This is a genomic window from Trichocoleus sp. DQ-A1 (genome assembly GCF_039961955.1).
Lineage (GTDB): Bacteria > Cyanobacteriota > Cyanobacteriia > Cyanobacteriales > FACHB-T130 > FACHB-T130.
The window spans coordinates 1-57,671 of the sequence record NZ_JAMPKE010000017.1 but is presented as its reverse complement, the minus strand read 5'-3'; the positions used below and the strand labels follow the sequence as shown (position 1 = coordinate 57,671).

The 57,671-nt window shown below is 46.7% G+C and carries 45 protein-coding genes and 2 pseudogenes (1 of these 47 running past the window's edge); 19 read left to right on the top strand and 28 right to left on the bottom strand.

Annotation, left to right across the window (positions count from 1 at the left end):
• Both NDI33_RS16985 and NDI33_RS16980 read right to left on the bottom strand, forming a co-directional pair.
• Nucleotides 1-359, bottom strand: the 5' portion of a protein-coding gene (locus NDI33_RS16985; protein WP_190678664.1) for a hypothetical protein. 442 nt of this gene lie to the left of the window's left edge; the window shows 359 of its 801 coding nt (coding positions 1-359); it begins with the start codon at nucleotides 357-359; its stop codon lies beyond the left edge, outside the window.
• 509 nt (nucleotides 360-868) lie between these two features.
• The gene (locus NDI33_RS16980; protein ID WP_199302602.1) at nucleotides 869-2,329 is read right to left on the bottom strand and encodes a hypothetical protein; all 1,461 of its coding nucleotides are present in this window, start codon (nucleotides 2,327-2,329) and stop codon (nucleotides 869-871) included.
• A gap of 262 nt (nucleotides 2,330-2,591) precedes the next feature.
• Here NDI33_RS16980 and rdgB point away from each other — a divergent pair, with 262 nt between their 5' ends.
• Entirely contained in the window at nucleotides 2,592-3,173 is a 582-nt protein-coding gene (gene rdgB / locus NDI33_RS16975; RefSeq protein ID WP_190678663.1) for an RdgB/HAM1 family non-canonical purine NTP pyrophosphatase, read from the top strand.
• 183 nt (nucleotides 3,174-3,356) lie between these two features.
• On the opposite strand, the gene NDI33_RS16970 is transcribed toward rdgB, so the two are convergent.
• The 3 genes from NDI33_RS16970 to thiD form a co-directional block, all read right to left on the bottom strand.
• Complete coding sequence (locus tag NDI33_RS16970) at nucleotides 3,357-3,695, bottom strand: P-II family nitrogen regulator (RefSeq protein ID WP_190412314.1); 339 nt, start codon at nucleotides 3,693-3,695, stop codon at nucleotides 3,357-3,359.
• A 354-nt stretch (nucleotides 3,696-4,049) separates the two neighbouring features.
• Nucleotides 4,050-4,679, bottom strand: coding sequence for a DUF3450 domain-containing protein (locus NDI33_RS16965; protein ID WP_242033273.1), 630 nt, complete (start codon nucleotides 4,677-4,679; stop codon nucleotides 4,050-4,052).
• A gap of 153 nt (nucleotides 4,680-4,832) precedes the next feature.
• Nucleotides 4,833-5,660, bottom strand: coding sequence for a bifunctional hydroxymethylpyrimidine kinase/phosphomethylpyrimidine kinase (gene thiD, locus NDI33_RS16960; RefSeq protein ID WP_190678662.1), 828 nt, complete (start codon nucleotides 5,658-5,660; stop codon nucleotides 4,833-4,835).
• Between the two features lie 302 nt (nucleotides 5,661-5,962).
• Between thiD and NDI33_RS16955 the strand changes: the two genes are divergently transcribed.
• Nucleotides 5,963-6,088, top strand: coding sequence for a hypothetical protein (locus NDI33_RS16955; protein ID WP_277878946.1), 126 nt, complete (start codon nucleotides 5,963-5,965; stop codon nucleotides 6,086-6,088).
• Between the two features lie 90 nt (nucleotides 6,089-6,178).
• Here the strand turns inward: NDI33_RS16955 and ftsZ are convergent, their stop codons facing one another.
• Entirely contained in the window at nucleotides 6,179-7,456 is a 1,278-nt protein-coding gene (ftsZ, locus tag NDI33_RS16950) for a cell division protein FtsZ (protein WP_190678660.1), read from the bottom strand.
• A 260-nt stretch (nucleotides 7,457-7,716) separates the two neighbouring features.
• Nucleotides 7,717-8,586, bottom strand: coding sequence for an FtsQ-type POTRA domain-containing protein (locus NDI33_RS16945; RefSeq protein ID WP_190678658.1), 870 nt, complete (start codon nucleotides 8,584-8,586; stop codon nucleotides 7,717-7,719).
• Nucleotides 8,587-9,272: 686 nt separating this feature from the next.
• On the opposite strand from NDI33_RS16945, the gene NDI33_RS16940 reads away from it, so the two are divergent.
• The 3 genes from NDI33_RS16940 (at nucleotide 9,273) to murD (ending at nucleotide 14,649) form a co-directional block, all read left to right on the top strand.
• Complete coding sequence (locus tag NDI33_RS16940; RefSeq protein ID WP_190678657.1) at nucleotides 9,273-10,610, top strand: P-loop NTPase fold protein; 1,338 nt, start codon at nucleotides 9,273-9,275, stop codon at nucleotides 10,608-10,610.
• A 324-nt stretch (nucleotides 10,611-10,934) separates the two neighbouring features.
• Nucleotides 10,935-13,085 carry a glycine--tRNA ligase subunit beta gene (gene glyS / locus NDI33_RS16935; protein WP_190678655.1) on the top strand — a complete coding sequence of 717 codons (2,151 nt, stop codon included), beginning with the start codon at nucleotides 10,935-10,937 and terminating at the stop codon, nucleotides 13,083-13,085.
• 190 nt (nucleotides 13,086-13,275) lie between these two features.
• Entirely contained in the window at nucleotides 13,276-14,649 is a 1,374-nt protein-coding gene (gene murD, locus NDI33_RS16930) for a UDP-N-acetylmuramoyl-L-alanine--D-glutamate ligase (protein WP_190678653.1), read from the top strand.
• Nucleotides 14,650-14,682: 33 nt separating this feature from the next.
• Here the strand turns inward: murD and NDI33_RS16925 are convergent, their stop codons facing one another.
• The 5 genes from NDI33_RS16925 to NDI33_RS16905 all read right to left on the bottom strand — a co-directional run bounded on the left by NDI33_RS16925 (nucleotide 14,683) and on the right by NDI33_RS16905 (nucleotide 18,498).
• A complete protein-coding gene (locus NDI33_RS16925) occupies nucleotides 14,683-14,958 on the bottom strand; it encodes a DUF1830 domain-containing protein (RefSeq protein WP_190412307.1) in 276 nt (91 codons plus the stop codon).
• A 115-nt stretch (nucleotides 14,959-15,073) separates the two neighbouring features.
• On the bottom strand, nucleotides 15,074-15,391 hold the full coding sequence (locus NDI33_RS16920; protein WP_190412306.1) for a hypothetical protein: 318 nt from the start codon (nucleotides 15,389-15,391) through the stop codon (nucleotides 15,074-15,076).
• Between the two features lie 391 nt (nucleotides 15,392-15,782).
• On the bottom strand, nucleotides 15,783-16,145 hold the full coding sequence (locus NDI33_RS16915; RefSeq protein ID WP_199302601.1) for a winged helix-turn-helix domain-containing protein: 363 nt from the start codon (nucleotides 16,143-16,145) through the stop codon (nucleotides 15,783-15,785).
• Nucleotides 16,146-16,610: 465 nt separating this feature from the next.
• Entirely contained in the window at nucleotides 16,611-17,294 is a 684-nt protein-coding gene (locus NDI33_RS16910) for a response regulator transcription factor (protein ID WP_190434382.1), read from the bottom strand.
• 136 nt (nucleotides 17,295-17,430) lie between these two features.
• A complete protein-coding gene (locus NDI33_RS16905; protein WP_190678651.1) occupies nucleotides 17,431-18,498 on the bottom strand; it encodes a M20/M25/M40 family metallo-hydrolase in 1,068 nt (355 codons plus the stop codon).
• A 131-nt stretch (nucleotides 18,499-18,629) separates the two neighbouring features.
• On the opposite strand from NDI33_RS16905, the gene NDI33_RS16900 reads away from it, so the two are divergent.
• Both NDI33_RS16900 and NDI33_RS16895 read left to right on the top strand, forming a co-directional pair.
• On the top strand, nucleotides 18,630-19,907 hold the full coding sequence (locus NDI33_RS16900) for a sulfite exporter TauE/SafE family protein (protein WP_190678649.1): 1,278 nt from the start codon (nucleotides 18,630-18,632) through the stop codon (nucleotides 19,905-19,907).
• Nucleotides 19,882-20,562, top strand: coding sequence for a hypothetical protein (locus NDI33_RS16895; RefSeq protein ID WP_199302600.1), 681 nt, complete (start codon nucleotides 19,882-19,884; stop codon nucleotides 20,560-20,562). The genes NDI33_RS16900 and NDI33_RS16895 overlap by 26 nt, the downstream gene beginning before the upstream one ends.
• A 260-nt stretch (nucleotides 20,563-20,822) precedes the next feature.
• Here NDI33_RS16895 and NDI33_RS16890 read toward each other — a convergent pair whose 3' ends face one another.
• From NDI33_RS16890 to NDI33_RS16880, 3 genes are all read right to left on the bottom strand, one after another.
• Nucleotides 20,823-21,812: a PRC-barrel domain-containing protein gene (locus tag NDI33_RS16890; RefSeq protein WP_190528679.1), complete on the bottom strand. Its 990-nt coding sequence runs from the start codon at nucleotides 21,810-21,812 to the stop codon at nucleotides 20,823-20,825.
• 52 nt (nucleotides 21,813-21,864) lie between these two features.
• Entirely contained in the window at nucleotides 21,865-25,578 is a 3,714-nt protein-coding gene (gene smc, locus NDI33_RS16885) for a chromosome segregation protein SMC (protein ID WP_190678647.1), read from the bottom strand.
• A 93-nt stretch (nucleotides 25,579-25,671) separates the two neighbouring features.
• Nucleotides 25,672-25,917 (bottom strand): hypothetical protein, encoded by a 246-nt coding sequence (locus NDI33_RS16880; protein WP_190678645.1) that lies wholly within the window; start codon nucleotides 25,915-25,917, stop codon nucleotides 25,672-25,674.
• 65 nt (nucleotides 25,918-25,982) lie between these two features.
• Here NDI33_RS16880 and dcm point away from each other — a divergent pair, with 65 nt between their 5' ends.
• Nucleotides 25,983-26,948: a DNA (cytosine-5-)-methyltransferase gene (gene dcm / locus NDI33_RS16875; protein WP_190678644.1), complete on the top strand. Its 966-nt coding sequence runs from the start codon at nucleotides 25,983-25,985 to the stop codon at nucleotides 26,946-26,948.
• Here the strand turns inward: dcm and NDI33_RS16870 are convergent.
• Nucleotides 26,934-27,800 (bottom strand): hypothetical protein, encoded by an 867-nt coding sequence (locus NDI33_RS16870; RefSeq protein ID WP_190678642.1) that lies wholly within the window; start codon nucleotides 27,798-27,800, stop codon nucleotides 26,934-26,936. The two genes, dcm and NDI33_RS16870, sit on opposite strands and share 15 nt — an antisense overlap.
• 124 nt (nucleotides 27,801-27,924) lie before the next feature.
• On the opposite strand from NDI33_RS16870, the gene NDI33_RS16865 reads away from it, so the two are divergent.
• Nucleotides 27,925-30,690 (top strand): protein kinase, encoded by a 2,766-nt coding sequence (locus NDI33_RS16865; protein ID WP_190678640.1) that lies wholly within the window; start codon nucleotides 27,925-27,927, stop codon nucleotides 30,688-30,690.
• Nucleotides 30,691-30,798: 108 nt separating this feature from the next.
• Here the strand turns inward: NDI33_RS16865 and NDI33_RS16860 are convergent, their stop codons facing one another.
• From NDI33_RS16860 to pheS, 4 genes are all read right to left on the bottom strand, one after another.
• A complete protein-coding gene (locus NDI33_RS16860) occupies nucleotides 30,799-32,253 on the bottom strand; it encodes an adenylate/guanylate cyclase domain-containing protein (protein ID WP_190678638.1) in 1,455 nt (484 codons plus the stop codon).
• 146 nt (nucleotides 32,254-32,399) lie between these two features.
• Complete coding sequence (locus tag NDI33_RS16855; protein WP_190415806.1) at nucleotides 32,400-32,882, bottom strand: hypothetical protein; 483 nt, start codon at nucleotides 32,880-32,882, stop codon at nucleotides 32,400-32,402.
• 67 nt (nucleotides 32,883-32,949) lie between these two features.
• The gene (locus NDI33_RS16850; RefSeq protein WP_190678636.1) at nucleotides 32,950-33,999 is read right to left on the bottom strand and encodes a molybdopterin-dependent oxidoreductase; all 1,050 of its coding nucleotides are present in this window, start codon (nucleotides 33,997-33,999) and stop codon (nucleotides 32,950-32,952) included.
• Nucleotides 34,000-34,377: 378 nt separating this feature from the next.
• Entirely contained in the window at nucleotides 34,378-35,373 is a 996-nt protein-coding gene (gene pheS / locus NDI33_RS16845) for a phenylalanine--tRNA ligase subunit alpha (protein ID WP_190415893.1), read from the bottom strand.
• 152 nt (nucleotides 35,374-35,525) lie between these two features.
• Here pheS and surE point away from each other — a divergent pair, with 152 nt between their 5' ends.
• A complete protein-coding gene (gene surE / locus NDI33_RS16840; RefSeq protein WP_190678634.1) occupies nucleotides 35,526-36,326 on the top strand; it encodes a 5'/3'-nucleotidase SurE in 801 nt (266 codons plus the stop codon).
• Between the two features lie 155 nt (nucleotides 36,327-36,481).
• On the opposite strand, the gene NDI33_RS16835 is transcribed toward surE, so the two are convergent.
• The 3 genes from NDI33_RS16835 to NDI33_RS16825 all read right to left on the bottom strand — a co-directional run bounded on the left by NDI33_RS16835 (nucleotide 36,482) and on the right by NDI33_RS16825 (nucleotide 39,878).
• Nucleotides 36,482-37,387 (bottom strand): cistern family PEP-CTERM protein, encoded by a 906-nt coding sequence (locus NDI33_RS16835; protein ID WP_190678632.1) that lies wholly within the window; start codon nucleotides 37,385-37,387, stop codon nucleotides 36,482-36,484.
• A 254-nt stretch (nucleotides 37,388-37,641) separates the two neighbouring features.
• Entirely contained in the window at nucleotides 37,642-39,330 is a 1,689-nt protein-coding gene (gene hflX / locus NDI33_RS16830) for a GTPase HflX (RefSeq protein WP_190678727.1), read from the bottom strand.
• 125 nt (nucleotides 39,331-39,455) lie between these two features.
• A complete protein-coding gene (locus NDI33_RS16825) occupies nucleotides 39,456-39,878 on the bottom strand; it encodes a tetratricopeptide repeat protein (protein WP_190434405.1) in 423 nt (140 codons plus the stop codon).
• Nucleotides 39,879-39,933: 55 nt separating this feature from the next.
• Between NDI33_RS16825 and NDI33_RS16820 the strand changes: the two genes are divergently transcribed.
• Nucleotides 39,934-40,071 (top strand): hypothetical protein, encoded by a 138-nt coding sequence (locus NDI33_RS16820; protein WP_190678631.1) that lies wholly within the window; start codon nucleotides 39,934-39,936, stop codon nucleotides 40,069-40,071.
• A 631-nt stretch (nucleotides 40,072-40,702) separates the two neighbouring features.
• Here NDI33_RS16820 and cofG read toward each other — a convergent pair.
• A complete protein-coding gene (gene cofG / locus NDI33_RS16815; protein ID WP_190678629.1) occupies nucleotides 40,703-41,680 on the bottom strand; it encodes a 7,8-didemethyl-8-hydroxy-5-deazariboflavin synthase subunit CofG in 978 nt (325 codons plus the stop codon).
• Nucleotides 41,681-41,830: 150 nt separating this feature from the next.
• Between cofG and NDI33_RS16810 the strand changes: the two genes are divergently transcribed.
• Together NDI33_RS16810 and NDI33_RS16805 are read left to right on the top strand one after the other, a co-directional pair.
• Nucleotides 41,831-44,776, top strand: a complete 2,946-nt coding sequence (locus NDI33_RS16810) for a glycerol-3-phosphate acyltransferase (RefSeq protein WP_190678627.1) — start codon at nucleotides 41,831-41,833, stop codon at nucleotides 44,774-44,776.
• A 46-nt stretch (nucleotides 44,777-44,822) separates the two neighbouring features.
• A complete protein-coding gene (locus tag NDI33_RS16805) occupies nucleotides 44,823-45,110 on the top strand; it encodes a Ycf66 family protein (RefSeq protein ID WP_190528656.1) in 288 nt (95 codons plus the stop codon).
• 415 nt (nucleotides 45,111-45,525) lie between these two features.
• Here NDI33_RS16805 and NDI33_RS16800 read toward each other — a convergent pair whose 3' ends face one another.
• The gene (locus tag NDI33_RS16800; protein WP_190678625.1) at nucleotides 45,526-46,404 is read right to left on the bottom strand and encodes a DUF72 domain-containing protein; all 879 of its coding nucleotides are present in this window, start codon (nucleotides 46,402-46,404) and stop codon (nucleotides 45,526-45,528) included.
• Between the two features lie 75 nt (nucleotides 46,405-46,479).
• Between NDI33_RS16800 and NDI33_RS16795 the strand changes: the two genes are divergently transcribed.
• Entirely contained in the window at nucleotides 46,480-46,992 is a 513-nt protein-coding gene (locus NDI33_RS16795; protein ID WP_190678623.1) for a DUF393 domain-containing protein, read from the top strand.
• A 527-nt stretch (nucleotides 46,993-47,519) separates the two neighbouring features.
• On the opposite strand, the gene NDI33_RS16790 is transcribed toward NDI33_RS16795, so the two are convergent.
• The 3 genes and pseudogenes from NDI33_RS16790 to NDI33_RS16780 form a co-directional block, all read right to left on the bottom strand.
• Nucleotides 47,520-49,277 (bottom strand): hypothetical protein, encoded by a 1,758-nt coding sequence (locus tag NDI33_RS16790; RefSeq protein ID WP_190678622.1) that lies wholly within the window; start codon nucleotides 49,275-49,277, stop codon nucleotides 47,520-47,522.
• A gap of 153 nt (nucleotides 49,278-49,430) precedes the next feature.
• Nucleotides 49,431-49,665, bottom strand: a pseudogene (locus tag NDI33_RS16785) (type II toxin-antitoxin system HicB family antitoxin).
• Nucleotides 49,665-49,876 (bottom strand): annotated as a pseudogene (locus NDI33_RS16780) (type II toxin-antitoxin system HicA family toxin). The pseudogenes NDI33_RS16785 and NDI33_RS16780 overlap by 1 nt, the downstream one beginning before the upstream one ends.
• Nucleotides 49,877-49,894: 18 nt before the next feature.
• On the opposite strand from NDI33_RS16780, the gene NDI33_RS16775 reads away from it, so the two are divergent.
• The 5 genes from NDI33_RS16775 to NDI33_RS16755 all read left to right on the top strand — a co-directional run bounded on the left by NDI33_RS16775 (nucleotide 49,895) and on the right by NDI33_RS16755 (nucleotide 57,556).
• Nucleotides 49,895-50,029 carry a hypothetical protein gene (locus NDI33_RS16775; protein ID WP_277878945.1) on the top strand — a complete coding sequence of 45 codons (135 nt, stop codon included), beginning with the start codon at nucleotides 49,895-49,897 and terminating at the stop codon, nucleotides 50,027-50,029.
• A 150-nt stretch (nucleotides 50,030-50,179) separates the two neighbouring features.
• Nucleotides 50,180-51,895 (top strand): NAD(P)H-quinone oxidoreductase subunit 4, encoded by a 1,716-nt coding sequence (locus NDI33_RS16770; RefSeq protein WP_190678619.1) that lies wholly within the window; start codon nucleotides 50,180-50,182, stop codon nucleotides 51,893-51,895.
• A gap of 665 nt (nucleotides 51,896-52,560) precedes the next feature.
• The gene (locus NDI33_RS16765) at nucleotides 52,561-55,353 is read left to right on the top strand and encodes a DDE-type integrase/transposase/recombinase (RefSeq protein ID WP_190678617.1); all 2,793 of its coding nucleotides are present in this window, start codon (nucleotides 52,561-52,563) and stop codon (nucleotides 55,351-55,353) included.
• Entirely contained in the window at nucleotides 55,353-56,540 is a 1,188-nt protein-coding gene (locus tag NDI33_RS16760; RefSeq protein ID WP_190678616.1) for an ATP-binding protein, read from the top strand. Before NDI33_RS16765 ends, NDI33_RS16760 begins: the two co-directional genes overlap by 1 nt.
• Nucleotides 56,537-57,556, top strand: a complete 1,020-nt coding sequence (locus NDI33_RS16755; RefSeq protein ID WP_190678614.1) for a TniQ family protein — start codon at nucleotides 56,537-56,539, stop codon at nucleotides 57,554-57,556. Before NDI33_RS16760 ends, NDI33_RS16755 begins: the two co-directional genes overlap by 4 nt.
• The last annotated feature ends 115 nt before the right edge of the window (nucleotides 57,557-57,671 follow it).

Here is a 57,671-nt window from a genome sequence, read left to right as displayed (position 1 = left end):
CGCATTCTGAGGTAATCCAGGTTGAATTCGCGTGAGTTAACCAAGTCAGGATTGCTTTCCATTCTATGAATAGAGTCAAGCGCCAACTTTAACTTTTTCTGGAGGTCTTTGACTTTAAAATCCTGGATCTTGGCTTTCTTTGCCATCTCATCCTTTTTAACCTTGACAAATACTGCTCCAGCAATGAGAAGTAACAGCAGTCCTCCGGAAGTGTACATCCAGATGGGCGCAGGTTGAGCGTTGGCGGCTGCGGCTGCTGGTTGGGCGGTTTGAGTTTTTTTGGCAGGGGCTTTAGGTTGAGCCTTCTTGGCAGGGGTTTGAGCCAATCGCAAGTCTACAATAAGGAACGGAGTGGACATAGTCGCTAGCCTAAAAAAATTCATGTCTATTTTCAGGATGCCCAAAAAAGCAGAAATTACAAAGTAAAAAGTATGAAAGATAAATAATCAAGTGTGAAATTCTGTCAAATCCTTTTTCGGAAAGCGGCTCGACTCTTAGTTTAGACCCAAATCACACTTCATTAGAGCTGACTTTAACGTGCTGTTAGCGCAACGGCGCGATCGCGCGGACTAGGCAAAACTACAGAGACTTTCATTGTTGGGTGTGAAGTGCGCTCAGGGGAGCTTTTGCAAAAATACCGATTGGCAAGACTCTCTAAAACTCTTGAAACCCTTGAAAAGTCGTAGCGATCGCCAAAACACCTTCCTCAAGGATCGGTAGTCGGAATTGTTTAGCGATCGCCAAACAGCAATCCCTGTGTTATTCAGTTGCTTCACTGGCAAGATATCAGCCAATAGGGAAAGCAGCCCCAGTCTGGGGCTGCTTTCCCTATTGGCTAAGAATGAGAGTATCTAGATTCTGCCCGATCTTATCTTTGGGCGCTGCTGCCAAGCTGATTCCAGGTTTGGATCACCTTCTCTAAAGGTGCAGGCAAACTCCCTTGATTAATCTCGGTGTAGCGAACTGTACCTTTGCGGCTGCTAAGGGTGTAGGTGATGTGATCGGCAGCACCGCTGGGTGCTGGGTAGCTTAGGTTCTTAAATTGGGCAAATTGCTGCCGTTCTAGCATTTGCTGAAACTGTCGTACCTGTTGCACAGGAATGCGGAGAACGCTACGTTCGGAGTCATTAGCATCGCCGATGCGAACCCGCATCAAGCTTCCGTCATTCAATAAAACAGTTTCGTAGGTTCTGCCAGTAAAACCGCCACTGGCAATCGCTCGAAACACCACATTTTTATCTAAGGATGGTGGTAGTTCGCTAGTCGGGATTGGCATTGGCTTGAGGATGCCAGTATCGCTTAGTTTACTTGCTGCTTGATTGAACTTAATAATGGAACCATCGCTGTTGGTGTGATAAACCAACAGTTGTAGCTTGCTTTGTACAGTTACCTGCCACCCAGGTATTGCATTAGTAAGACAACTCTCGTTAATACCGCCCAAACCCAGACAGCTATCCCAATTGTACTGTTGAGCTTGAACGATGCTGAGTTCGGTAGTGGGCACTTTGAACTGTCTGGAAGCTTCCCTTAAGACTGCATCTCGAACGGAATTCGGCAAACTCGCGAGTTGATCCACCTTCACGACAGAACCAGCTGCATTCGTGCGATAGACCAAGCGTTTTCCGCTTGCTTCTACCGTCACCTGCCACCCTTCTACTGTCGCTGGCGCACACAAAATATCAGGTGCGTAAATCCCTAGACACGCATCAGGCCAAGTCTTCTGTTCGGCCTGGACGACGCGAATCTGGTTTACCGGCAAACCCAGCTGCGTGGAGGCATCAGAAATCACAGCATTGGCAACAGATTTGGGGAAGTTTCCGGGGATGTTACTGCCAGGAGTATTCGACTTTTCTTGACGTAAAACTTGCCCTGTAGAATTGGTGCGATAGACCCAAGTTTTGTTATTGCTAGACACGACAACACGCCAACCGGGAACTAATGCTTGAGTACAAAATTCACCCGATTTCGGAAGTCCTAAACAGCCATCGTTCCAAGTTTCCTGACTAAACTGAGTAATTTTGAGCTTTCCCGGAGCGATGCCAGTTTGACGCGACAAATCTTGACGAACAGCGTTAGCAATCCGAGGCGGTAAGCGATTAGCTTGCTTACGGTCAAGATTTTGCCCAACTTTCTGGTCTTTAACCTTAACCAGTCTGGTGATAGACTCAGAAAGTCCGGCTGGGGCAGCAAATGCGGTTTGTAACAGTGTCAGACCTGCGCCTAAAGACAAGATGCCAGTTAGAACTAAAGCGGCAAAAACCCGATCGGATTGGTGAACTGTTTTACCAGAGTTTACGGGTTTGGAGTGATTTTTGAAAATCTGTCTCATAGAAACCTCAATAGAGTTGTTTTTGCAAGCGGAGAGCGTGTTAGGTGAGACGAGCGGCACTCCAACGCTCATCGAATGCATATAGCAGATAAAACGCTTGACGCTGCTATCGTGCGAGTTAGTTCCGCTGTTTCGTTCACCTGAATGGGTGATTTTTTACAAGTTTCAGATAGCGATCGCCAGCCAAAAAATTTAACTTCTGCAAAAACAGGTTTCTATAATCGTGTAGGTGTGTATTTATTCCAGCAAGGGAGCGATCGCGATGACTGTGTTGGTAGTCGCTACGGGAAATCCAGGCAAGCTGCGAGAGATGCAGAAGTATTTAAGCGGATTTGGCTGGGAATTGACCCTGAAGCCAGAGGAACTGGAGATTGAGGAATCGGGTGACACCTTCATGGCTAACGCTTGTCTGAAGGCATCCCAGGTGGCAGAGGCGACTGGAGAGTGGGCGATCGCAGATGATTCTGGCTTGGAAGTAGACGCCTTAGAGGGCGCACCTGGTATTTATTCCGCTCGTTACGGCAAAACCGACCCCGCTCGAATTGAACGCCTGTTGAATGAACTCGGCAACGAACTGAATCGGGAAGCCCAATTTGTGTGTGCGATCGCGATCGCTCGTCCCGATGGCGCGATCGCCCTGCAAGCCGAAGGAGTTTGCCGCGGCGAAATTCTCCACGCCCCTCGCGGTACGGGAGGATTCGGCTACGATCCGATTTTTTACGTTCCCAAAGAGCAAATGACCTTTGCGGAAATGACTCCTGAGTTGAAGCGCCAGTGGAGCCATCGCGGTCAAGCTTTTAAAATTCTCTTACCCCAGCTACAGACCTTAAAGACTGAGGATTGAGTCCAGAAGTTAGAAATCCAGCAACCAGAAATCAGAATTTTGCGATCGCCAAAAATTCTAATTTCTGATTTTTAATGACTCCTGACCTCTAACCTTGATGACTCAGTCCTCAGTCCTCAGTCCTCAGTCCTCAGCCCTCAGTCCTCAGTCCTCAGTCCTCAGTCCTCAGTCCTCAGTCCTGACTTAGACAGCTTCCAGATTCTTTTCCCCCGTCCGAATTCTGATGACCTGCTCTACCGGGCTGACAAAAATCTTACCATCACCGATTTCACCCGTTCGGGCAGCGGCAATGATTTTCTCAATCACCATATCAACCTGGCTGTCTTCAACAACGATCTCTACTTTAAGTTTTTGCAGAAACTCAACCGTGTACTCGGAACCGCGATAACGTTCGGTTTGGCCTTTCTGCCGCCCAAATCCTCGGACTTCAGAAACGGTCATTCCCACAATTCCCGCATTGACTAGCGCAATTTTAACTTCGTCGAGTTTAAAAGGCCGGATAATCGCTTCAACTTTTTTCAAGCTTCTAACTCCTCAGTTCGTTCTGGATTTGATCTGTACAATCAATTTGTACAACCAAAGGTACTCGTAAAGCGGCGGCTATGTTTTATCACTGCTCAAACAAAGATTTTTGTATTATATGATACATATTGCTCTTCACTCCTACCAGAGGCATCCATTGTGCCAACCCTAACTAACAGGTTTCTCTAGATATCGCTGACTCGTTAACTAGACATCGTTGACTAGAGAGTACAGTGAAGATGCGCGGGTTTGGAAATATTTTCCCCATTTGTATCAAAGCGGTTGTTCCAGGCAGATGCACCCGGTTCTTCCGACTCCTAGCAGAGTTAATCTTTCAGCCGTCAACCAGCAAGCTCAACGACTATTATTCAAAAGCGGACGCACAATCAAAAAGCCAGTGCCAAACGCTGTCGCCACAATCAAAAAGATGACGATGATTAACCACCAGCCACTCACATCTGCGGAACGCTCTGGCTGAGTTGGGCGACGATACCGACCTTCTTCTTGTTCGATTACCAAGCTTTCTGAAAAATCAGGTAATGGTGCTGGTTCCGCTTTGGGAGGGGAAGGAGGTAGAACTTCCACTGGCGGAGCGATCGCAGCCGAACGAGGAGGACGAGGAGGCTGCGGAGGACGCCGCTTAGGTGTTGCGTTTGGTGCAGTCCGAATTTCCGGTTCAATGGGGGGAGGGGGAACTTCAACTCGACCCCCGGAGGGAAACGAAGTTACTACCTGTTGTGCGTGCAAAGCTGACTGAACAACTTTTTCGATTTCTTGGCGCAGCTGTTGATTTTCTTTGGCTAACTGCTGATTTTGGGAATTCAGCGAGTCCAGCATCGCTTGCGCTGTTTGTAACTCTGCTGAGAGTTCTTTGTAAACCGAAATTGGCACTGAGGGACGGTAGGTATTCATTGGGCTTTGGGGAGTCTGCTCAGAAATATAAGCATTTTGCATTGGCGAGCGGGTCGAGGGATTAGACATCATGGATTTAGTTTAAGTTTGGTAAGGCAACAATAATGGAAAGTGAGGCGACTCTGACAGCCATTTTTTAACAAATTTGCTATTTAATCAACTAGGAATGTGCCCCAATCGATCTTTACGGTGTCATTGCTATAACCTTTGTATTCTCCGATTGTTTTAATTCTCCGATTGTAGGAGGGGAAAAAAGTGTCCCACTGGCCCTTGACCCTGACCAATGGCTAAAGCGTATTTTAGAGCAGTGGTGACATAATCTTTGGCTTTTTGAACCGCAGACCACCGATCTTTGCCCAAGGCTAGATTAGCCGCGATCGCGCTACTGAGCGTACACCCTGTGCCGTGAGTATTGGTCGTCTCTACGGTTGCGGTTTTCAAGGTTTCCAGATGGTGCCCATCGAACCAGATATCGATGCCGCGTAGATTCCCCTCCATTCCGCCTCCTTTCACTAATACAGCCGCACCACCTCCAAAATGATAAATCCGTTGGGCAGCAGAGCGCATATCATCCAAGGTATGAATCGGCAATCCGCTCAGTAATTGAGCTTCGTAGCGGTTGGGGGTCACAATCGCTGCTTTGGGGATTAAGACATCCCTCAACGTTGCCACAGCGTCATTGTCAATCAGCTGGGCACCCGTGCGCGATACCATGACGGGATCGACGACTAATTTGTCCAGTTTGAAAGCTTCCACAGCTTGCGCTACAGCCGCAATAATCTCCCCATTCAACAACATCCCCGTTTTCGCTGCTTGGACGCCAATATCCGTCACCACAGCCTCAATCTGGGCGACAATTGCTGCTGTCGGTAAAGCATCCACCCGCGTCACTCCCAGCGTATTCTGCGCTGTCACGCAAGTAATGGCACTGGTGCCGTGAACGCAGTGAAAGGCAAATGTCCGTAAATCGGCCTGAATGCCAGCACCGCCGCCGCTATCAGAACCGGCAATTGTGAGAGCAACAGGTACGCTTGAAGGGTTTTTAACGGTCATAGGAATGAGGAATGGGTAAGAGAAATGGGTAATTAGTTAATACCCGCAAATTAAGGACTACTAACAATTACTTTTACTCTAAATTTTGATGAAACCAATCCCAATCTAAATTGAATTGAATGATTAGATTTTACAAATTGCTGCAAATCGAGTGCTGCTCAATTTACAATTTGCCGATGAGTCGGCAAATTATTGCAATGCTGCCCTTGAGAAGCGAGTAGAACTGAGTTATGTGCCTAAAGACCTAATTAGAGGAAATATACGATGAGCCGCACTGATTTCCAGTTTAGGAGGGGAAATTCGTGCGGCGTGAGAGCATGGATGTAGCGATCGCTCCCGTAATCAGTCAAGTCTACCCACTTTTGGGACAGGTAATCATTGACTTCGGAACTTCTACCGAATTCAATCGGCTTCGTGGAAGTTTGTAAGAATTTCGCACCCTGCTAACTAAGGCTGGATTGCCCACGCATCAATTAAAAATTAAAAAGGAAGTGTTCCATTTTTAATTTTTAATTCTTCTAGCGTTGCGGACGCCGTCTTTGGAGAAATTCCGGAATATCCAATCCTCCACCTTGTTGAGGTTTAGGCTCAAACGTGGGGGTAGAAGGAGGAACGGGTGACGGTGCAATGGGTCGCTGTGGCTGTCTAGAAGTGCGTGCCTCCCTCGCCGCCGGTGTAGACTGAGTTTCCCCGCTAAATCCAGTCGCAATGACGGTAATTCTTACCTCACCTTGCATCCGGTCATCAATCACTGCCCCGAAAATGATATTCGCATTCGGATCGACCACTTCATAGATTGTTTCGGCTGCGGCATTCACTTCGTGCAGCGTCAGGTCGCTACCGCCGGTAATGTTAAAGACAACCCCTCTGGCTCCTTCAATCGAAGACTCTAGCAACGGTGAGGAAATTGCGGCGACGGCGGCTTCTCTGGCTCTCGATTTCCCAGAACCCACACCAATCCCCATCATTGCCGATCCCGCATCTGCCATCACGGCTCGGACATCTGCAAAGTCCACATTGACCAGTCCGGGAATCGTAATAATATCCGATATCCCTTGCACACCTTGACGCAGGATATCATCGGCGACGCGAAAGGCATCTTGAACGGGCATGGTTTCTGGAATCACTGCCAGCAGCTTATCGTTGGGGATGACGATGAGCGTATCTACCCGACCCTGCAAAGCGGCAATGCCTTCATCTGCCTGAGAAGTGCGACGGCGTCCCTCAAAGGTGAAAGGACGAGTGACAACACCCACCGTTAAGGCTCCCATTTCTTTGGCAACTTCTGCCACAATCGGGGCTGCACCCGTACCCGTACCGCCTCCCATCCCAGCGGTAATAAATACGAGATCGGTATTTTCTAAGGCATGAGCGATCTCGTCGCGCGATTCTTCCGCTGCCTTTTGACCAATGGCAGGATTACCTCCAGCACCTAAACCTCGCGTTAACTTCTGTCCCATTTGCAAGCGTTTAGCAGCCGAGGAGTGAGACAGCGATTGAGCATCAGTATTGATTGACCAAAACTCTACGCCACTGACATCACTGGCAATCATGCGGTTCACCGCATTGCCCCCACCCCCACCAACACCAATGACTTTAATTTTGGCGACGCTACCTAGCACGATGTTGTCACTCCTAGATTCTTCCCTGGGTGTTCCGTTAGCATCGTGATTATGGCCTAAATGTAACACGGTGTTATTAAAAGGATTCGCGCCGTCCACTGCGGGTGAACGACCTGCGTTCCCTGAGGGATTTGAGTTTTGGTGGGCAAGCCCTGGTTTACTATTGAGCGTCATTGCAATAGAAAGGGTCAATAAACAACTTTTTAGTTTAGGTAGCGATATGAGTCAACTATAGGGTAAGTTGACCCTTAAAACCAATGAGAGTCATAGTGCATTGACGTTCTTGAAGAGGTCTGGAGTCAACTGTCTGAAGGCTGATCCTACTAAAAGATGAAGGATATTCGTAAAGTAGATGCGCTCTTGGCAGGATGAACAATGAATTTAGCTCACAAGACGCCTTCTGTCTAAAGCCAGAATTCGCGTTCCCTCCAAGCTTATAAGGTTTTGGTTTTTTTGGGAGGGTTGCCTTTTTTCATTTGAATTGCTGGGGAATCGGGGTTTTTGAGGTCAATATAGGCAATTTCGCTGGTTGAAAAATGTGCTGGCAAATCTCGCATTCGATCGAGGACGGTGAGCTGATAGGCAAACCGAGAAGTGTAAGCACCACAATGTACCCATCCTTGCTCGGTTTTCAGAATTAAATTGGCTGGGTTTTGCCAATCAATTTCAAATACTTTGACCGGACTGCGGCTAACGGCTTGGTAAAGTGCCGACCAGTAGGGGCGATATTCATCCCGATAGCCAATGATTTTTAAGGTCGGCAAGGGAATGGTGCGCTCTAGTTCGGTGTAGCTTTCTAAGGGCATCCAGACGCCTTGTTCGTCCAACAATCCCAATACCGGCTGCGATCGCGTTTTGCGATTTGAGGAGGTTTGGCTGGAAGCAGGAGTCTGGCGCGTGCGCGTGCGGAGGGCGATCGCGACTGGCTGTCGTTCCGTAACTTGTACGGTGAGTCCTGGCGGCAACATTTGCCGGGTAACGGTAGCTTCCTTGATAGCAGGTTGTAATTCCAACTTATCGGCGATGATTTGCGGCTGTAGCCGCAGCAAATACTGAGGGTAAGATAGGGGCAGCAGCGACCGAATCGCTTGGATTGAAAGCGTTTTATTGCCCTCAATCGCAATTTGATCGGGTTTGCGGATCACCCAAGCGGGTAAAGTTGTCACCCAAACTAAACTGCCTGCTAAACCGGCGACGAAGATCGCTCGCCACATCGCTTGAAAAGATTTTATCCGTCGTTGGCGACGTAGTTTTTGACGCCGTTGGCTCAATTCGGTTTGTGATACTGATGCGATGCTTGTCATCCTAACTTCTCAATCGGGAGTTTGTGGTGCTTGAGGTAGACTGCACTCAACACAGCTTGATGGTGGTTCGCCGTAAGTTTAGGCGCGTCCTTCTTTAACTTAAACAGAGCGCTTGGGAGTTCCGACTATCCCCTCCTGACGGGGCTATCGCCCTATGCTCGCCAATCCGCTGACCGGGGAGAAAGTCACGATCGGTTCCCTCGGCAATTTCATCTAACAGGACGTTAACAGAATCTCTTTCTCTTTTCAGTACGGCTCATCAGGAACTGTAGCGGGAAATTCTAACGTCTAAATATTAACGTGACCGGGTCATTATGAACTCTGTTTAGACTACGGAAAAAGAATTTAAAATTGGGGATCGCTCTTCGCCGCCAAAATCTGGGCTTTTTCCATCGCTTTTTGGATCACTCGGCACGATTCGGCGAGGCAATCATCGCAATTCGACCTGAATCGAAGCGCATCTGAGAACCAAGCTGAGAGCGATCGCGTTATAGCCGCAAAGTAGCCGGTGGTTAGACGACTCAGGGCGAAGCATTCCTCTCAAATCCCCTCAACTCTACCAGGATGTATCTATCTCAGTGCAAGAGGGGTGCGCCCCTCCAGTCCGACTAGGGTCGCTTTAACGGAAGCTGTCTAGCAGTACAAAAATCAGTACAGGGATTGATCTGCATACTCAAGAGGTCGGCATGAAATTGGATTTGGAGAGATTCTATAAGGCTTGTAACCCTGCGAAGACGCTCATCTTCTCTAGGGCGGAAGATCGTCCCTACTATATCGATTTCTCAGCGGTGCGAGGTGGCAAAATTATTGAGGCGGTGGGGCGAACCATTGCCCGGATTTCACCCGACGATCCCACCAGTCAACTATTTACCGGACACATCGGCTGTGGGAAGTCTACAGAGCTATTTCGCTTGAAAGCCGAGTTAGAACGGCAGCAATTTCATGTGGTTTATTTCGAGTCCAGTCAAGAATTAGACATGGCGAATATCGATATCAGCGATATTTTGCTGGCGATCGCGCGTCAAGTCAGTGAAAGCCTGGAAGAAATTCAGATTCGGCTCAAACCAAGTTACTTTTCCAATCTCTTCAACGAGATCAAAGACATCTTGCAGACTCCGATTGATGTCTCCGCTGAAGCCCAATTATCTGTGGGGATTGGCAAAATTACTGCCAAAACCAAAGATAGCCCTAAGCTGCGGGATCAGTTGCGGCAGTACCTAGAACCCCGCACCGAAGGCTTTTTAAAAGCGATCAATGAAGAAATCCTGAAACGGGCGAACGAAGAACTGAAGCGACGCGGTCAAAAAGGCTTGGTGGTGATTATCGATAACCTGGATCGGGTCGATCCTCGACCGATGCCTTCGGGAGGTACCCTGCCAGAATATCTGTTTATCGACCGGGGGGCACAGTTACGCCGCTTGAGTTGCCATGTCGTTTACACGATCCCCTTGTCCTTAATTTTCTCTAACGATTACGAAGCTTTGAAGAATCGTTTGGGGGGTGGGGTGGCTCCCAAAGTGTTGCCAATGGTGCCGGTGCGGAACCGCGATGGTCGGGATTGCGAGGCAGGAATGACGTTGCTGCGAAAGATGGTGATGGTACGAGCCTTCCCAGAAGCGAACGAACAGCAGCACCTAGAGCTATTGACCAAGGTTTTTGATGCTTCTGAAACGCTGGATCGGTTGTGCCGGGTCAGTGGCGGTCATGTGCGAAACTTACTGGGATTGCTTTACAGCTGTCTTCAGCAAGAAGATCCCCCCTTCTCCCGTGCTTGTTTGGAGAATGTAATCAAAGAATACCGCGATGATTTGGCGCTGGCGATTGACGAAGAAGAGTGGGACTTATTGTTTCAGGTGGTGCAGCAGCAAAATGTGAAGGGCGATAAAGAATATCAGACGCTACTCAGAAGTATGTTTGTGTTTGAATATCGGGATGAGAATGGGCGCTGGTTTGGGCTGAATCCGGCTTTGATGGAGACGCCAAAATTTAAGTCTTTAGTGGCTCTTCACCCCTTAGAAGCGTGATGTATCTTGGATTGGGTCAGGATCGCGCTCCGATTGTTTTGCGTAGGGGCATGGCAGGGGCATTGCAATGCCACGCTCCTACAGAACGTGAATGCGTGAATGAGTGTAAGTTGATTTAATCCACGTTTCTGCTCGGAGAGATCGACTTAAATCTGGGTACGGAGGAGGCGATCGCTTCCTCAACCTGATTACCAGTAGGGGCACGGTATTGCTGTGCCTCTACTCGACATCGTTTTAGATGCAGCCTGTCTGGATTCCCAGCGCGGTAAACTGTTTAAACTAGCTGGTAACGTTCAGCCCCCGAAGAATTAAAGATAGTGCGCTATGAGTTCATTTTTATTGGAAGTCGGTACAGAAGAATTACCTGCAAGCTTTGTGAATGATGCGATCGCGCAATGGCGATCGCGCATTCCTGCCAGTCTTACCAAAAATAGCTTGGCTCACGAGGCGATTGAAGTTTATGCCACACCCAGACGCCTCGCGGTGCTGATAAAAGGGTTGCCCACTCAGCAACCGGATCGAGAAGAAGAAGTCAAAGGGCCACCCGCGCAGGCGGCGTTTAAAGATGGGCAACCCACGAAAGCAGCAGAAGGGTTTGCGCGAAAGCTCGGTGTGGAAGTCAACGCTTTAGAAATTCGCCCCACCGACAAAGGTGATTTTGTCTTTGTCCGCCAAACTATCCCCGGACGCCCAACTGCTGAAATTCTTACCCAGTTAGTTTCCCAGTGGATTTTTGGATTAGAAGGCAAGCGGTTGATGCGCTGGGGGGATGGGGACATCAAGTTTCCGCGACCGATTGAGTGGTTGGTGGCTTTATTAAATGATGCCGTACTGCCGATAGAGTTAGTCAATGGTTCGGAGACGATTAAGAGCGATCGCATGACACGCGCTCATCGGGTTTTGCATCCGGAATCCGTGACAATTTCTCAGGCAGATGATTATGTCGATTCTCTGCGTTCTGCTTCGGTGGAAGTGAATCCAGAATCGCGTCAAACCAAAATTCAAGAGCAAGTCCAGGCTGCGGCTCAAAAGATGGATGGCTACACCGAAATCTATCCAGATTTGCTGCAAGAAGTCACTCATTTAGTAGAGTTTCCCACAGCAGTTGTCGGAAAGTTTGATTCTGAATTTTTGAGCCTCCCGACTGAAGTGATTACTACGGTAATGGTCACTCACCAGCGTTATTTCCCAGTTTTTAAAACTGAAAAATCTAAAGAATTACTTCCCTATTTCATCACAATCTCTAATGGCGACCCGGCGAAGTCAGACATTATCGCTGAAGGAAATGCACGAGTAATCCGGGCACGATTAGCGGATGGTCAGTATTTTTATAAAGCTGACTTGTCCCAATCTTTAGAAAACTATTTACCCCAACTGGAAAAAGTAACCTTTCAGGAATCTTTAGGGTCAGTTCGGGAAAAAGTGGAGCGGTTGGTTAAAATTGCTGGTCACATTAACGAGCAACTGCAATTAGGAGTGGATGAAAGGAACAACATCGAACGAGCTACCTTGCTATGTAAAGCGGATCTCGTGACTCAAATGGTGGGAGAATTCCCCGAATTGCAAGGCATTATGGGACAGAAATATGCCTTGGCAAGTGGCGAACCGGAGGCTGTGGCAACCGCAATTATTGAGCATTATTTGCCGCGAGGTGCAGGAGATTCTTTACCCCAAACGATAACGGGGCAAGTTGTCGCTTTAGCGGATAGGTTGGATACTTTGGTCAGTATCTTTGGGTTGGGAATGCTGCCTACAGGTTCTTCCGATCCCTTTGCTTTACGTCGTGCGGCGAATGCAGTGATTAATATCACTTGGGCAGCAGATTTACCGATTAATTTGCATCAACTGCTGCAAAAAATTGTTGCTGATTTTGTTGCTAAGTATCCCAAGACAAAATCGGAGGAATTAGTGCGGCAATTGCAGGAATTTTTCTTGCAACGCATTCGCAATCTCCTCCAAGATGAGCGAAATACTGATTATGACTTGGTGAATGCAGTTCTGGGAGAAAACGATCCGGAGTATACAGAACGAGCGTTAAAAGATTTATTGGATGTACGTGATCGCGGTTTATTCCTCCAGACAATTCGCAATAATGGCAAGCTGAATGAAATCTACGAAACGGTCAACCGTTCGACTCGTTTAGCCGCCCAAGGGGATTTAGATAAAGCTCAGTTACAACCAGGAACGGTGGTGCGTCCAGAACTATTCCAGAAAGCATCAGAGCAAGCTTTTTATGATGCTTTAGTGCAGATAGTTCCGCAAACTCAAGCATCTCAAGAACAGCGAAATTACCAGCTATTAGTGGATGGTTTGGCGCAGATTGCTCCGACTGTTAGCACTTTCTTTGATGGGGCTGAAAGTGTTTTGGTGATGGATGCAGATCCCAATATCAAGCGTAATCGGTTGAATATCCTGGGGTTACTCCGGAACCATGCTCGCGTGTTGGCTGATTTTGGGGCGATTGTGAAGAGTTAGTCGGAAGTTAAGGGGTTTGATTTTAGGGAGTAAGTAGAAATTAGGAAGAAAAAACCGCGAAGGGCGCGAAGGAAGATTCAGGAAGGAAGATTCAGAAGGAGGCTATTGGTGGGAAATGAGTTTTTAAATACCGTTATCGCGATATGATACAGGATTGCTAAACTAGGGACTTCGCACTGCCATTGAGTTTATGCCCATCGCTTATATTATCGGTCTAGGAAAATCGGGAATTGCCGCTGCACGGTTGTTAAAACGGGACGGTTGGGCGGTGACGATTAGCGATCGCAACTCTTCCGAAAATCTCCGCCAAGAACAACAGCAGCTTGCCAACGAGGGCATTGACGTGAAGTTGGGCTATTCCTTGGAACTTAACGGTTCCGATTTGCCCCAGATGATTGTCGTCAGTCCCGGCGTTCCTTGGGATGCACCGATATTAATAGAAGCGAGGAAGCTAGGTATCGAGACAATTGGAGAAATAGAACTCGCGTGGCGACATCTCCAATCTTGTCCTTGGGTAGGCATTACTGGTACTAACGGCAAAACCACCACCACAGCTTTAGTGGCTGCGATTTTTCAAGCGGCTAATTTCCATGCTCCCGCCTGCGGCAATATCGGCTATGCTGCTGGGGAACTAGCGTTGGCGGAAAAGCCTCCAGATTGGGTAATTGCAGAACTCAGCAGCTATCAAATCGAGTCTTCTGCCACAGTTGCCCCCAATATAGGGGTTTGGACAACCTTTACACCCGATCACCTCAGCCGTCATAAAACCCTAGAAAACTACTACAACATTAAGGCGCATTTGCTGAGTCAGTCGCAGCAGCAAGTGTTGAACGGAGACGATCCCGAACTGCGGAAAACTGCACGCGATCGCTTTCCCAATGCTTACTGGACAAGTGTGAATAAAGCCGATTTGATTGGGGAGAAAGGTTTCTACATCGAAGACGGGTGGGTTGTAGAGACGCAAATGGAATCTCCACAAGCTGAAAAACAAGGTGAAAAAATCGTGCAAGCATCGGCGTTGCGGATGGTGGGAGAACACAATCTGCAAAATCTGCTGATGGCGGTAGCGGCGGCGAGACTGGCAGGAATTGAGAAAGAGGCGATCCAAGAAGCGATCGCAAACTTCCCCGGCGTTCCCCATCGCCTGGAACACATCTGCACGCTGGCGGGGATTGACTTTATCAACGACAGCAAAGCCACCAACTACGACGCCGCCCAAGTTGGATTAGCTTCCGTTAACAGTCCCGCGATTTTAATTGCTGGTGGTGAAGCCAAAGCGGGTGATGACACCAGTTGGCTAGAGACGATTCAAACCAAAGCCACCGCCGTATTACTCATCGGTGACGCCGCCACTGTTTTTTCCCAGCGACTACAAGACGTTGGCTATTCCAGTTACGAAATTGTACAAACAATGGAGAAGGCTGTCTCTAGAGCGGCTGAATTAGCTCAAGCTCATGGCGCTAAAGTTGTCTTACTTTCTCCAGCCTGTGCCAGTTTCGATCAATACCAAAATTTTGAGCAACGCGGCGACCATTTCCGCCAACTTTGCCTTGAGTTATTGTAGCAATTAGAACTGGAGCATTTAGAACTGTAGCAATTAAACGAGTTCCGCTGTCAATTCTTGAATATATAGCTGATTGCAAGGGATTGTATCCGCTAGACTTGCATCGAATATCATACCCGTATGAATTTCTAGCTGAGCATCCGGTAACGCTTCAAAGAAAAAACGTTCTTTTGGAAAAACAATCCGCTCAAAGTACCAATTTGGGATATTCGCAATCCGAGCGATCTGAATTTGGCTGGTGGAATTGATATAACAGCAGAGAATTCTATCAGACGAATTTGGAGGAAGAGAATCAAGTATCTGAGTCATAACTATCCTATTTCTGTAAGGCTGATGATGAATGAATCTGGCTTTGCCGAAAACTCATACCAATTCGGTTGCTAATTTATAAAGCAGGGAATCGGTAATTTGTAATGTCTTTTCTTTACAGGATAGGGGTAATGCGAAAAGGCTGTCGGGTAAAATCCTGCCTTAACTGGGTGCTTATCCCATCAAGATTAAACTGAGCAACAGTCATTTTGTTATACTCATCTTGCATAAATTCATGCAGCATCCAAAACCATCTATCTCGATAGGGGGTTCCTTCAGTAAATCTTGAAGCAAGTTTGTAAGCATCTCTCATGGATACCAAGAACCCGTATTTATCGATGTCTTCTTCTTTTATACAATTTTTCTGCCAATAGACTGTAAGAGCATTCAGAGTTGCTTCATCAAGTAAATAAATTTCTTCTTTTTGACTCATTTTGTATTGTTCAACAGAATCTGTTGCCCTGAATAAACTGCTGTGAAAAATATCTTAATATTAACCAATTAGATAAATGAAGAAGCAGTATCGCAGATGATTTTTTGAGATCGTTCGCTCAATGTTGGTTGTTTAAGCTTCTTCCCATCTAACGGTCTATGTGAAACCCTGGTTTAGCTTTGACAAGAGTGATTAAATTTGGCATTTCCTGGTAACAATAGCTACAAAACCAGTAAACTTTCCCCAAAGCAGCATGGCGGACTAAGGGCTGGGAACAGCAAGGACAAGAAGGCATTTTTCTTTTCTATTCAAACGCTTTATCTAAAAGTTAACGCCTAAAAGTGAAGAAGTCGGGAAGAAGGAAAGTTAGATTTTGTCAGCGTAACCATGCTTAAGGTCGGGGCGGGCTGTTTTGGAGACGATAACCTACGCCATAAACGGTTTCAATTAAATCAGCGGGTGCGCCCACTGCTTGCAGTTTCCGCCGTAAATGCTTAATGTGAGCCTTGATGGTCTCTTCATGAGGCATTTCTTCAGGCTGCCAAAGGCGTTGGAGAATCTCATCTCGCTTTAATATGCAGCTACCCTTTTTCAAGAACAGTTCTAGTAAGCAACACTCTTTTGCAGTTAAATTCAGAGGTTGACCGGCATAGGTAGCTTCATGGGTAGCTGGATTGAAGTGTAAGTCTCCCCACTTCAACACCGACTGCAAAGCCGAACCCTCTGAGTCCATTACCGTTTTGGCAGAAGCCAATAGCCTTATCAGTTTTTCTCGCTCTTTTCTTAGTTTTCTTAGGCTATTTCGCTGAGTGATTAGGAGCTTTTGTTGCTCAGTTAGTGCTTTTTGTCGCTTTTCATGGTTATTTTGACATGTAATCAAGTTTTTTTGGCTCCTTATCCTCGCTTGTTGTTGTCTTTCACTGGCTTCTGATTGATTAAGAGAGTTATCTGTATCGCTACTATGTGTGAAATTCATTTGTTTTAGGTGTAAACAAAAACGACACTAGCAGAGTAAAAGTTGCATTACAGCTAGAAGATTTATGGCTGTATGGCTGTAACGAACTTCGATTTTTTTAACTTATCTACGATCTATGACATTAGTGCCAACTATGACGTTAGTGCCAAAAAGTGAAAATCTGAGGTCAGGGTAAGATTCAATCGATAGTTTGGGGGACTTCCCTTCCGATGAAGCGATCGCCCTCGTTTCACTGAACGCTACTTAAACCTGAGACTCTTGTTTCAAGCGATAGCCCAAACCATAAACAGTTTCAATCAAATCACTCGGGGCACCAATCGCTTGCAATTTCTGCCGTAAACGCTTGATGTGGGTCTTGATTGTTTCTTCTTGCGGGATTTCTTCAGTGGGCCAAAGGCGGTCGAGAATCGCACTCCGACTCCACACCCGGCGACCATTTCGCACGAACAGCTCGATTAAGCGATACTCTTTTGCCGTCAATTCCAGAGGATGACCGCCATAGGTGACTTCACAGGTAATCGTGTTACAGCACAAGCCTTCCCAGTTAAGGATGGGTGGTACCGTCAAACTACCCCGACGCAGTAAAGCACGGATGCGAGCAAGTAACTCTTGCTTGTCAAAAGGGTAAACAACATAATCATCTGCGCCTGCATCTAATACCATTACCTTCTGAGCAGCGCTATCCTGAGTAGCCACGATGAGGACAGGAGTGCGATCGCCCATGCACCGCAATTGTCGGCAAAAGTCGATACCGTTCAAGTTCGGCAAGCACAAATTCAAGATAATCAAGTCGTAGGGAAAGGTTTGCGATTGCTCCCATCCGGCTTGACCATCAGGGGAAAAATCAACTACATAATTTTGGTCAACGAGCGCTTGGTTCAGGGTTTTAGCAAGGTATTGCTCATCTTCCACTAGCAGAATTCTCATAGGAGCTTCACTGAAAAAGTGAAAAACTAGGGAAAAGTTGGGTGTTTCCCTAGAGTATCACCGAGAAGCTGATTAAAGCATTGCTCTCTAGCATAGGATATAAAAAACGTCAACTATTTTTGGGCAATGCCAGCCGTTATTGCCCGAAATTGCTGCCAGCAGATGGTGAGGAGGTGGATGGCTCCGATTCCAGGCGATCGCTTTCCAAAAGCCGAGCGATCGCGTTCGCAACGAGCTGGGCGGCTCCTTGGAAGAAGGGTCGATCTAAATTGGTCGGCGTATCGCTGGGCTGATGATAGTGGGGAGTCCGCAGATTCGCTGTATCGGTCAACAGCACTGCACCCACTCCCCGATACCAGAACGGCGCATGATCGCTACGCAACACATCGGGGGTCATGAGACCTTTTAAAGGCACGGGTACGGTGAGAACCAGGGGTAAACCGGGTTGAGCGGACTTTTTAAAAGCGTCTAGCAGTGGCAAGTGTTCGGTGTCCCCAACGACCGCTAGAAAGTCACCTTTATCGCTGGGTGGAGTGATGGGCAAACCAGGGGGAAATTTCTGGCAGCCTGGGGTGTAGCAAGCATAGCCCACCATATCCATGACGATGACGCCGCGCAGGTTATCTAAATTTGTCTGCTTTGCGGCAAAGGCAAGACTGCCCCGGAGTCCCAATTCTTCTTGGTCAAAGAATGCTAATTGTAATGTCTGGGGAGTGGGGCGGGAACCGAAAAGATGAGCCATTTCCAGAATTACGGCAACACCGCTAGCATTGTCATCGGCACCAGGAGAACCGGGAACGGTATCGTAATGGGCGGCGATGAGAACGGTTCCCGCTTTCTTATCGGTGCCTTTGCGAGTCGCAACAACGTTGACGCCGCCCTCAAAGGTTTGTAATTTGGGCGACCAGCCCGATTTTTTGAGCGATTGGGTGAGATATTTGCGAGTGCGATCGCGTTCTGTCTGGGTGTAGCGCTGAAAGTTTAAGGCGTTGACGTGCGCCATCAGCCGCTTTGGGTCTACATTCGGGGCATTGACGGGTTTCTCAGACGCCACTGCTATGTCGAAATGCTGGACTGGAGGTGCTGGAGTGCTTTCTACCCGGCTTTCAATGACTGGTTGCGATCGCTGCTGGAAGAATTCATGGCTGCTGACGGCGACTGCGATCGCGACCAGTGCTAACACCGAGACTATCCATTTCCTCATTTTTCTACCTAAAATTACCGTTTGTTTATCGCCGCCCCCCGTCCAGACCTAGAATAACGACTGAGGGAGTTGGGTCTATTCCAGCTTTCGACCGAACAAGCCGCTGGAGAGGTTCCTAAGAAACAAACATAATGTTGGATTTGTTGCTAGTCATGGCTCTGGGATTTTTAGGGAGTTTTGGTCACTGCGTGGGAATGTGTGGCCCTCTCACCGTAGCGTTTTCCCTGTCCCATCAGCAAAATACCGCTCCCCGCTGGCAGCAGCAACTGTATTTTCACGGGCTATTAAATTTGGGGCGGATTGTTAGTTATACCCTCACGGGTGTTGGACTTGGGGCACTGGGTTCTCTATTAATTGCCGGAGGGCAATTCGCTGGGATCGGCAGTGACTTGCGCCGCGCGATCGCTATTTTGACCGGACTGATGCTGATCTGGTTTGGCTTGGCACAGATTAAACCAGATTTCCTGCCTCGGCTCCCGATTTTACATCCCCTCAAGCAAGGCATCTGGCACAATCGTCTGAACGCCGCAATGGTCAAGCTGTCGCTGAAATCAAGCCAGTCGCCGCCCGGAGGGGTATCTACAAGCGATCGCCAAAATCGCCTTTCCTTAACACCGGCTTTATTGGGGCTGGTTTGGGGCTTAATTCCCTGCGGATTCTTGTATGCAGCTCAACTCAAGGCAGCGGAAACGGGCAGTCTCTGGATGGGGGCAGCAACTATGCTCGCTTTTGGGCTGGGAACGCTACCGATGATGCTGGGCGTCGGAGTGTCGGCATCTAAATTAAGTGCTGACAAACGCAGCCAGTTGTTTCGGTTGGGCGGTTGGGTGACGCTGACGATTGGTATCCTCACCCTGATGCGAACCGGCGACACAATGGTAGATTACACGGGACACGCGGCGTTACTGTGTTTGATGCTGACTCTGATTGCCCGTCCGGTTAGCCGCTTCTGGTCGCAATTCTTACATTACCGCCGTGCCTTGGGAGTGGGAGCTTATGTGCTGTCCCTTGCCCACACTTTTCACATGGTAGAGCATACGCTGAACAGGAATTTCAACGCAGTGTTTTTTATGTTGCCAGTGCATCAATGGGGGATGGGTGCGGGAGCGATCGCTTTGGCGTTGATGACTCCAGCAGCACTAACTAGTTTTGACCAGATACAGAAATCTTTAGGCAAACGCTGGCGACAGATTCATCTGCTGAGCATTCCAGCGTTTCTCCTGTGTGTAATTCATGCGGTGCTAATCGGTTCCCATTACCTCGGTACTTTAGGGGGGACTTGGGCGAATCAGCTGCGGGTAGGGCTACTGGGAATGGTGGCGTTGGGTGTATTACTGGTGCGAGTTCGCTGGATTTGGTCACTTTTTTCACTTGAAAAATTATATGTCCCTCCTTCCCAGTCTCGGTAAAAGTATCACCTTACAAATTGACCAACCGTCTCTTCATCAGAGGGGTTGGGATAATCGCGGATATTTGTTGCAGACAATGGGTGAAACGGTGTTCTTCCTGACACTACTGGTTACACCCGCGACTGCCCATAAGGTGCAAATTGCAGAAGATGTCGGCGGTACCCTGCACATCGAACCCAATGACAACCCCAAAGCTGGAGAAGCTTCTCTTACCTGGTTTGCACTCACGCGCAAGGGCGGTCAAGTCATCCCCTTGCAGCAGTGTAATTGTCAGTTAACTGTCTACTCTGAACCCCGCACCCCAAACGCCCCCCCCGTCTTGTCGCCCGCGCTGAAAGCCATTTCCGCAGAAGGGTATCAAGGCATTCCGGGTGCCGAGATTGTCTTCCCCAAGCCGGGGACTTATCAGCTGCAACTCAGTGGCACACCCGCATCGGGAGCAAATTTTCAAGCGTTTGAGCTGAAATTTCCCGTTACCGTGGCAGCAGGGACGGCGGTGCCAAAAGTCAGTCAATCTAGCCAGCCGTCTACTCAGGAGCCAGTTCCCGCCAATCGCTCGGCTAGCGCGAATAGCTTGGCATTTCCTAGCGCGATCGCTATATTCGTCATTCTCGGACTGGGAATCGCTTGGCTTGTCTGGCGGCGAAGAAAGTAAAGATGCTGGGAGACATTACGACACGATGTGCAATTTTCTTGAATGAAAATCCCACCGGATGCTTCTAACTTGCTTTAGAAGCATCCGGTGGGACTTGTGTTCTGGATGGCGGTTCTCACGCTTAGTGCATACGCTCGGAACCTCACCCCCAACCCCTCTCCGTGAACGGAGAGGGGAGAATATTGAACCCCTCCCCGTTTACGGGGAGGGGCTGGGGTGGGGTTCAACATTCACGGGGAGGGGCTGGGGTGGGGTTCACCTTAATAGGTGCCGTCTTCGTACTCCGGCGCTTTGGTTTTTTCAGGAATGTTTAGGCGGGGCGCTTTGTAAGGTTCTGGCTCCTCAGCATCTTCCCAAACATCTTTCTCCTCGTATGCGTCTTCTTCGTAGTCCTCTTCGTCGTCGTATGGCTCAGATTCCACGTAGGGTCGATCTTCATAGCGAACGCCCCGCGTTTCGGTTGTCGCCTCGCTCCAGTTATCCTCTTCGTCGTCTTCTTCGTAATAAATGGATTCGGCTTGGCGCTTCCGAACTGGCTCTGGTTCTGGTTCGTCCCACTCGTCCTCATCCCAGCGGTTTTCAACAACCGGGGTGGAAGTGCGGAGTGGCGTGACGGTCGGAGTGCGAATGGGGATGCCAGTTCCCAGCTGCTTGTCCGATGCAACCGTCGGCTGAAAGTAAGCTTCCTCGTCTTCCCGTTCCCAAGGCGCTCTGCCGATGCCCAGACGCTCTAAAACGCCCACCGTTAGCTGAACGAGACGCTCTTCGGAGCCTTCAAATACAATTAATCGATTCGGGCCACTGCTGACAATTTCCTCTATCGGCAGCTCATAGGTGCTAATCACCTGGTCGGGAATTTGCGGCAACCCCAAAGATGCAACGATCAAGGAGTAAACTTTGCCACTGTCAGGATCGAACTTGAAACTCCGGACTCTGCCTAGAAGTTCGCCCGTTTCCGTAATCACTTCGCTGTTGATCAGGGTGCTGTAGGCATCAACGTCGATATCTTCAATAACGTCGTCATCTTCAACCAAGATCACATCGCCCATCTGACGGATGCTATCAAGGAGCATATACCGGGGCATTCCCGCAATCGAGAGCAGATTGTCTCGCAAACCGAGCGCCACAACCTTGCGCTGATCGATGTCTACCAATAGCTCCTTGACAACACCCACGCGCTTACCAGTGTCGCGGGTGATGACTTGGGTATTTAAAATGTCGGAGCGTTGACGGATTTGTTCAGATGTCATTGGAGGCCGAATCCCGATCTCGAATCCTATTAGTTACTAATACTAATTCAAATCATACAGACTCTTTTTGAGACTGCAATTTTAGTCCCAAAACTTGGGTGTAAGCTCCTCGCGCCTGAGTGACGCCGATCGTGCGTTCAGATGACTCAATCATAGGGCGTCGGAGACTCACAACAATAAACTGCGCCTGCATCGCTTGTTGTTTAATCATTCTAGCTAATCGCTCTACGTTTGCCCCATCCAAAAACATATCGACTTCATCAAAAGCATAGAATGGCGAGGGACGGTAGCGTTGCAGGGCAAAGATGAAACTCAGGGCGGTGAGGGATTTTTCGCCACCGGACATGGAAGCAAGCCGCTGTACGGGTTTGCCTTTGGGGTGGGCAACGAGGTTTAAACCTCCGACAAAAGGATCTTCAGAATCGTCGAGTTGTAAATAACCATCGCCATCGGAAAGTTCGGCAAATATTGACTGAAAGTTTTGATTGACTGCGTCGAAGGCTTCTTGGAAGGCGCGGCGTCGTAGGGTGGTGAAATTTTCAATTCGCAATAACAATTCGGTGCGTTCTGCTTCTAATGTTGCTAATTTCTGAGTGAGTTCCTCTAATCGGGTGGTGGTACGTTCGTATTCTTCTAACGCCAGCATATTGACGGGTTCCATTGCTTGCAGGCGTTTGGCGATCGCGCGCATTTCTTTTTGCAATTGTTCGAGTTGAGTGGTTAAGGAGTCAAAGGCGATCGCTTCCGTCTCAGTAGAACCCGGATTGACAAGCATGGGCACTTCTGGCAGCGGATCGGGTAATTCTGCCTGTTGTGCTTCTAGCTGCGGTTGTACGGTGGCTAAGGCTTCCCGGTGCTGTTGTTGGGTTTCTTGGAGTTTTTGCAGTTGCCATTCTAGCTGCTGTTGGGAAAGATGACGAGATCGCAATTCTTGTTCGGCGCGATCGCGTTGTTGTTTAATTTCCCCTAATTTCTCTTCTTGCTGTTTTAATCCGGCTTGGGTTTGGGCAATTTGCGTGCTAAGTTCTTCGGCTTTAGTGTTGAGGGCTGTTAGCTGATTTTGTTGTTCTACCTGTTGCGTGCGATATTCTTGCAAGCGCTGCTGACATTCTTGGATTTTTTCTTGCGATCGCTGTTGCTGATTTTCCAAATCTTTTAATCTTTGCTCAGCAGTACGAAGCGCTTTTTCCCGTTCTTGCAGCTGTTGTTCGCCGGTTTTAATCGTCGCCTGAATTTGTTGCCATTCGCTTGAAGTTTGAGATTGTTCTAATTCTGCTAAAGCTTGCCGCAATTGTTGCAGTTGCGCTTCCTGCGCGGGTAATTCGGCATTAAGCGAGGCTAAGCGAGACTCAGCTGTATGGAATTCTTGGGTATTTTTAGAAAGAAGCGATCGCGCTTGTTCTGTTTGTGCAATTAAGTTCTTAATTTCCTTTTGCAACTGTTGGCATTGCAGTTCTTGTTCCCGCCGCTTCGCCTTCGCCTCCGTCAATTCTTGACTCAGATGCTTGGTTTTTGCGGTCAAAGAACTGATAATCTCACCACAGCGATCTAAAATTCGCTCAATCTCTTGCAAGCGATTTCTCAACGCCGCTGCTTCTGCCGATTCTGCCGCGTCAGCCGTCCCAAAATGCAGCCCAGAACGTTGATTGCTACTGCCACCCGTCATCGCCCCGCTGCTTTCCAACAGTTCCCCATCGATGGTAACAATCCGGTGCTGCCCCAAGTGACGACGCGCATCATTGAGGTTTTCAAAGACAACGGTGCTGCCGAAGACGTAGGCGAAGATATCCCGATATCGCGCCTCACAATCAATCAAATTCACCGCATAGTCAATAAATCCATTCGCATAACTCAGGGCGACGGTTTGAGAAAATCGCGGTGGCTGAATTTTATTCAGGGGTAAGAAGGTGATCCGCCCTGCCCGTTTTTGTTTCAGCAGTTCGATTCCCGCCGCTGCCACGCCGTCATCTTCTACCACCAGATTTCCCAGACGCGCACCGGCTGCGGTTTCCAGTGCCAGCTGATAGCGGGGTTCAACGCGCCCTAGCTGGGCAACTAAGCCGCAGACACCGGGTAATCCTGATTGCAAAATCACTTTGGTGGCGAAGGTGCCTTGCGCTTCTTGCTCGGCTTGGGCTTGCGCTTCGAGTTTATCGAGTTGGCGCTGTTTGTCCCGTTGCTCTTGTAGCAGTCGCTTCTGAGTTTCTTGCTGGATTTGTAACTCGTGTTCGGCGGCTGCCAGAGATTTCGCTAAGGATTGGATTTCTTGGGCATAATCATTGAGTTGTATTTCAAAATCAGCTAATCGAGACTGTTTTGTGGTAGATTCTGGCTCAATTGTTTTTAAAAGCTGGTTTTGCTCCTCGATTTGCCGCCCCAAGTTGGCATAACGCTCTCTCAGTTGCGCTTGCTCGGTTCGTTGCGGTTCGACCGTTTGCAGTAAAGTTTCGATTTGGCGATTTAGGGCGGTTTGTTGCTGCACCCAAGCTTCCGAGGCGGCAGCGATCGCGCTGGCTTCTTCCCGTCTTTGCTCTAAAACTTGCTGCGCTTCATCCCGTGCGGCACGTAGAGACGCGATATCGTTGGTTTCGATAACTTGTTGTTCTTGAGCGAACTGTTGCAGCTTTTGCTGGTGTTGTTGAAGACTTCGCTCCTCGTGTTCTATATTCGCTGTCGTCGTCCCAAGTGCTGTTTCTAACTCGCGCTGCTGGCGTTGAGCCGCACGCCGTTCCGCTTCCTGAGTGGCAAGAACCGATTGCAAAGCCAGAAGTTCTTCTTCCCCCAGCGCTTTCACTTGGGTATTCAGTTGGTCGAGTTCTGCGGTTGCTTGCTGGATTTGAGCGTAGAGGGCAGTTAGTTGGGTGGTTAACTCAACACAAGTGCGATCGCCTGCTGCGATTTGCTCTTTGAGGCGTTGCTCTTGTTGTTGAAGACTGCGCCATTTTAGAACGACTTCCCACTGTTCTTTCTGCTGAAGTTCGGCGCGAAGTTTTTGGTATTTTTCAGCTTTAATGCGATCTTGAGATAAGCGATCGCGTTGGGCAACCAGTTCCGCCTCGACAATGCGACAGCTATCTTCCCGCTCTTTAACGGAATCTAGCGTGTTCTTCGCCTGCACGATTTTCCGGTCAAAGGTCGCCACTCCAGCCAATTCATCAATTATTTCCCGCCGTTCTCGCGGGTTCATCGAAATAATCCCGGTGACATCCCCTTGCAACACGACGTTGTAGCCTTCTGGATAAATCCGCAGGCGGTTCATTTGTTCGTGGAGTTCGGTGAGGTTGCAGGATGCACCGTTGATGTAGTAATTCGACGTGTACGTACCTTGCTGGGTGACTCGCAGTTTCCGCGTCACACTCCAGTCTGAGTTATCATTTCTCCCCCCCTTTTTAAGGGGTGGCAGGGGGGGATCGTCACTCACTTTTTCCAGGGTGGTATCGTCAGGATTTTCTCCTTGCCCATTGTGCGTCTCCTCTTCCTCATCTGAGAAAGCATCCGGTACATCAGACAAATCAAACGTCACCGTCACGCTAGTCTCCACCGTGCCGCGATGGGTTTGGTTGTGATTCACCAAATCCGGCAAGCGTTCCGCCCGCATTCCCTTAGAACTGGCAAGTCCCAGGCAAAACAGCAACGCATCAAGGATATTCGACTTCCCCGAACCATTAGGGCCAGAAACCACGGTAAACCCCGGCAGCAACGGAATTGAGGTGGTGCCACCGAAGGATTTGAAGTTACTGAGTTCCACTCGCTTGACATAGACCATAGGCGCTGGTCAATTAGGCTGTTCGGGTAGGTACAAGTGTATCAGTGTAATGATTCTCAATAGGTTAGCAGACGTGCTCAACTGATGACACCTTTACTCTTCAAGGATGTCTCTTGTGACCTCAATTAACTCGCTAATACTGATTTGCCTGCCAAGATGCGACTCCAGAACCTCGACGATTGCTGCTAACGTACTAAACTGAACACCGTTTAGCTCATTACGCACGGCGCTGCCGATTGTATTCTTGCTGACTCTACCTTGAGCAAGCTTCATCAATTGATACTGAGTTATTGCCTCACGCTCAAGAAACTCCTTTAGCCTCCATCGTACAGTTATCATTGATGTTCCAACTTCAATGCTCTTGCTTGTACCCAACATATTGGGTATACTGAGCCAGTAACCCAATGGATATGAGCATAATGGAAAGGCGTTTGCGAGTAGCATCGTTTTTTTCTGGTATTGGAGGCTTCGATCTCGGCTTTGAAATGGCAGGGATGGAAGTCGTCATGCAGTGCGAAATAGATCCATTTTGCAGAAAGGTGTTAAAAAAGCACTGGCTTGATGTTCCATTGTATGGTGATATTGCCGAGATCGAAAATGAGCAAATTCCCCATGCCGAGGTCTACGTCGCAGGATTTCCTTGCCAAGATTTGTCCTTAGCAAACCAAGGTAAAAGAAAGGGTTTAAAGGGAGAAAGAAGTGGACTGTTTCACGAATTTATCCGACTGGTTAAGCAACGACAACCTCGATGGATTGTCCTCGAAAATGTCCCAGGATTGCTCAATAGCAACTCTGGAAGAGATTTTGCAGTTGTCCTCCATGCCTTGGAAGGAAGCGGGTATGGCGTTTCGTGGAGAGTGTTTGACTCTAAATTTTTCGGAACACCCCAGAGACGTAGAAGAATCTTCCTTGTCGGAAGTCTTGGCTCAATCCGTTCCGCTCAGGTTCTTCTTGACGACAGACCATTTAAAATCTCTACTAGATCGAGCCAGTGCAAGGAACAAGCCATTACCACCAGCTCTAGAAAAAGCAATAAAAAATCAAGTATCTATTCTATCCAGCACGCCTCAGTTGGAAGAAAGCATACAGCGGGCCCGCAGTCAAAAGGATTCCGTAATGACGGAGAAACTTGGACTCTTGATTCAAGAGGCAGCTCAGATGTTGTCTGTAAGACGGATGACTCCTTCGGAGTACGAGAAACTTCAGGGATTCCCTTTGGATTGGACTCTCGTCGATTCCGAGTCTTAGGTAATGCTGTTACAGTTTATGTTGCCAAGTACATCGCCGAACGAATAGTTTATGTTGAAAAAGGGCATCAGCTTTTGAAAGAAAGCTCAAATCCTACTTTCAAACAATTAGCTCTCTTCTAAAGAGATCATGCTAGTCGTAAAGAGTTCATCATCTCTCACCCCATACTTAATTAGTCTCTCAACTAATTCTTGAAGGTCTAAATACAAAACATTATCTATATTAATATAAAAATTAATGGCTTCATCCTTTGTAATTTCATAAGGGATAAATGCACAATTCCATTCCCCACTCTTCTGGCGCTTCAGGGTTTCAATATCAGGTAATTTCCTGAGTAGGTGTAGATAGATAGTTTTACCCATTGCCGCTACAAATTTTTTATCGGAACTGACGCATATTCCTCCTTTTACGATTAACTGTTCTTGCAAGCGTCTCCAAGCATTAGCCGGAATTAAGCCTGGAGTGGTTACTCTACCAGTTTTTGTAACTCGTGCAGGAAAACTATCTAATCTTACGTCCTCTCCATTTTCCCATTTAGTTACATGGTCGGTAAGAATTCTTGTAGAACTTGTTTCCCCACCTCCCTGAATTTCAAGAATGCAGGCATCGCCATTTCTCTTGTCTCTCAAAATAAAGTCTGCCCTTTGCCTGAGTCTCGTTGTAACCTCATACCTATATTCAATATCTTGGGCTGCTATACCAGCCTCAAAAATGACTTGTGATATTTCAAATAAGCGCGAGCGCTGATATGAGGTTGGATTCTGCATATCTGTAGACAAAAGCCTATGCTCGCAAACAATCAACGGAACGCCGCCGCTACTTTCAACCACACACATCGGTTTTTGTTCAAGCTCTCGGTTAATTTTTTTACAAGTTTTACCAAGGTATGGACATAACTTCTCAGCTGATTGATACTCGGAAGCTGTTAAACCGTGAGTATTCATACCTAAAAATTCAATAATCTTTACAGCCATAAGCTTTCCTATGTCTATTCAATTATGAGCGATCGCATCTTTGGACCCCCACAATTTAGCGCGATCGCTCCCAGCTATGATGCTTGTATAGAATCACCAGCAACCAATAACAGCGTAAACTGAGATGACACCGACGCTCTTAAATAACCGCTATCGCATCATTCGGGCGTTGGGAACAGGTGGGTTTGGCGAAACCTTTTTGGCGGAAGACACCTATATGCCTTCCCGTCGTATTTGTGTCATCAAGCAACTGAAACCTGTAGCCAATAACCCCCAAGTTTATCAACTCGTTCAAGAGCGATTTCAGCGAGAAGCAGCTATCTTAGAGCAACTGGGTAACGGCAACGAACAAATTCCTCGGTTGCACGCTTATTTTGAGGAAAAAGGGCAGTTTTACTTAGTTCAGGAATGGATTGAAGGTTTTACCCTGAGTCAAAAATTGCAACAGCAGGGACTTCTCAGCGAAAAATTAGTCGAGGAAATGCTAGCAAGTCTCTTGCCAGTTTTGGATTATATCCACACCAAAGGGATTATCCACCGAGATATCAAACCGAGCAATATTATTCTGCGACAACAGGATGACAAGCCTGTTTTAATCGATTTTGGCATCGCCAAGGAAATCATTGATAGGACGGTAGACGCCCAAGGCGATATCAGTCAATCAATTGCTGTCGGGACGCTGGGTTATATGCCCCCAGAACAAGCAGCGGGTAAACCTGTCTACGCAAGCGATATTTATAGTCTAGGATTGACTGCGATTTATCTGCTGACAGGTAAACGTCCTCAAGACTTCCATATCAATCCTCAGACGGGCGAGATGATGTGGGATGCAGACGCCCTAGGATTCAGCCCGAATTTAGTAGAGGTTTTGGATAAGGCAGTGCGATGCCATTCGAGCGATCGCTATCCAGATGCCAAAACCATGCTATCAGCTTTGCAACCTCACGACCAAGCCTTGCCGCACGCCCAAAACCTTTCCATATCTGATGTAAATACGATTAACTTTGCAGAGATACCAACCTCACCCCTCCCATCTGTTAGACAAGAGAAATCAGAACCTAGGATTCCCCACAGCCGTCAGGAGTATCGCCATCGCCAGATATTGATCAATAAGGTCAAAAATTACTGGATAAAAGGCGTTCTTGAAACTTCTTTACATGGCAAAGCGCTGATAGAACTCGGCTTAGAAAAACGCTTGGATGCAATCGATAGACCTTGGGGGATTGTCTGGGAAACTGCTGACCAACCCAGACAAACTTTATCTAAAAATACTAGAGTCATCGACCTTTTTAATCAGATGGGAGAAGGGCGAACTTTGCTAATTTTAGGCGAACCGGGTGCGGGAAAAACCACAACGCTTCTAGAACTTGCCCGCGATCTCATTGATTTTGCCGAAAAAGATGTCAATCAGCCAATTTCAGTAGTATTTAATCTTTCTGCCTGGACGAATGCCAAAGAAAAAATTGCTGACTGGCTTATTCGGGAACTCAATACTAAATATCAAGTTTCTAAAGAAATTGGCAAGAATTGGATTAAGGAGCAACAACTACTACTGTTACTAGATGGCTTAGATGAAGTCAGTGCGGAACGGCGGGAGCATTGTGTTGAAGCAATTAATCAATTTAGTCAGGAATACGGGCAAACTGAAATTGTTGTTTGTAGCCGCCTCAAAGATTATGAATTGTTATCGAACCGTCTCCGATTTCAAGGCGCAGTTTTTATCCAACCGCTCACTTTAGAACAAATTTATCAATATCTAAAAAGTACGGGAACAGAACTAGCAGCACTCAACACCGCACTGCAAGCAGATACGACACTGCAAGAATTAGCAAAATCCCCGCTAATACTCAGTATTATGACCCTCGCTTACCAAGGAATGTCAATTACTGACTTACCCGGTCTAAATTTAGAAGAACGCCGCCAACATTTATTTGATAAATATATTCAAAGAATGTTTGAGCGCAGAAGTGGGAATACTCAGTATTCAAAAGAACAAGCAATTCACTGGCTCAGTTGGCTGGCACAAAGGTTAGTTGAAAAGTCACAAACGGTATTTTTAATTGAACGGATTCAGCCTAGTTGGTTGCCAACAAACGGGCAAAGAAGAATGTATGCTGTTACTCTGGGTTTGTTGATTGGACTGAGTGCAGCATTGGGGGCTGGTATAATTTCTGGGCACGCGGCGGGGCTGCAAATTGGATTAATTGTTGGACTCATTAGTGGACTATGTGGTTTTCTGGGTGCAGGGTTAATTTTTGGAGTGATTAGTAATCAAATCAACCCAGTCGAAACGCTGAAATGGTCAAGTGCAAAAGCAAAAGATAACCTGAAATCCGGGCTAGTTGTTGGGCTGATTGCTGGGCTAATTTTGGGGTTAAGTAGTGGGCTGGTTTCGGGATTAAGTAGTGGGCTAGGTTCGGGATTAGTGTTTAATCTCCAGTCAGGGTTAACTGATAGTTTGATTTCCGGGCTACGGGGCGGTTTGGGTGCGTGGCTAATTTTTATATTGATGCGTGGGTTGATGGGGCCAGGGATCGAAACCAGTACAGTTTCGAATCAAGGGATTTGGCAGTCAGCAAGAAATGCAACATTCTTTGCAATTGTAGGAATTCTGGGGTTAGAAATCATTGCTGGATTGATGGGAATTCCTCTCTTTTGGGGACTAATTATTGGGTTATTTTTCGGAATGTTTGCAGCGGGTGAAGCTTGCGTGAAACACTTTGCTTTACGAGTTATTCTTTATTGCAACGGTTACATACCTTGGAACTATGCGCGTTTTCTAGACTGGGCAACTGAGCGCATTTTGTTACAAAAAGTGGGCGGCGGTTATATTTTTGTTCACCGATTGTTGTTAGAGCATTTTGCTCATAAATCTAACACTCTTAAATAACTTGTACAACCGAGATCCCGGGCTTTTTAAAGAAGTCCGGGATCTGAACTGCTGGCGTTGTTTTTCGTTGTTAAAAGCTTAATTATAAAAGGATTAATTTTAAATCATTTATATCTTGACTTCGTAAATAGCGATCGCTTCGTCTTTCCCCTTCACCTTTACCGATTTATCTACTAATTCCAAGGAGAACGATTCGGGATAATACAAACTATTCATTACTGACTCTGTTACCAAAATATTACAGTTATATTGCTTCGTTAAACCCTCAAGGCGAGAAGCTAGATTCACTGAATCGCCAACCACTGTAGAGTCAATACGGGAAGTAAATCCCACGGTACCCATCACCACCTCACCGCGATGGATACCAATACCGACAGCGATCGCTGGTAAACCTTTTTGCATCCGCGCCTCATTGAACCGGGAAAGCGTCTGTTGCATCAAAATTGCCGCACGCACAGCGGAATCAGTTCCTTCATCATCGAACAATGCCATGATTGCATCGCCAATATATTTGTCAATAAAGCCACCACTCTCTTCAATCGGCAATCCCATGCATTCCAAGAAATCATTCAAAAACGAAAATGTTTGCTGTGGCGTCATTTGTTCTGCCATTGAGCTGTAGCCTCGGATATCGCAAAACAAAATCGTCATTGTTCGCGTCGCTGATACACCCACCTGAATGTTTTCAATTCCCTCTGGTGCAATAACTGCAAGAAATTTGTCCGGTACGAAATGTTCAAACGATTTCAAAGTTTTCTGTAACTTACTAAACGATGTCTGCAATGCGACTGACATCTCGTTAAAAGACTTTGCTAAAGCACCAATTTCATCAGACAAGTTAATTTCCGCACGATGATGCAAATCCCCAGCAGCAATTCTGGCAGCACTTACCTGCAAACGCTGCACTGGATCGCTCAACCGCTTTGCCAAAATATACGCATACACTAAACCAACGAAAAGTCCCACCGTACCCACCAGCAACGCCTGATTTACCGCATAGACAACAGCGCGGTTAATTTGTCGTAGCGACATCCCAATCCGCAACGTGCCGATTTTTTCACCAGATACCATTTGGACATCCGAACTTACCTCTATAATTCGTTCGCCACGCTTCGCGCGTATGCTCTCCAAAAACTTGATATCCCGCAAAGCAAATGTTTCTACAGCAGAAGACTTTTGCGATAAATCTAGGGCGGCATTCGTCACTTTTACTGGCACAATATCTGGAATGTACTGGTTTTGGAAATCGCTAGGAGACGACGCGAGGATCTGATTTTTTTTCCGAACATCAGAGACGATAATGTATAGGAAATCCTGATTTTCTTTCATCAGCAAATCCAGATCCACGCGGATTTGACTCCAGTTATCTTCCGAAAGTTCGTTCGCTAAGGCATAAGCTGATAGCTTGACTAAGGACTTTGCTTGACTCTTCTGCTGCTGGCGGTAGAGGTTACTCTCGGTCTCTGCCCAAACCCAAACGATTGAGCCAACTAGCGTGACTATCAACAGCGTTGTCGCAGTCATAATCTGGGTGCGGATTGAGTGGAAAGCAAACACTTTCATGGTGCTTCAGCGCTCGTGATTCTCATTTTTATTACATCCCACTAGCGTCATCTAGCATCCGGTTTAAGTTTTAAAATTGGTAGGTCAGTTTGAGACACTGATATTCTTGGTGTCTGATGACTGTTAATAAGTTATTCTTTCTAGACTCAAGTAGGTTCGCTCTCTAAGTTAGTCTTCTTTTTGGGTTTATTCAACTCTTTGCACTTAGCTTGAGCCTCGTTATATGCCTCCGAATAGTTTTTCCCACCCATCATCACATTGCCGTAATACTCATGCGGTAAAGCATCATAAACAGGTAGTGCGTCATCTTCTGGATAATCTTCCTGAGCTTCTTCTACCGCTGCAATCAGTTTTTTTATGGTTAAACGTTGTGCCGGAAAGTAGTAGAGTTCTTGAGGATTTTTATTGAAATGTGGCAGAGTTGGATCGACAATACAATTATCCAGCTCCAGCCAACCATGCTCAATTGGTTTGTATGGCTGGTCATCCCAAACTAAAAAACCTTGAACATACATACACCCTTCAGTTAACAAGGCTGCTTTATAGGCATTATCAAAAGGAGTTTTCGCTTTGCTTTTAATGCGTTTAGACAGTTCTGTTGAAAGAGTTTCATCTAATGGTTTGCTCATATAAAATCCTTAAAAACAGTTGATATCTTCTGGAAATTTGGTTGTGATAGTTGTGTATTAATTTCTATCAAAAATTGGACAAAATTTCAACCACGAATGTCACCCATCTCTGTTTGCTCAAAGAGAAAGATTTCTCTTCCCTATTTTGACACTTAGAACCAAAAGCGAGTGTCAATGGGCCACCCATTTTTGCGGGGATAGATTCTTGGTTATCGCCCGATCTAGTTGCCAGCAAAATGTCGCAGTCGCGCAGGTCGGCGGCTGCCAAGCGGACTGGATTAGAGGGGTCACGGGAAATGGGTGCCTTCCCTTGAACCACAATTTCGCCATTAACGGGCAACTGAACACCCGCGAAGGCTAAAACATCGCGCACGCGCACTCCGTGAAGTTTGACTTTGCCAGTAGGCCAGCCCATTCTATACCCAACATTGTCCGAAATTGTGACTTGGGGCAGTTTGTCAAGAGTCGCTAAATCTAGTTCGCGCTTTCCTACACGTAATCTTACGGGTTCAGTACCAATTATCATGTGGCTAACGTAAAATGCCCAAGATAATTCGTTATACTTCTGTTTCAATTCTGGGTATCGTCTATACGGAAATATTAAATAAATTGGGCCGCCTTGAGCGCGAGGAATTGGTTTGCCATTTCTGGCGATCGCTAATGTAATCGGGTAGGCAAGCAAATCCTTGACGGCAATTGTCACTTGGTAGCCATCAAAGCAGACAAAGGTAACATCCCTGACATCGGAGGCGATCGCTAACTGTTTTAAGAGGCTAGAGACACGAATACCGTGAAAGTCAAAAATCTCTTTTGGGTTGAGTACAAAATTCGGATCTGTGGTTTTTACACGCTCGGTTGCCAATGCTTGTAGCTGTTGCCAATTCAATTGCACAGATTCCCTCTGAGCAATTTGCCCCCCAATCTCTAGATTCCATTCAGTTTCCTGTGGCTCTTGGGAATTGGCTTTTACCTTCTGGGCATTGAGAGCGATCGCTTCCGTTCGCCATGTTTCCAGTTGCTTGTCTGTTAGCTGATCTGTACAAGCTCCACAAAAGATACTCGCGATCGCTAGCGGCACTAAAGCCAAATTTTTCCCTAGGTTTGGATTCAACCGCATTTAAAAGAATACTTCTTTCGATATTTGGCTGATTAGCGATCGCTCTTACAAGTGCAGCGACTTAATTCTTTTTAACACAGTTAGATCCCTTCATCCGGGAAAATACTAGGTCGGGAAAATATCTAAAACTTATCCGGGGGTTCTCACTCTTAGTGAAATATATACACTCGGAACCTCACCCCAGCCCCTCGACCTCCACGGAGAGGGGAGAATATTGATGGGAGGGAGTATTGAACCTTAGGATGCGGTATGACCGGAAGCATCACCTCCAACCCCTACCTGCTCTTTAGGGAGGCGAAAAAATAGCACCCCATATCACCCAAGGAAATAGCCCCCTCTCCGCCTGCGGAGAAGGGTTGAGAGTGAGGTTCCCTCTACTTAAAACTGCCGCAAAAAGCGCAAATCGCTGCTGTACATCCGGCGCACATCATCAATTTGATGCAGTACCATCGCAAAGCGCTCAGCACCAAAGCCAGCAGCAAAGCCAGTATAAACTTCTGGGTCGTAACCTACTTTCTTGAGAACATTGGGATCGACCATCCCGCAGCCCATCACTTCTAGCCATCTCCCTTGCCACTGCACATCCACTTCCGCAGAAGGCTCAGTGAAGGGGAAATAACTCGTCCGGAAGCGAATTGGCAACTCTGCGCCGAACATCTCCTCCAAAAACACTTTAATCGTGCCCTTGAGGTCAGTGAAAGTCAGTCCTTCATCTACTGCCAAAATTTCGATCTGATGGAAGACTGCCGAATGGGTCGCATCGACGGTATCCCGACGGTAACAGCGTCCGGGTGCAACAATCCGAATCGGCGGCTCATTTTCTTCCATGTAGCGAATCTGCACCGAAGAAGTATGAGTCCGCAGCAGATTACCATCCGGCAGGTAGAAAGTATCCTGCATATCGCGGGCGGGGTGGTCGGCGGGAGTGTTCAGCGCCTCGAAGTTGTAGTAGTCTGTCTCCATTTCCGGGCCGTTGGCGACCGTGTAGCCGAGTCCGACGAAGATATCTACAACCCGGTCGATCGTGCTGTTGAGGGGGTGCTTGCGACCGAGGGGACGATAAACTCCCGGCATCGTGACATCCAGGGTTTCTGACTCCAGCTTTGCTTGGATCTGTGCTTCCTGTAAGTTTGTCCGCTTGCGATCCAAGTCTTGTTGTAGCGCTTCTTTAACTTCGTTTGCTAAAGCGCCAATGCGGGGGCGATCGCTTGCGTCTAATTTGCCTAAACCCCCTAGTACCTTCGAGAGCTGCCCTTTCTTGCCCAGATAGCCAACTCTGAGTTCCTCTAGGCGTTCCAGGGTATCGGCGGCAGCGATCGCTTGAGTTGCTTCCTGTTTGAGCGCGGCTAATTGAGCCTCAAGCTCGTTGAGCATCGTGGTCATTTTAGAGAGGGTCATTTCTAGTGGCAGTAAGCTTGAGTTTAGCGCGATTTTGACTCATCCATCTGCTACAAGCTGCTACAGGCTGCGATGCAAATTCATCCACAATAGAGTGAACTCCTTGATACACCCCCTTGATTGAATTGATGAAATTGCTAATCAGCAACGATGATGGCATCTTCGCTCTGGGCATCCGCTCCCTCGCTAATGCTCTTGCAGAAGCCGGTCACGATGTCACCGTAGTTTGTCCCGACCGAGAACGGTCCGCCACTGGTCACGGTCTTACCCTCCACGACCCCATTCGCGCCGAAGTCGTTGACTCGATTTTTCATCCCACAGTTAAAGCTTGGTCTTGTTCGGGAACCCCCTCCGACTGCGTGAAACTGGCACTGGGTGCTTTGCTCGATGCCCCCCCGGACTTTGTCCTTTCTGGTATTAACCACGGCTCCAATCTCGGCACCGACATTCTTTACTCTGGTACAGTTTCAGCAGCAATGGAAGGCGTAATTGAAGGAATTCCCAGCATTGCTTTTAGCCTGACCAGTTACACTTTAAGGGAATTTCAACCCGCTGCCCGGTTTGCCACAATTCTGCTTTCTCACTTATCGAAGCAACCGCTACCAGAGGCAATGTTACTCAACGTCAATGTGCCGCCTGTGAAGTGGGAAGAGATTGCTGGTGTTGCTCTGACTCGCCAAGGAATTCGTCGCTATTTTGATATCTTTCAAAAGCGAGTAGATCCTCGTGGCAAAACTTATTATTGGTTAGCAGGTGAGGCTATAGAAGAGGTAGAACAACCAGAAAATCCTCTGTTACCAAGTCACATAGAAACAGATGTTCAGGCGATTCGCAAAAATTACATCACCGTGACACCTTTGCAATACAACCTGACCTATGCCGCTGGGATAAATAGCTTGCAAGAGTGGGAGTTAAATTTCCATTTATAGCAATTCTCTAGCACGGTTTAATCCCTTCCCGGCTCCTCTCCGTTCACGCAAATGGGTTCAATATTCCCCTCTCCGCGAACGGAGAGGGGTTAGGGGTGAGGTTCCGAGTGTATATATGAAGATTAAGAAATCCTCATTCTTCAACAAAAAGCGAATTATGGCTGCACTACATTTTTTCGCTTTAACGCTCTAGCAGCACTAGCAGCAACTAATGCTAAAGCCACTGCTGTACCAGGCTCAGGCACTGGTTTTGGTGGCTTGGGCTTGGGCTTGCCAGCTAGCTCGTAACTTCCATTCTGAGTTTGAAACTTGATGGGAAAAGAATCTAAAGTAGCAGCGTAATTTACGCCGAAATTTCCGGTAATGTTGACCTTAATCGTATCAGACTTACCGCCTGATTGCAGACCATCTTTAACATCGCCACCATTGCAACCATTTGCTGCGTAGATGCAAACATCAATGTCTTTAAAGCCCCCAGGAAACTGCTGATTACTAGAATTATCAGGCGGCTTACCAGACTTACCAGATTTATTGGGCTTAACAGTTTGAACCTCAGCCTTTTGAACCTCAGCATTGTCAAAAATGCTTCCTGGTTTAATCAATGACACAGAAGTCGCATCAGGAGTTACGCTAAACCCAGTACTGAGTATCGCTGCCTGAAAATTAGCAGATGTTGTATTAGTAATTTTGACTTCCAAAGATAGCAGATTTTGCGTGAAGTCAAGCACCTTAAAGATACCTGTAGCGCTTAAATCTACCGGAGTGCTTTTACCATCCGTGTTTTTAGTACCGCTGGCGAGGAACCAGTCAACTAAAAAGGAATTACCAATGTCATTTTTAGTAATACCAACATCGTACAGTTGTTGACCGGCTGGATTCCCCGCTGTACTATCGGCTCCTGTCTTTGTAGTGATTGTGAAGGCGCTGGCAGGAGAGAAGGTAGAAGATGCGGTGGCAATTCCTGCGGCAACTACAACCGAAGCGAAAATCGAAACAGAACGGCTACCAACAGCAGATAAAACAGGTAATCCGATATTTAGTTTTGAGAGGATTTTTGCCATTATATTGACTTCCTGTATTTTTGCCTGATTTATCTAACTAGCCGTAGACATTTTTATGGTGTGTAAATATATGTGTAAGTGATTTCGGTAGATAGTGTCTAGAGTACGGTAGTGGTTTTTACTGACTCTTTAAGAATATAGGGGCTTGCTTTATCAAAACTTCAAAAAGAGAATATGTAATTCTCCGCTAGAAAACAGAGCTAACGGAGAATTACGTAAGTTTTCACTTTTCGGAGAAGTTATTTTTAAGTGATCTACTCCTGTGCAACTGCATACTGAACCAGTTGACTCATGCGCTGGCGCAAGGTTTCTAAGCCGAGGCGCTGACTCGCTGAAATAAACACCGCTTGCGGAAATTCTTCCTGTGCCAGAACCAACGTATCGCCATCAACTTCGTCGATTTTATTAAACACAACCAGCACTGGGCCGGGTGTTATAGGCATTTCCGACAAGATAGTCATCACAGAACGAATCTGACTTTGCCACGCCGGATGAGATAAATCCACGACATGAAGCAGCGCGTCAGCTTCCGTCACTTCTTCTAAAGTGGCGCGAAAGGCATCTACCAAAGAAGGCGGCAACTCGTGAATAAATCCCACCGTATCTGTCAGCACAATCTGCTGAGGTTCAGCCGTCACAGCGTCAGGAATCGTTAAGCGTCGCGTGGTGGGGTCGAGAGTCGCAAATAGTTGGTCAGCCGTGTAAACTTCGGCATTTGTCAGTACATTCAATAGGGTTGACTTCCCAGCATTCGTATAGCCAACTAAAGCCAGAGAAGGAACTTCCTGATGTTGCCGCGAAAGTCGCAGCCGCGAACGGTGTGCTTGCAGCTGGTTCACTTCCTGTTGCAGTCGGGCAATGCGGCGCGCGATCGCACGGCGTTCGGTTTCCAATTTTGTTTCACCAGGCCCTCTAGTGCCGATACCGCCGCCTAGTCGGGACATCGCTTGACCTCGACCTGTCAGGCGGGGCAGCATATATTCCAGCTGAGCCAGTTCTACCTGCAACTTACCAGCACCAGATTGGGCGCGTTGGGCAAAGATATCCAAAATCACCTCAGTGCGGTCTACCACTCGAATGCCCGTTTGGACTTCCAAGTTGCGAACCTGAGCGGGTGAAAGGTCGCGGTCAAATACGATTAGGTTCACTCCGAGAGTCTGGGCAGTGAGGGCAATTTCTTGTACTTTTCCTTCACCCACGACTGTCTGAGGATGGGGACGCGGGCGCTTCTGCTGTATTGTCTCCAATACTTGTCCGCCAGCCGTATCCACTAACCGCGCTAATTCTTGCAATCCGTCTTGGAACTGCTGGGGTGTCCTGTCACCCGTCATCAACCCAACCAGCAGCACCCGGTCGTGGTCGATGTCTACTTGCCGAGCAACAAATTCCCGTTGGAACTCGGCTTCTAGTCCATCGACCAGTTCCAGAAAGTCCTGGTTCGCCAGCACATCTAGGCTCATCGGCGGCGACAAACTCCAGGGAGTTTCGGGGTGAGGAACTAGGTGAGCAATATAAGTTTCTTTAATATAACCTGTAGCTCCGCCGCCACGACGCTCAAAACCTGTCCCAGTGAGGGATATCACCACTAGCGCATCCAGACGTTGCATTGCCATTGCAGTTAAGGCAGCTTCATTGGGTGCTTCTGGTTTCAACTGGGTGGCGATGCAGCGAATGCCGCTAAGTCGTTCTGCACCGTAGCGAGGCAATTCTAGAGGGGGAATCTGCGTTTGCCTGGGGGTTCCCACTCCTACCCGAATCACCTGTCCCCGGCGATTGATGTAAGCGCACATTGGCTGGTTAATTTCGGTGCTGATTGCTGCCAGCCTCTGGGCAAATTCTGGCGTAGTCAGACAATCGCCCGGTAGCCGTTGATGATACAGTCGCTGTAGCTGCTTCAGATGGCTGGACTTAAGACCTTGAAGATTGCCGTAGATAGTCTCGATAGGGGTTTTATGCCAGTAAACTGGCTCCTGAATTCGATAACTCTATTTTACCGACTTCATCCCTGATGAAAAGGAGCGGGCAAAGGGACTCTGGAAAGCGGCAATTACGAATGAACAATGACCCATTACCGATGACCCATTACCCATTTCTGAATGAGTTTTCGCCATCGTGGTGTTTTTGGGTTTCCCAAAGCTTTGTCGTAGCTCGCGTAAGTTTCTTTATACCGTCCCAACCCATGCAATGCTGCACCTCGGAACGTCCAAGCTTCTTTATCTTCTGGTGCAATTTCTAGCGCCTTGTCGCAGCTAGAGAGGGCTTCTTCATAGCGGTTTAAGTGAATTAGCACAACGCCTCGAAATACCCAAGCAGCGTGGTCTGATGGTGCAAGTTCTACAGTTCGCTCGAAGCAGACCAGTGCTTCTTGATAGCGACCTAAGTTTGCTAGCGCTTCGCCTCGGTTGTACCAGATTTTGTGGTCGCTGGAGTCAACTCCCAGTGCTTGATCGATACTCGCGATCGCTTGCTCGTAGCGCCCTAATCTACGCATAGGTATTTTTACTCTAGAAACCTAGCTTCTGAATGAGTGAATCTATTGTACAAAAATGCGCCTAGTTGTCGAGGGGATGAATGAGAGCGATCGCACTTTGCGGCGAGCGGGAATGCGACGCACAGCGTTTTGCGTTGCACATTACACTTATCTACCTTTCACCAGTGACTCGTTTGCCATTAGCCCAACTTAGAAAATCAAAACTTTTGATGGCACTTTATATGCTTTCTAAGCAACTGAGCTACGCTGCATGACCTCTCTCCTACAAGGAGAGAGGCTTTGAAATTTAGCCTTCTTCCCGATTCCGGGAAGTCGGTTGGGGGTTAGGCCTGAGTGTACTTGACTCAAGCGATAAGTGCTATATTTACTGGCTAATTCAACCATTAATTTTGTTATTCAATCTACTGATGGAGCCAAAGAGCTAGCTAATTGAACGAACTAAACGTATTAAAAAAGCTATGATTATGCCTCTGGTTAGAAAGATTATCGAATCATTCGGTTGTTGAAAAGTTTCTGAAGCAACCTTATATCCAATTCCTGCCATTGCTGCTAAAATCAAAAGCCTCCCAAAATCTACTAGTAATTGATTTCGGTTACTATTTATTTTTAGATCATTATAAAAAATAGTTGTATCTACGATTAAAAAGTAAGTGATACTTGAAAAAACTAGTAAGCCGACTAAATACTGCATTAGATTATATATTTTTTAGAATTACCATTGTTTAACGATGTAAAATAATTATCTAAAGATAAATTTTGGATGTTATCCATGCATGGATAGAGTGCGCGATCGCGCTTTAGGGTGAGTGAGGACGCGATCACTTCTATTTAATGCTCTCTTCTAATAACGTAGCACTCCGCCATTGATTGACGGCACTTTGCAACTTATCTGATAACCAATCATCATACTGAGGATAAACTGGCAATCGCGGTACTAATTCCCAACCCGCAGGTTCTAAAATTTCTTTTAATTGATGATATTGAGGATGAGGATAATCGGGATTTACTTCGTCTTTTGGGCCAATTCCGCCTAAATCTCTGGCACCGGCTTCTACGCAAGCGAGTAACCAACTCGAATCTGTAACTAAATTGGGGGGAATTTGGATAGTAATGTCTGGGGGGAGGATTTGACGGGCTTTGGCAATGACTTCTGGTAATTGATGGGGGTCAAAAGGTGGGGCGTCGAAGGTTTGTTGAGTGCCGGGGCTGTGAGGTTGGAGGATGACTTCTTGAATGTGATTGTAGCGTTGATGGAGAAGCGCGATCGCTTCGAGTGTTTCCCACCAATCTTGCTCGGTTTCTCCAATTCCTAAGAGTAATCCGGTTGTAAAGGGAATCCGCAATTCTCCTGCCCACTCTAACTGTTGCAAACGTAATTCTGGGATTTTACTCGGAGCGTGTTTGTGAACGGTTTGCAAGAGCTGCGGTGTTAGCTGTTCTAACATTAGCCCCATCGAAACATTAACCTCCTTCAGCTTTTGCATTTCCTCAAAACTTAATGGCCCTGCATTAGTGTGGGGGAGAAATCCCATTGATAGCGCTAGTTCGCAAAGGTCATAAATCCGCTGGAACCATCCCTGACGGCGTGAGGAATGGGGATGCACTTCACCGCTGAGGATGAGGATTTCGCAGACGTTTTGAGAGGTGAGCGATCGCAAGACTCTCTGGGCATCTGATAGGGTAAGCCAAGGACTTTTACCGGGATCGGTGCGAAAGTTGCAGTAACTACAGCGATTAAAACACTCGTAGGTGGGGACAACTGTGTAAGCGGGGCTGTAGGTGACAATGCGGGAAGATGACATAAATTTAGATTTTTAGCGCAACGGTACGCAAAGGTAAGCGCAAAGGAAAGACGCCATAAATGGGCATTTCGACAACTTTGCGAACTTCTGTTGCTCTTTGCGTTGAGAAACATTACTACAATTCATGTGTTGGTACTGCTACTCCCAGCCATGACTCTGACTCAAGTTTGGGGCGCTCTCCTCATTTTTATTGTCTGTCCTCTCTTGGGCGGATTGCCTCTCATTGCTTGGATTGTTCGCGCCCTGACTGGGCGGCGACTGGCAAGACTTGGCACGGGCAATGTGTCCGTCTCTGCTGCTTTCTACCACGGGGGACGCCTTGCGGGTATTTTGGCGGTGCTGTCGGAAGCTTCTAAGGGGATTGCTGCCGTTTTATTGGCGCGGAGTTTCTTTCCGACGAACCCCGAATGGGAGTTAATCGCGCTGATTGCGCTGGTGCTGGGGCGTTATTGGATGGGTCGGGGTGCTGGCACCACCAATGTTGTTTGGGGTATGGTCGTTCATGCTCCGTTGGTGGCAGTCTTAGTATTTGTAATTGGGGGAGTTAGTTTTACACTGGTGCGGGAGAGGAAGCAAGGGCGCATTTTGGTTTTAATTTTGTTGCCCGTATTCATGGCGCTATTGCCCAATCACTCAACAGCGCAAGTTGTCGCCGCGATCGCTCTTAGTGGGATCATCGCCTGGATTTATCAGAAAATCCCCGATGATTTAGACCTTCCATCCGAACAAGCTCAAACTGGGAATAAAGCTGTGTTTCGTTTTTTCCGAGGTGATAAAGCGATTGTTTCTCTCGATCAAGCGCTAGAAGTCAGCAAGGTCGGACAAAAAGCCGCAACGCTATCTCAGCTCAAACGCTGGGGTTATCCGGTGCCGATGGGCTGGGTGCTGACGCCTGGGGACGATCCAGGGGTGATGATTGAGTTTCTCCAAGTTTCCGAACAACAACCCCTCGCGGTGCGTTCTTCTGCGGTTGGGGAAGATTCGGAACAGTCTTCGGCGGCGGGACAATACGCAACGATTTTGAATGTTACAAGTGCAGAAGCGTTGGAGGAAGCGATTACTCGCGTTCTTGCTTCTTACGATAACCCGGCGGCAAAAACTTATCGGCGCGATCGCAATCTCCCAGAAGCTTCGATGTCGGTGTTGATTCAAACACAAGTCCGGGGTGTCTTTTCTGGCGTTGCTTTTAGCCGAGATCCGATTGCCCAACAAGGTAATGCAGTCGTGATTGAGGCATTGCCAGGAGACGCGGTGCGGATTGTATCTGGGCAAGTGACGCCAGAGCAATATCGCGTGTTTGTGGACGATCTCCAGGCGCAGGATGTCGCGTCTTTACCCGTGGAAGGTAGCGGCGATGTCCCTCCGGCGTTGATTCAGCAAGTCGCTTACTTAGCGCGGCAATTGGAAAGTCAGTATCACGGCATTCCCCAAGATGTTGAATGGAGTTACGATGGGCAAACCCTGTGGTTGTTGCAATCGCGGACAATTACTACTCTGCAACCTATCTGGACGCGCAAGATTGCCGCTGAGGTGATTCCGGGGTTAATTCGTCCGCTGACGTGGTCGATTAATCGTCCTCTGACTTGCGGTGTTTGGGGAGAGATTTTTACTTTAGTTTTGGGCAAAGAAGCTGTTGGGTTAGATTTTAATGAAACGGCGACGCTACACGCCTCTCGCGCCTACTTTAATGCAACCTTGTTGGGACAAATTTTCCGTCGTATGGGTTTACCGCCGGAAAGTTTGGAGTTTTTAACTAGAGGTGCTAAGTTCTCAAAACCCCCTCTGGCTTCTACGCTGCGAAATGTGCCGGGGTTACTGCGATTATTGGGGCGCGAATTGAGTTTAGAAAAGGATTTTGCGCGGGATGATCGGCGTTTATTTACCCCTATTTTGGAACGGCGCTCTGCTTATTTAGATGCGGGACTGGATGCTTCCACTCAAAAGTCAGACGCGATCGCTCTTGTCTCTACCAGTCAACCTGCGGCGCTGCTGGAACGGATAGATACTTTGCTAGAAGTGCTGAAACGGGCGACGTACTACAGTATTCTCGCTCCCTTGAGTTTTGCGTTGCGACAAGCGCTGTTGAAAGCCAAGGATTCACAATTAGATAACAGCCAAACTCCGGAAGTGGCTTCCTTGCGATCGCTCGAAGATATCGCACTGGATGCTCGTAATTTACTTCCTCACTCGCTATTATCACCTGAAAATTCATCCTCTTTCTTTACCCTGCTGGCTGAAATGCCAGATGGACAAAGTATTTTAGAACAGTTTAATCAATGGCTTGACCGTTATGGATACTTGAGCGATGTAGCAACAGATATTGCGGTTCCCACTTGGAAGGAAGATCCGCATGCGGTTCGGGAATTGCTAACGCAGTTTTTCGGGGAAATAGAACACTCCAGACGCAGAGAACACAAAGAAAATCAGGGACGGAAAGTTGAGTTGGTGCAACGACGGCTCGATTTGAAGGGCAAGGTTACAGATATCTATAGTCGCTTATTGGCAGAAGTGCGTTGGAATTTTGTAGCGTTAGAAAAACTCTGGTTGAAGTCAGGTTTACTATCTCAGTCAGGAGATATTTTCTTCTTAGAATTTCATGAAATCAGGCAAATCATTCAACAATCCAACCAACAATTAATCGACCGACTACCGCAGTTGGTGAAACAAAGGCGATCGCAACTGGAACAAGATAGTCAGATGGCGAGTGCGTCGCCTTTAGTCTACGGTAATGCGCCACCTTCTACATATTTCAACACCGCCAACCGGCAAGTCAGTCAAAAGCGATTGCAAGGCATTGGTGCCAGTCCAGGGCAAGTAGAAGGGAAAGTAAAAGTTCTCCGCAGTCTGCAAGCAATTCCAGATATTGACCGCGACACTATTTTAGTCGTGCCTTACACGGATTCTGGTTGGGCGGCGCTGCTGTCTCGCGTGGGTGGGTTAATTGCAGAAGTGGGAGGGCGTCTTTCTCACGGTGCGATTGTTGCCCGCGAGTATAGCATCCCAGCGGTGATGGACATCCACAATGCCACTCAGTTATTACAAGATGGTCAGCGAGTACGAATTGATGGTCAGCAGGGAACGGTGGAAATTTTGTGAGTTATAAGAACAATAGTCGTGAAAATTTATTGTTGAAAAATTCAGTATGGTTAACTTCGGTATCAACTCAGCCAGCATTCTTGGGATTGTACTAATACTGTTTGGCCTATTACTTATATCTTTAGGGTTATTGCTTCGCAGACCTTTTCGAGTTGAAAATCTAATTCAAGATAGTGTTCTAGCTTCAGTTTATTTACTGTGCGGATTGATTCTGTTTTTTCAGGGATGGCGACTCGATCCAATTTTACAGTTTGGTCAAATTCTACTAACCGTTTCCAGTATGTATTTGATTGCCAAAGATATATTCCGCCGTTCTTTAACTTCTAGAGGGTAAATTCATCTTTTATGAACAATCGCGCCAAATTCACTCTAGCCATCGTCCTGGGTTTTTCGTTTTCTGGCATCCAAACATTGTGCTTAGACCAACACCGCTTTGCTAGCGCTCAAGCAAATGCAACAAACTGTCCTTCTTTTGCCGGAAAATGGTTAGTTAGGGTTAAAAACTCTAATCGAACTGTTCTGCAACGAATAACTAGAGAATACCCAAGTATCCAAGTTCGCTCTTGTTACTGGAGAGACACGAATAATCGAGTCGATGGCATCCAAGTTGGCCCATTTCCGACTCCGCAATCAGCAGGGTTATTTTACCAGAAGGTCACTGCTTCTAGGGTTCGTTCGACAGATGTAACCATTGTTCCTCCTAAACAAGTACCAATCGTTAGACCGAGGAATCGGTAGATATAATTCTTTCAAAACAGACTTAACTGGGTAGGCGGCACTTCAATCCCATTCCAGGGAAGGGGTGGAACGGATGCGTTATGTTGTTCTAGCAACTGCTGAAAGTGACGGGCATTTCCAGGCGATCGCTCTTCTAAAGGACAATGCATGAAAAAGTAGATTTTTGTTCCCTGACGCAACCATCCATCCAGCAAACTCACCCACTCTTCCATAAAAGGCTGATTCACCGACTGCTCTGGATGGCTGATAAACCGGATTAAGCTAAAGGAAGCCGTGACAATCGGTTGAACAGGCACGTTGGGTTTTCGCGATTCTGGATACTCTTGAGGCTTTGCCGATGCCGTGTAAACAGGGCGAGTATCCAGCAGTACCCGTCCCACACCCAACTGCTGCAAAAGCGCCGTCAGATGGCTACTGTGAGGTTCTTTGAACCAGTCGGAATGACGAACTTCCAGCGCTAAAGGCGCTTCATTGCGAGGCCATGCTTCCAAAAAAGCGGTTAAGTCATCCAAATATGCCGGGGGATAGTTAGGCGGTAATTGGGCAAAAATGGGGCCAAGGCGACTCTCCTCAGGAGATGCTGCACCAACGCCTAAACCTTGCATCTGTTCTAAAAACTTTAATGCCCCTGGAATCGACGGTTGTAGCAAGCCATTGTGCGTCACAGTCCGAGGCAACTTTAGGCAGAATTTAAAACCTGCTGGTGTTTCTTGTGCCCAACGCGCTACAGTATCGGCGTCGGGTACAGCATAGAAAGTCGTATTGCCTTCAACGGCAGTGAAACGCTGACTGTATAAGCGCAGAAAATCTTTAGAACGGCTTCCAGGCGGAAAAAGGTCGCCTATCCAGCCTTTATAACCCCAAACTGCACATCCCAGAAGAAAGCTCATATCTTTAAGTTTCTTTACAATATTAAGGTGTGCTTGTTCTCCTCATGTGAGGAATCCGTTAAATGAGAACCACCTATGTCCTCTTCTAAGACTCCGTTCCCCGAATCGCTTGAAGCCTCTACTTCACCTCAGTCTTCTTCCCCATCATGGCAAATAGAGTTGCTGTATGACGGTGAATGTCCCTTGTGCGTGCGAGAAGTCAATTTTTTGAGGAGACGGGATGCGGGTCGAGGTTTGGTGGCGTTTGTGGACATCGCAGGCGATCGCTATACCCCAGAAGCGCATGGCGGTGTTGACTTTGAAACGTCGATGGGGCGAATTCATGCCGTGCTTCCTGATGGCACAGTCGTCAAGAATGTGGAAGTCTTCCGCCGCGTCTATGAAATCTTGGGGATGGGGTGGATCTATGCGGTGACTAAATTGCCGATTATCGGTTCTATTGCGGATATGCTGTATGAAATTTGGGCTGATTGGCGTCTTGCACTCACTGGACGACCCAATTTAGCCACGATTGTTAGCGATCGCCAGAAGCGCATCGAGTGCGAGACACAGGGGCGCTGTCGGCTAAATGACAATAATCAACCTTAGTTAATCAGAATAACCCAACTAAAGGAAGTTAACTGCACAAGGAGGTCAAGCTAACCTAAAACTAGACTACTTTCGCTAGTAGGGAAAAAAATGCAAGACTCAGCATATACTCTCTTCATTATCTTTGGTTGTATTTGGATACTCATGGGAGTCGCAGCAGTGATTGCACTCCTAAAATCCGAGAATCAAGAGCTTCGATTTGGCAAATGGGGACTAATCGTGGCTCTCCCAATCGTTATCCCGTTTATCCTGGCTCTGCTCTATCAGGTAGCAAGGCCATTTATTCTGAAATACCTTTTTTGAAAATTTGGGCTAAATCCTAACATCAATACTTTTGTTAACTGGAAAAGTTGGGTGGAAATGAATAAGCGATCGCTTCTTCTTATGCCCAGTCGTCCTGTCATCGGATGGAGTGACACGTTAAGTCAATCGCACGGTGTGACAAGCATCAGTTGAGGTTGTTGCCGAAGTTTCCCAAATGTACGACAAGGTTTAGGGTTCGGCATTGTGGGAGTATTAAGTGTAACTTAATGGTTGCTTTGTTGTAACCACAGTTCAGATGTTTTTAAGATACTACAATCAAACTTCACACCTATTTCACCACTGGAAACACTCTCAACGGTCTTACCATCTATTTGGATTTCCAGTATTTCCGCTCTAGAGTATATTCCATCGTTACAAACGATAACCTTTGTGCCTTTACATAGAGAAACCTTATCAATTTTGATTATAGCAATTTTCCCTTTGTGATGAATTTCGAGAGGAGAACCAATTAAAAAAGCGTTTGATGGGCTAAACGTTACAAGTCCATATTGCAATAAAGCTCTTCTTGCATCCTCCGGTGTTACAAAACCTTCTTCAATAGCAAAGTAAAGCTTAAACAGCTCATATGTAGTCAACAAAGCTCTTTCATCAGATTGAGCATCAGCGATCTGGTGTTTGGTAAAAGGAGGATTTCTTCTATCTTTGGGTGGTAAATATCTTTGATGATTCACCAGATAGAGAGCAGAAACATCGAAACTTCCTCGCTCCTTCGACCTTCTGTATTTAATCTTGCTTATTTGTGAACACTCACTATCTTTAGAAGTACCACCAATGCCTTTAACCTCAACAATAAGCAAGCCCTTCTCTAGAGAAACTTGGATATCTTCCTCTTTAATGTCTGGAGCAGTCTCATCCATATTGACAACATTTGAAAAACCAAGCCAGTTGAGAAAGTATTCAACTGCTTTAACTAAGGCATCACCAGTTTCAGTTAACAAGTTATGTAAAAATTTATATTTGGCTTGATTATTATGAATTTCTTTATCTATCCCGGCTAAAGCTTTAATATAATCAGCCTCTAATTTTTCCTTCTTTCTCGAAAGAGTAACTTGGTTGGGAAGGAAATAATCATTTGATTTTAACCAGGAAAATTGTTCTGAATAAGGAAATATTACAGGAAGCATTTCCGGCAAAACATCATCAATTAGCTCAAGTAAAAATCCTTTCTTATTGCAGATCAATTGAGGAAATACTAATGTAATTGATGGGCTGTGTAAAAAATTAATAAATGACACTATTTCGCCATCTAAATTCAACAGTAAAGGAATGAAATCATCCCTTTTAATACTTTTGTTATTAAGCCATTTGGTGGGATGATTAAATATGACTTCATAAATAAAATTTTTACTATATTTCTGAAGTAAATTTCCAATATTTCTTCCTGCCCCAGGTGCAATACTTATATTTTGACCTATTTTATTGTAAACTCCATTTAAACCAGGAAGCAAGTCATATAAATTATGCTCAAAGGATTCTCGTTCCTGATATCCATAACGAGTTATTGAGGCGCAATGATATTCAATTACTTCTCTGGGAGAAGAAAATACAATAATTAACGATTCTTTTTTATAGATACTCTGTAGCTGTTTCCCAAGAAAATTCGCCGAAAAAGGGCGTGGATCAAAAATTGTTTCAGGATAGCGGCTTACTAAAACAATTTGGTTGCTTCCCTTAAGTGATGAGGGCTGATGATTTGAAAGATTATATTCAATTGTATCTCCCTGTTGCATATCTACAAGCACAATGTCATACTCGTGAAGATTAGGAGGGAATAGACAATCTGGAATGCATTGATGTACTGCATGGATACTAGAATTTGGAACTTTAACCTGGGAACCTAATCGACCAGGGAAACAATGTAAACCTCTATTTCCTAGAGCATCGATGATTTCCCTATCGAGGTCAATCGCACAGATTTTTGGGGTTTCCTTTATCTGAATCTGTGAAGATTTATCAGTCATTTCTATGCCTTTAACCTTAATCCACACTCAAATTTTAGCCAATCCACATTTTTTGAGATACTAAACTTCTCATTCGCTGCCAAAATCTCTGAGCTTCTCTTGCAAGCGTTGATGAATAGGTTTATGAACTGTTCACGGATCGCGATCGCACCTTTAGCAAGCTTCAACATATTTACATAGAGTCGTTGGTTCGCGAATAGGTAAACCCTCTTCTCGCAAACTATCCAAGTGAAAAGCGGTTAGCAAAGCCATGCCGTAGGCTTATCGCTTCTTTTATCTGCTGTTCAATCTCTTAAAGGGTTGCACCTGTCGCCACGCATCCAGACAAATCTGGAACATAAGCTGTATAGTTGCTCTCTAGCTTTTCAATCACAATTGCATAGCGCATTACTCTTCTTCTCCTGTTTCCTTCTCTTCGTTGAGTTGAGCTTGCGTCATTATGCTGTTTAAAGTGCCAGGCACTAAATCGTCGGAGGGTTTCCCTGCAATTGTGACTAAACCGGACTTGGTTGATGCTTGAACTGACGATGACTGCCCCTATTTCTTGCCAAATACCAACCATCTTCTTCTATTAGCTTAATCACTTCCCTAACTTTCATGCTGACCCTCTAGCACCATTGCGCCCTGTTATCCTGCCAAAATGCGATCGCGCCAATACCCTTGACGAAAGCAACAATCTGTGGGTTGAAAATGGGGCGAAGGCGATCGCCTCTTCCGAGTTAGACCTGACGAGAAAAGAGCGATCGCGTTGAATCTGCTGCCACCCTATACCATACGCACAAGTCGCTCAGCCTGTACCTAGAGATCCGTCTATAGTGATCTGCAAGAAAGATTTATGACTAAGTGTTTACAAAGTTTAATAAGATAATCACATACAGAAATAAGTATTTTTTCCTACTGCCATGATTGAGGATCAATTTCCTTGGCTTAGCGCGATTGTCCTGTTCCCACTCGTTGCTGCACTGCTGATCCCTTTTCTGCCGGATAAAGACGGCACGCGAGTGCGCTGGTATGCACTCGGCGTGGGGATCGCAGACTTTATATTGATGTGCTACGTCTTTTGGAAGCATTACGATCCAAGCAGCGCGACTTTTCAGCTTGTAGAGAAATATTCCTGGGTGCCTCATTTAGGCTTGAACTGGGCAGTTTCCATCGATGGAGTTTCAGCCCCGCTGGTGCTTCTGGCAGGATTAGTGACAACACTCTCCATGTTTGCGGCGTGGCAAGTCAATCTCAAACCCCACCTCTTCTATTTCCTGATGCTGGTGCTGTATTCCGCACAGGTAGGGGTATTCGTCGCCCAAGACGTGCTGCTGCTGTTCATTATGTGGGAAGTCGAACTAATTCCCGTCTACCTACTCGTCTCGATTTGGGGTGGGCAGAAGCGTCAGTACGCCGCGATGAAGTTCTTACTATATACCGCCGCCGCTTCCATCTTTATTCTGGTTGCTGGTTTGGCAATGGCATTCTACGGCGACAATCTGACCTTCGATATGGTCGAACTCGGCTTAAAAGATTACCCGCTGGCTTTAGAACTGCTGCTTTATGCAGGATTGCTTGTTGCCTTTGGTGTCAAGTTAGCTGTTTTCCCCCTGCACACCTGGCTACCGGATGCACACGGCGAGGCATCTTCTCCCGTATCAATGGTACTCGCAGGTGTATTGCTAAAGATGGGCGGATACGGGTTGATTCGCCTCAATTTAGGACTTCTGCCTGATGCACACGTTTACTTTGCACCTGTTTTAGCGATTCTGGGCGTTGTCAATATTATCTACGGTGCGTTTAACTCCTTTGCCCAGACGAATATGAAGCGTCGCCTCGCGTATTCGTCGGTTTCTCACATGGGATTTGTCCTATTGGGGATTGCGTCCTTCACCGACTTGGGAATCAACGGCGCAATGCTGCAAATGATTTCTCACGGTTTAATTGCATCATTACTATTCTTTTTAGCTGGAGTAACTTACGATCGCACTCACACGATGTCGATGAAAGAAATGGGCGGGATTGCTCAGGCAATGCCCACTGTGTTTGCCCTGTTTACAATGGGTGTGATGGCATCAGTGGCTCTACCGGGAATGAGCGGCTTTGCTAGCGAACTGTCGGTTTTCGTCGGTGTGACAACGAGCGATATCTACAGCTCAACTTTCCGCACCGTGACCGTCTTTCTAGCCGCTGTGGGTGTCATCCTGACGCCGATTTATCTGCTATCGATGCTGCGACAGGTGTTTTACAATTCTGGTGAAGTACCTACCTGCGACATTGCACCTACCTGCGACATTATGGATGCAGATTTGCAGAACCAGGGAAATCAGGAGCCGGTTTGCTTTGGTACAAACTGTAGCTTGCCTATCGATGCAGCATTTATCGATGCCAGACCGCGTGAAGTGTTTATTGCTGCTTGCTTTCTGGTGCTGATTATCGGTCTTGGCGTATACCCAAATATGGGTATGCAAATGTATGATGTCAAAACTGTTGCAGTGAATGCTCAGGTTCGCCAATCTTATACCCAAATTGCAGCCATGAATCCCCAGATTTATGCGGGAGGCTTTTTAGTTCCGAAGGTTGCAGAGTCGGAAGTAACTCCCGTTTTGGGAATTGTGGAGCGTTATCCAAGGTAAGAGCCGCGTGAATAATCCTTTGGTAGCTGATTGTAGGGGCGTTTTGCCTAACCGAGAGGGTTATCAGCTACCAAGGTGTTTTTTTGGCTGCGCTTGTCGGCTCAAATGCGATCGCCTTTACCTCTGTAGTTCGTTAAAAGTGACACTAATTTGTTATTAGTGTCAAATAATGTGGCAATCGACAGTGTCACTACAACCATAAGTTGTCCAGTATTACAACCATAAGTTGTCCACACAAGTCGCTGTAATAAGCATTCTTTTGTTCAGGAGATCATACTCCGCTCTTCATCTCACAACCATAAGTTGACCAAAAGTAGCAATCCTAGGCATAAGTTGGCACAGAGTCGCAATCGTCTCCCCTACAAAAACCATAGGTAATTAGCTTTCGTCTCACCTCACTCTGATCAGCGGCTGAGGAGCTACCTAGCTAATCTTCAACTGAGCATAGCTATCTTCATTCGTAAAGAAATCTGTAATATTTCTCAATAAAAAGCGTTTTAACTAGAGGAAACTTATTTTAAATTATGGAAGTTTTTGCCTATATTCAAGGAATCACTTAACCGCTTAATTGACCACCTGTGTAGCACTCGTAAAATCCTCATCAGTTTCAAACCAAGTTAAGAGAGAAACAAACCGTTAGCTCGGGAGTAAGAGGGGGTTGGTAGATGCTCACTGAAGATGAGTTCAAAAACTGGTGTCGCAGCCTTGACCTATCGGAACTAGCGAGAAAGAAGATAGAAGTAATTCGCTCATCCGAACCATCGCGGCTTGTTGGCGGAGGTAGAAAGAACGTTTCAGGACGCTATCCCAGCCGCAAGATGAGGAAAACGATTCAGTTCGAGTCACACCGTAACGAGCTAGCGCATATCTATAAACTAGAGCATGACCAAGATGTGCTGGAGTACTACGACCAGCCTCCCCCCATTGAACTTAATTACTTGAGTAAGTCAGGACGACGCAATCGCCACTTACACACACCAGATTTTTTCGTCATTCGGAAAAACACCGCAGGCTGGGAAGAATGTAAGACACAAGAGGAGTTACTCAAAAAAGCACAGGAGAGTCCGAATCGTTACCAGCTTGGAGAGCATGGTAAGTGGCAATGCCCTCCAGGTGAAGAGTACGCACACCCACTGGGTTTGTACTACTGTTTTCGCTCATCTGCTGAAATTGATTGGATATTCCAGAGAAACTTTGTTTGGCTGGAGGATTACTTTCAAGCCAAGTTGCCACAAGTCGATGAGGAGGTGTCTCGTGCCGTCCTTTCAGTTGTAGAAGCCGAGCCGGGAATTGTCCTAACCGACTTACTCAATCGTGTTGAGCAAGCTAAGATCGATGACCTCAATATCCTGATTGCTACTGATCGAGTGTACGTTGACCTCAGTGCAGTTCCCTTGAGGCAGCCGGAGCAGGTGCAAGTTTTTCTCGACCAAGAAGAAGCTTTCACTTATGCTCAAGTGACAAAGATTGCTCCCCCAACGTCTGTAAGCCAAGTTTGCGCCGTTAAAGTTAGTGCCGGAACATCAATATCCTGGGATGGTGAAAACTGGCAGATTGTGAATACGGGGAACACATTGATTGGACTATTGAAAGACAATGGCGAGTTTATCCAACTACCCAACAAGGTGTTTGAGGGTTTAGTTGAGAAAGGACAAATCACGGGTCTTCTAGCCCAAACCGAATCAAGCCTTAATGCTGAAGTTGAGGAAATACTCCGTAAAGCCAGTAAGAGAGACCGCGAAGAAGCCAATCGTCGCTATAAAACGATTGAACCCTTCCTCAATCGCAACTCATTGACCAAACCTAATAGCACCGAACGTCGTTGGATTGCGAGCTACCGAGAGGCCGAAAAGATTTACCAGCGAGGTTTCATCGGACTCCTCCCGAACCATCAACAGAAGGGAAATTATCAGCCAAAAATCAGTGAAGAAGCCCGAACCCTGATGGAGGCGTTTATTGAGGACAAGTATGAAACCCTCAAACAGCAGTCAATCAGCCGAATTTACTGGTCTTTTAAAGAAGAATGCATCCAACAAGGAATTAAGCACCCAAGCTACGAATTGTTTCGTAAAACCGTTCACGGGCGTCCTGCTTATCAGCAAACTCTAAAGCGCCAGGGACATCGAGCCGCTTATCAAGAGGAACCGTTCTACTGGCGCTTAGACAGAGAAGAAACGCCTCCCCACGGTGAACGTCCGTTTGAAATCTGTCACATCGACCACACAGAAGCAGATACTGAGTTAGTCAGCTCAATTATGGCGACTATTAGCGGCAACTTAGAGTCCTTGGCTGATAACGGCAATCTAGGTCGTCCTTGGGTGAGCTTCTTGGTAGACGCTTACTCAAGACGAATACTTGCTGCTTACCTGACTTTTGATCCACCTAGCTACCGCTCCTGCATGATGGTTTTGAGAATTTGCGTTCAACGCTTTGGTCGCCTTCCCCAAATCATCGTAGTGGATAACGGTGCAGAGTTTAACAGCAGCGACTTTGAAACCCTCCTCGCTTACTACCGATGCACTAAGAAACAAAGACCATCAGCTAAGGGACGTTTTGGTTCAGTCATTGAACGCTTCTTTGGGGTTGCCAACCAGGAGTTTTGGCACAATCTCAAGGGCAACACCCAGATTATGCGAAATGTTCGGCAGGTCACCAAAGGCGTCAATCCGAAAAATCAGGCAGTCTGGACGCTGGGTAAGGTATACGAATACCTCTGTGAATATGTTTATGAAGTGTATGAAGCCTCACCTCATCCTGCCTTAAGGCAGAGTCCTAGAGATGCCTTCAATGCTGGCCTAGCCAGAGGAGGTAGTCGAGACCATTTGCTCATTTCTCCAGACGAGTTTCGGCTACTATCGCTCCCCTCACCAACAGACCGAGAAGGCAAAAGAAAAGTTACGCGGCAAGGGGTAAAAATTAACCACCTCTACTACTGGCACAAATCCTTCAGTGGGATAAAGGTTCGGGACACAGATGTAGAGGTGAAATACGATCCGTTCGATATCACTGTGGCTTATGCCTACGTCAACAAGGAGTGGGTGAAGTGTTCTTCAGGCTACATCGAAGAACTCAAAGGTCACTCAGTACGAGAGTTGATGATTGCTACCACCGAGTTGAAAAAGCTTAATCAGATTCAAAATCGGAAATTTAGTAAAATCACTGGTAAGAAACTTGCTCAGTTCTTTGCCTCTGTAGAGAAGGAGGAGATTGCTCTATCACCACCTGGCAGGGAGGCAAAAAAAGCTGTACTAGCGCAGCGCCGGCGGGATTTGGAAGTCAAGCAGGTACATGCACTGATTGACGGTGATTCTGTAGAACAAAGTCCTGATTCTTCTTTGAACCATCTTGAAGAATCCTTCAGCAATGACAGTGAAAATTTACCTCTGCCCGCAGACTATCTTCCAGTGGAAGATGATGATGATGATTTTGACGATTTTCAACCTCTAGAGGAATGGTGATGGCAACTGAGCAGGGATTTCCACCAGAATTACTCACTCAATCAGCACAAAAGCGTTTAGATTACTTCAAGGCTCCTGATAAAACCGTAATGCACGGGAATCTGAAATTAGCATATCACCAAGTTTTGCGTGCTATTCAAGAACCAGCAGGAGCTTCGATAATTCTGGTTATGGGTCCATCCGGTGTAGGCAAAACCACATTACTGCGCTTGGTGGAGAAAAAAATTATTGAGGAAAGCTTGCCACAGATGGAACTCAACCCTGGTTGGATTCCGATTGTCTGCGTCGAGGCAGTCGCACCAGGTAAGGATACTTTCAGGTGGAAAGACTTCTATAAACGTACCCTGATTGCTATCGATGAACCACTAATTAAGGAGAAAATTAGCTATAGCGAAGACGGTATCCACCGTGATAGCGGGGGGAAACTCATTGTTAAGTCAAGGGCAACTGAAGATAGCTTGCGTTTAGCGATGGAGCAAGCTTTGTCTCACCGTAGACCTTACACTCTAGCGGTGGATGAATTTCAGGACATTGGTAAGATGGCTAGCCAAAAGGTTTTGGAAGCTCACATGGACTGCATTAAGTCAGCGGTGAATACTACCAAAATTCCCTGGACTGGATTTGGGACTTATCAACTTATTGACTTCCTCGAACTGAGTCCCCAATTAAGCCGACGGACTCGGATTATTCACTTGCCTCGTTACCGCCTAGAGGACGATGAGGACATCAAGGAGTTTAAACGTGTTCTAAAACATTTGCTGTGCCGGATGCCACTGCCAGAAACACCTCCTTTAGTTGAAAAACACTGGGAGTATTTATACGAACGCAGCATTGGCTGTATTGGTACACTCAAAAACTGGCTGTTACAAGCACTTGACCTAGCTCTTGAAGAAGGCGCAACGACTCTCACCTTTAGTCATCTCGAACAAACAGCGAAGTTAATCTCTGAGTGCATACAAATGGCAAAAGATGCGATCGAGGGTGAAGAAAAGTTGACCGATAGTAAAGAGAGTCAACGCCAATTGCACAAACTTCTAAACTCGAAGAAACAACAAGCCCAGAAGGAACAGACTGGCTCAGGTCAAGACGATCAGCTACAGAACAACGGTGGCAAGTCACAGCCTCAGAGGAGGCGAGTAGGGCAACGCAATCCCAAGCGAGATCCAGTAGCCAGTGAATCATTATGAGCGTTGATGAATGCACTTCGCTTGAAATCTGGGATTTGCGAAAACCCCCTATTCCACCGCGTAGCCGTCTTTATCACTTAGAACCTATCGGCGTAGGAACACTCTATACAGAAAGCCTAAGCAGTTATCTTTGTAGATTAGCTCAAGAGCATTGCGTTACATTTCAGAAGTTAGTTATGGGAGAAATCGCTCCACAAATGATGGAGCAAGATTATGAAGTGGCTCTAATTAAGAAGAATATTAGTGCCCTTTTCAGTAACAGCGATGCCAAGCCAGCCATCAATGGCATGAGGGAAAAGACGCAATCTCTTGTCCAGGCTTTAAAAGAGTTGACTCAGCGTAAAGACCTAAAGTTTTTAAGTCTTTTAACTTGGAAAGGAGTGATTAATGAACGAGAGCTATTTCGTCAATACCGAGCTTGGTGTCCTCAGTGTAATGAGCAATGGCGACAAGAAAAGAAGGTGATTTATGAACCTCTATTGTGGTCATTTCGACAGGTTAATACTTGTCTGAATCACCGCTGTACTTTAGTTGATAAATGTCCTCACTGTGGCTCTCGCTTACCTGTGATTGCTAATTCCTTTCAGCTAGGCTTCTGTTCTCGGTGCAAGGGTTGGCTAGGCAGCGGAGGAGAGGAGAGTCCAGTGTTAACAACTGATGAACTGGAATGGACTCAGTACAAGATAACGAGTATAGGGGAATTGATTGCAGTTGCTCCTAAATTGGGCTATCAGCCTTCTCTTGAAGCTTTGACCAGGAAGTTACAGCTTATTTCCTTTTGTTTTGAAAGAGTTGTTAATCAAGACTTGACTCAGTTTATTAGATTGGGCAAGCTTATGGATCAACTGAAGATAGCGTTAACACAACATTATGATAAGCCTTTTCATTTAAGTGACTTAGTGATTCCAGTTTGTTATCAAGCTAAGATATCAATACCTCAATTATTTTTAGAAGACTTTAATTCATTAAGTACTATTTTATTTAGTAATTTTAAAATTAATTATTGCCTCAGCTAAATAACGTGAGTTCGGGATAAAAAAGGGCGGAGCAGATACGCTGAAAGTGCTGAGTTCTCAAGTATCTACCCGCCCATGCTTAGTTTAGAAGCTTTGTTTTGCCACGTCGATGATT

Coding starts and splice junctions, on each gene's coding strand:
- NDI33_RS16980 (WP_199302602.1), bottom strand. CDS start 2,329: ATGAGACAGATTTTCAAAAATCACTCCAAACCCGTAAACTCTGGTAAA.
- NDI33_RS16895 (WP_199302600.1), top strand. CDS start 19,882: ATGTCCCTCCTTCCCAGTCTCGGTAAAAGTATCACCTTACAAATTGAC.
- NDI33_RS16850 (WP_190678636.1), bottom strand. CDS start 33,999: ATGCGGTTGAATCCAAACCTAGGGAAAAATTTGGCTTTAGTGCCGCTA.
- surE (WP_190678634.1), top strand. CDS start 35,526: ATGAAATTGCTAATCAGCAACGATGATGGCATCTTCGCTCTGGGCATC.
- NDI33_RS16940 (WP_190678657.1), top strand. CDS start 9,273: ATGAAATTGGATTTGGAGAGATTCTATAAGGCTTGTAACCCTGCGAAG.
- NDI33_RS16765 (WP_190678617.1), top strand. CDS start 52,561: ATGCTCACTGAAGATGAGTTCAAAAACTGGTGTCGCAGCCTTGACCTA.
- NDI33_RS16810 (WP_190678627.1), top strand. CDS start 41,831: ATGACTCTGACTCAAGTTTGGGGCGCTCTCCTCATTTTTATTGTCTGT.
- NDI33_RS16835 (WP_190678632.1), bottom strand. CDS start 37,387: ATGGCAAAAATCCTCTCAAAACTAAATATCGGATTACCTGTTTTATCT.
- NDI33_RS16925 (WP_190412307.1), bottom strand. CDS start 14,958: ATGACTCAGATACTTGATTCTCTTCCTCCAAATTCGTCTGATAGAATT.
- NDI33_RS16890 (WP_190528679.1), bottom strand. CDS start 21,812: ATGACATCTGAACAAATCCGTCAACGCTCCGACATTTTAAATACCCAA.
- NDI33_RS16800 (WP_190678625.1), bottom strand. CDS start 46,404: ATGAGCTTTCTTCTGGGATGTGCAGTTTGGGGTTATAAAGGCTGGATA.
- NDI33_RS16865 (WP_190678640.1), top strand. CDS start 27,925: ATGACACCGACGCTCTTAAATAACCGCTATCGCATCATTCGGGCGTTG.
- cofG (WP_190678629.1), bottom strand. CDS start 41,680: ATGTCATCTTCCCGCATTGTCACCTACAGCCCCGCTTACACAGTTGTC.
- thiD (WP_190678662.1), bottom strand. CDS start 5,660: ATGACCGTTAAAAACCCTTCAAGCGTACCTGTTGCTCTCACAATTGCC.
- NDI33_RS16755 (WP_190678614.1), top strand. CDS start 56,537: ATGAGCGTTGATGAATGCACTTCGCTTGAAATCTGGGATTTGCGAAAA.
- NDI33_RS16790 (WP_190678622.1), bottom strand. CDS start 49,277: ATGACTGATAAATCTTCACAGATTCAGATAAAGGAAACCCCAAAAATC.
- ftsZ (WP_190678660.1), bottom strand. CDS start 7,456: ATGACGCTCAATAGTAAACCAGGGCTTGCCCACCAAAACTCAAATCCC.
- NDI33_RS16880 (WP_190678645.1), bottom strand. CDS start 25,917: ATGATAACTGTACGATGGAGGCTAAAGGAGTTTCTTGAGCGTGAGGCA.
- NDI33_RS16820 (WP_190678631.1), top strand. CDS start 39,934: ATGCGCCTAGTTGTCGAGGGGATGAATGAGAGCGATCGCACTTTGCGG.
- NDI33_RS16795 (WP_190678623.1), top strand. CDS start 46,480: ATGTCCTCTTCTAAGACTCCGTTCCCCGAATCGCTTGAAGCCTCTACT.
- NDI33_RS16870 (WP_190678642.1), bottom strand. CDS start 27,800: ATGGCTGTAAAGATTATTGAATTTTTAGGTATGAATACTCACGGTTTA.
- pheS (WP_190415893.1), bottom strand. CDS start 35,373: ATGCTCAACGAGCTTGAGGCTCAATTAGCCGCGCTCAAACAGGAAGCA.
- NDI33_RS16855 (WP_190415806.1), bottom strand. CDS start 32,882: ATGAGCAAACCATTAGATGAAACTCTTTCAACAGAACTGTCTAAACGC.
- NDI33_RS16920 (WP_190412306.1), bottom strand. CDS start 15,391: ATGAGTCAAAAAGAAGAAATTTATTTACTTGATGAAGCAACTCTGAAT.
- NDI33_RS16945 (WP_190678658.1), bottom strand. CDS start 8,586: ATGACAAGCATCGCATCAGTATCACAAACCGAATTGAGCCAACGGCGT.
- rdgB (WP_190678663.1), top strand. CDS start 2,592: ATGACTGTGTTGGTAGTCGCTACGGGAAATCCAGGCAAGCTGCGAGAG.
- NDI33_RS16910 (WP_190434382.1), bottom strand. CDS start 17,294: ATGAGAATTCTGCTAGTGGAAGATGAGCAATACCTTGCTAAAACCCTG.
- glyS (WP_190678655.1), top strand. CDS start 10,935: ATGAGTTCATTTTTATTGGAAGTCGGTACAGAAGAATTACCTGCAAGC.
- NDI33_RS16805 (WP_190528656.1), top strand. CDS start 44,823: ATGGTTAACTTCGGTATCAACTCAGCCAGCATTCTTGGGATTGTACTA.
- NDI33_RS16905 (WP_190678651.1), bottom strand. CDS start 18,498: ATGAGGAAATGGATAGTCTCGGTGTTAGCACTGGTCGCGATCGCAGTC.
- murD (WP_190678653.1), top strand. CDS start 13,276: ATGCCCATCGCTTATATTATCGGTCTAGGAAAATCGGGAATTGCCGCT.
- NDI33_RS16760 (WP_190678616.1), top strand. CDS start 55,353: ATGGCAACTGAGCAGGGATTTCCACCAGAATTACTCACTCAATCAGCA.
- NDI33_RS16965 (WP_242033273.1), bottom strand. CDS start 4,679: ATGATGTCTAATCCCTCGACCCGCTCGCCAATGCAAAATGCTTATATT.
- NDI33_RS16770 (WP_190678619.1), top strand. CDS start 50,180: ATGATTGAGGATCAATTTCCTTGGCTTAGCGCGATTGTCCTGTTCCCA.
- NDI33_RS16825 (WP_190434405.1), bottom strand. CDS start 39,878: ATGCGTAGATTAGGGCGCTACGAGCAAGCGATCGCGAGTATCGATCAA.
- NDI33_RS16860 (WP_190678638.1), bottom strand. CDS start 32,253: ATGAAAGTGTTTGCTTTCCACTCAATCCGCACCCAGATTATGACTGCG.
- smc (WP_190678647.1), bottom strand. CDS start 25,578: ATGGTCTATGTCAAGCGAGTGGAACTCAGTAACTTCAAATCCTTCGGT.
- NDI33_RS16900 (WP_190678649.1), top strand. CDS start 18,630: ATGTTGGATTTGTTGCTAGTCATGGCTCTGGGATTTTTAGGGAGTTTT.
- dcm (WP_190678644.1), top strand. CDS start 25,983: ATGGATATGAGCATAATGGAAAGGCGTTTGCGAGTAGCATCGTTTTTT.